The organism is Brevibacterium atlanticum (assembly GCF_011617245.1).
In the GTDB taxonomy this organism is placed as follows: Bacteria; Actinomycetota; Actinomycetes; order Actinomycetales; family Brevibacteriaceae; genus Brevibacterium; species Brevibacterium atlanticum.
This window is the reverse complement of the sequence record NZ_CP050152.1, coordinates 3,970,374-4,026,186: the sequence shown is the minus strand read 5'-3', so window position 1 is coordinate 4,026,186 and position 55,813 is coordinate 3,970,374. Positions and strand designations below refer to the sequence as shown.

At 65.6% G+C, this 55,813-nt stretch carries 56 protein-coding genes (1 of these 56 running past the window's edge); 18 read left to right on the top strand and 38 right to left on the bottom strand.

Annotation, left to right across the window (positions count from 1 at the left end; genetic code table 11):
- Positions 1-475, bottom strand: partial view of an aminotransferase class I/II-fold pyridoxal phosphate-dependent enzyme gene (locus tag GUY23_RS17910; RefSeq protein WP_166975107.1) — the 5' portion only. 1,091 nt of this gene lie to the left of the window's left edge; only the first 475 of its 1,566 coding nucleotides appear in the window; the start codon lies at positions 473-475; its stop codon lies beyond the left edge, outside the window.
- Positions 476-610: 135 nt separating this feature from the next.
- Here GUY23_RS17910 and GUY23_RS17905 point away from each other — a divergent pair, with 135 nt between their 5' ends.
- The gene (locus GUY23_RS17905; RefSeq protein WP_166975104.1) at positions 611-1,612 is read left to right on the top strand and encodes a LysR family transcriptional regulator; all 1,002 of its coding nucleotides are present in this window, start codon (positions 611-613) and stop codon (positions 1,610-1,612) included.
- A gap of 66 nt (positions 1,613-1,678) precedes the next feature.
- Here GUY23_RS17905 and GUY23_RS17900 read toward each other — a convergent pair whose 3' ends face one another.
- The 10 genes from GUY23_RS17900 to GUY23_RS17855 form a co-directional block, all read right to left on the bottom strand.
- Positions 1,679-2,137 carry an RrF2 family transcriptional regulator gene (locus tag GUY23_RS17900; RefSeq protein WP_166975101.1) on the bottom strand — a complete coding sequence of 153 codons (459 nt, stop codon included), beginning with the start codon at positions 2,135-2,137 and terminating at the stop codon, positions 1,679-1,681.
- 85 nt (positions 2,138-2,222) lie between these two features.
- The gene (locus GUY23_RS17895) at positions 2,223-3,131 is read right to left on the bottom strand and encodes a sulfite exporter TauE/SafE family protein (protein ID WP_166975098.1); all 909 of its coding nucleotides are present in this window, start codon (positions 3,129-3,131) and stop codon (positions 2,223-2,225) included.
- Positions 3,132-3,284: 153 nt separating this feature from the next.
- Positions 3,285-4,667, bottom strand: coding sequence for a tripartite tricarboxylate transporter permease (locus GUY23_RS17890; protein WP_166975095.1), 1,383 nt, complete (start codon positions 4,665-4,667; stop codon positions 3,285-3,287).
- On the bottom strand, positions 4,664-5,164 hold the full coding sequence (locus GUY23_RS17885) for a hypothetical protein (RefSeq protein ID WP_166975092.1): 501 nt from the start codon (positions 5,162-5,164) through the stop codon (positions 4,664-4,666). Before GUY23_RS17885 ends, GUY23_RS17890 begins: the two co-directional genes overlap by 4 nt.
- A gap of 49 nt (positions 5,165-5,213) precedes the next feature.
- Positions 5,214-6,164, bottom strand: coding sequence for a hydroxymethylglutaryl-CoA lyase (locus GUY23_RS17880; RefSeq protein ID WP_166975089.1), 951 nt, complete (start codon positions 6,162-6,164; stop codon positions 5,214-5,216).
- Positions 6,161-7,435 (bottom strand): hydroxymethylglutaryl-CoA reductase, degradative, encoded by a 1,275-nt coding sequence (locus GUY23_RS17875; protein ID WP_166975086.1) that lies wholly within the window; start codon positions 7,433-7,435, stop codon positions 6,161-6,163. The genes GUY23_RS17880 and GUY23_RS17875 overlap by 4 nt, the downstream gene beginning before the upstream one ends.
- Before the next feature lie 171 nt (positions 7,436-7,606).
- Complete coding sequence (locus GUY23_RS17870; RefSeq protein WP_166975083.1) at positions 7,607-9,520, bottom strand: helix-turn-helix domain-containing protein; 1,914 nt, start codon at positions 9,518-9,520, stop codon at positions 7,607-7,609.
- A gap of 55 nt (positions 9,521-9,575) precedes the next feature.
- Complete coding sequence (locus GUY23_RS17865; RefSeq protein WP_208085404.1) at positions 9,576-10,859, bottom strand: pyridoxal phosphate-dependent aminotransferase; 1,284 nt, start codon at positions 10,857-10,859, stop codon at positions 9,576-9,578.
- 138 nt (positions 10,860-10,997) lie between these two features.
- The gene (locus GUY23_RS17860; protein WP_166975077.1) at positions 10,998-12,683 is read right to left on the bottom strand and encodes an FAD-dependent oxidoreductase; all 1,686 of its coding nucleotides are present in this window, start codon (positions 12,681-12,683) and stop codon (positions 10,998-11,000) included.
- Positions 12,680-13,195 carry a MarR family winged helix-turn-helix transcriptional regulator gene (locus GUY23_RS17855; protein ID WP_166975074.1) on the bottom strand — a complete coding sequence of 172 codons (516 nt, stop codon included), beginning with the start codon at positions 13,193-13,195 and terminating at the stop codon, positions 12,680-12,682. The genes GUY23_RS17860 and GUY23_RS17855 overlap by 4 nt, the downstream gene beginning before the upstream one ends.
- A gap of 60 nt (positions 13,196-13,255) precedes the next feature.
- Here GUY23_RS17855 and GUY23_RS17850 point away from each other — a divergent pair, with 60 nt between their 5' ends.
- From GUY23_RS17850 to GUY23_RS17840, 3 genes are all read left to right on the top strand, one after another.
- Positions 13,256-13,891, top strand: coding sequence for a TetR/AcrR family transcriptional regulator (locus GUY23_RS17850; RefSeq protein WP_166975071.1), 636 nt, complete (start codon positions 13,256-13,258; stop codon positions 13,889-13,891).
- Between the two features lie 63 nt (positions 13,892-13,954).
- Positions 13,955-14,725 carry an ABC transporter ATP-binding protein gene (locus GUY23_RS17845; RefSeq protein ID WP_166975068.1) on the top strand — a complete coding sequence of 257 codons (771 nt, stop codon included), beginning with the start codon at positions 13,955-13,957 and terminating at the stop codon, positions 14,723-14,725.
- Entirely contained in the window at positions 14,722-15,456 is a 735-nt protein-coding gene (locus tag GUY23_RS17840; protein WP_166975066.1) for an ABC transporter permease, read from the top strand. Before GUY23_RS17845 ends, GUY23_RS17840 begins: the two co-directional genes overlap by 4 nt.
- A gap of 37 nt (positions 15,457-15,493) precedes the next feature.
- Here GUY23_RS17840 and GUY23_RS17835 read toward each other — a convergent pair whose 3' ends face one another.
- The 3 genes from GUY23_RS17835 to phoA all read right to left on the bottom strand — a co-directional run bounded on the left by GUY23_RS17835 (position 15,494) and on the right by phoA (position 19,681).
- On the bottom strand, positions 15,494-16,990 hold the full coding sequence (locus GUY23_RS17835) for an amino acid permease (RefSeq protein ID WP_166975063.1): 1,497 nt from the start codon (positions 16,988-16,990) through the stop codon (positions 15,494-15,496).
- A gap of 167 nt (positions 16,991-17,157) precedes the next feature.
- Positions 17,158-17,733 carry a GNAT family N-acetyltransferase gene (locus GUY23_RS17830; RefSeq protein ID WP_166975060.1) on the bottom strand — a complete coding sequence of 192 codons (576 nt, stop codon included), beginning with the start codon at positions 17,731-17,733 and terminating at the stop codon, positions 17,158-17,160.
- A gap of 154 nt (positions 17,734-17,887) precedes the next feature.
- A complete protein-coding gene (gene phoA / locus GUY23_RS17825; RefSeq protein ID WP_228282527.1) occupies positions 17,888-19,681 on the bottom strand; it encodes an alkaline phosphatase in 1,794 nt (597 codons plus the stop codon).
- 284 nt (positions 19,682-19,965) lie between these two features.
- On the opposite strand from phoA, the gene GUY23_RS17820 reads away from it, so the two are divergent.
- Genes GUY23_RS17820 through GUY23_RS17805 form a run of 4 tightly spaced genes read left to right on the top strand, consistent with a single transcriptional unit; the run spans position 19,966 to position 23,627 of the window.
- On the top strand, positions 19,966-20,937 hold the full coding sequence (locus tag GUY23_RS17820; RefSeq protein ID WP_166975057.1) for an ABC transporter ATP-binding protein: 972 nt from the start codon (positions 19,966-19,968) through the stop codon (positions 20,935-20,937).
- A 1-nt stretch (position 20,938) separates the two neighbouring features.
- On the top strand, positions 20,939-21,760 hold the full coding sequence (locus tag GUY23_RS17815; RefSeq protein WP_166975054.1) for an ABC transporter permease: 822 nt from the start codon (positions 20,939-20,941) through the stop codon (positions 21,758-21,760).
- Positions 21,761-21,816: 56 nt separating this feature from the next.
- Positions 21,817-23,025 carry a sensor histidine kinase gene (locus tag GUY23_RS17810; RefSeq protein ID WP_166975051.1) on the top strand — a complete coding sequence of 403 codons (1,209 nt, stop codon included), beginning with the start codon at positions 21,817-21,819 and terminating at the stop codon, positions 23,023-23,025.
- Positions 23,022-23,627: a response regulator transcription factor gene (locus tag GUY23_RS17805; protein ID WP_166975048.1), complete on the top strand. Its 606-nt coding sequence runs from the start codon at positions 23,022-23,024 to the stop codon at positions 23,625-23,627. Before GUY23_RS17810 ends, GUY23_RS17805 begins: the two co-directional genes overlap by 4 nt.
- 1 nt (position 23,628) lies before the next feature.
- On the opposite strand, the gene GUY23_RS17800 is transcribed toward GUY23_RS17805, so the two are convergent.
- The 7 genes from GUY23_RS17800 to GUY23_RS17770 form a co-directional block, all read right to left on the bottom strand.
- Complete coding sequence (locus tag GUY23_RS17800) at positions 23,629-24,609, bottom strand: Abi family protein (protein ID WP_166975045.1); 981 nt, start codon at positions 24,607-24,609, stop codon at positions 23,629-23,631.
- 126 nt (positions 24,610-24,735) lie between these two features.
- Positions 24,736-25,860: an ABC transporter permease gene (locus tag GUY23_RS17795; protein ID WP_166975042.1), complete on the bottom strand. Its 1,125-nt coding sequence runs from the start codon at positions 25,858-25,860 to the stop codon at positions 24,736-24,738.
- On the bottom strand, positions 25,857-26,744 hold the full coding sequence (locus tag GUY23_RS17790; protein WP_166975040.1) for an ABC transporter ATP-binding protein: 888 nt from the start codon (positions 26,742-26,744) through the stop codon (positions 25,857-25,859). Before GUY23_RS17790 ends, GUY23_RS17795 begins: the two co-directional genes overlap by 4 nt.
- A gap of 101 nt (positions 26,745-26,845) precedes the next feature.
- Entirely contained in the window at positions 26,846-27,517 is a 672-nt protein-coding gene (locus GUY23_RS17785) for a response regulator (RefSeq protein WP_166975038.1), read from the bottom strand.
- On the bottom strand, positions 27,514-28,899 hold the full coding sequence (locus tag GUY23_RS17780) for a sensor histidine kinase (RefSeq protein WP_166975035.1): 1,386 nt from the start codon (positions 28,897-28,899) through the stop codon (positions 27,514-27,516). Before GUY23_RS17780 ends, GUY23_RS17785 begins: the two co-directional genes overlap by 4 nt.
- A 157-nt stretch (positions 28,900-29,056) precedes the next feature.
- Complete coding sequence (locus tag GUY23_RS17775) at positions 29,057-30,187, bottom strand: serine hydrolase domain-containing protein (RefSeq protein WP_208085403.1); 1,131 nt, start codon at positions 30,185-30,187, stop codon at positions 29,057-29,059.
- Positions 30,188-30,198: 11 nt separating this feature from the next.
- Positions 30,199-30,687 carry a hypothetical protein gene (locus GUY23_RS17770; protein WP_166975028.1) on the bottom strand — a complete coding sequence of 163 codons (489 nt, stop codon included), beginning with the start codon at positions 30,685-30,687 and terminating at the stop codon, positions 30,199-30,201.
- Between the two features lie 105 nt (positions 30,688-30,792).
- Between GUY23_RS17770 and GUY23_RS17765 the strand changes: the two genes are divergently transcribed.
- Complete coding sequence (locus GUY23_RS17765; protein ID WP_228282857.1) at positions 30,793-31,485, top strand: TetR/AcrR family transcriptional regulator C-terminal domain-containing protein; 693 nt, start codon at positions 30,793-30,795, stop codon at positions 31,483-31,485.
- 37 nt (positions 31,486-31,522) lie between these two features.
- On the opposite strand, the gene GUY23_RS17760 is transcribed toward GUY23_RS17765, so the two are convergent.
- Positions 31,523-32,110, bottom strand: coding sequence for a class I SAM-dependent methyltransferase (locus GUY23_RS17760; protein ID WP_166975022.1), 588 nt, complete (start codon positions 32,108-32,110; stop codon positions 31,523-31,525).
- 123 nt (positions 32,111-32,233) lie between these two features.
- Positions 32,234-33,217, bottom strand: coding sequence for a GlxA family transcriptional regulator (locus GUY23_RS17755; protein WP_166975019.1), 984 nt, complete (start codon positions 33,215-33,217; stop codon positions 32,234-32,236).
- An 83-nt stretch (positions 33,218-33,300) separates the two neighbouring features.
- On the opposite strand from GUY23_RS17755, the gene GUY23_RS17750 reads away from it, so the two are divergent.
- A complete protein-coding gene (locus tag GUY23_RS17750; RefSeq protein WP_166975016.1) occupies positions 33,301-33,591 on the top strand; it encodes a putative quinol monooxygenase in 291 nt (96 codons plus the stop codon).
- 109 nt (positions 33,592-33,700) lie between these two features.
- Here GUY23_RS17750 and GUY23_RS17745 read toward each other — a convergent pair whose 3' ends face one another.
- The 4 genes from GUY23_RS17745 to GUY23_RS17730 form a co-directional block, all read right to left on the bottom strand.
- On the bottom strand, positions 33,701-34,537 hold the full coding sequence (locus GUY23_RS17745) for an anti-sigma factor (RefSeq protein ID WP_166975013.1): 837 nt from the start codon (positions 34,535-34,537) through the stop codon (positions 33,701-33,703).
- Entirely contained in the window at positions 34,534-35,109 is a 576-nt protein-coding gene (locus GUY23_RS17740) for a sigma-70 family RNA polymerase sigma factor (RefSeq protein WP_166975010.1), read from the bottom strand. The genes GUY23_RS17745 and GUY23_RS17740 overlap by 4 nt, the downstream gene beginning before the upstream one ends.
- Positions 35,110-35,290: 181 nt before the next feature.
- Positions 35,291-35,983, bottom strand: a complete 693-nt coding sequence (locus tag GUY23_RS17735; protein ID WP_228282525.1) for a fasciclin domain-containing protein — start codon at positions 35,981-35,983, stop codon at positions 35,291-35,293.
- A gap of 215 nt (positions 35,984-36,198) precedes the next feature.
- Positions 36,199-37,800, bottom strand: coding sequence for a molybdopterin-dependent oxidoreductase (locus tag GUY23_RS17730; protein WP_166975007.1), 1,602 nt, complete (start codon positions 37,798-37,800; stop codon positions 36,199-36,201).
- Between the two features lie 137 nt (positions 37,801-37,937).
- On the opposite strand from GUY23_RS17730, the gene GUY23_RS17725 reads away from it, so the two are divergent.
- The gene (locus GUY23_RS17725) at positions 37,938-38,441 is read left to right on the top strand and encodes an OsmC family protein (RefSeq protein ID WP_166975004.1); all 504 of its coding nucleotides are present in this window, start codon (positions 37,938-37,940) and stop codon (positions 38,439-38,441) included.
- Positions 38,442-38,507: 66 nt separating this feature from the next.
- Here the strand turns inward: GUY23_RS17725 and GUY23_RS17720 are convergent, their stop codons facing one another.
- Positions 38,508-39,377 (bottom strand): alpha/beta hydrolase, encoded by an 870-nt coding sequence (locus tag GUY23_RS17720; RefSeq protein WP_166975001.1) that lies wholly within the window; start codon positions 39,375-39,377, stop codon positions 38,508-38,510.
- A gap of 84 nt (positions 39,378-39,461) precedes the next feature.
- Here GUY23_RS17720 and GUY23_RS17715 point away from each other — a divergent pair, with 84 nt between their 5' ends.
- From GUY23_RS17715 to GUY23_RS17705, 3 genes are all read left to right on the top strand, one after another.
- Entirely contained in the window at positions 39,462-40,151 is a 690-nt protein-coding gene (locus GUY23_RS17715) for a trimeric intracellular cation channel family protein (protein ID WP_228282523.1), read from the top strand.
- Between the two features lie 93 nt (positions 40,152-40,244).
- On the top strand, positions 40,245-41,159 hold the full coding sequence (locus GUY23_RS17710) for a hypothetical protein (RefSeq protein WP_166974998.1): 915 nt from the start codon (positions 40,245-40,247) through the stop codon (positions 41,157-41,159).
- A gap of 67 nt (positions 41,160-41,226) precedes the next feature.
- The gene (locus GUY23_RS17705) at positions 41,227-42,087 is read left to right on the top strand and encodes a PPK2 family polyphosphate kinase (protein ID WP_166974995.1); all 861 of its coding nucleotides are present in this window, start codon (positions 41,227-41,229) and stop codon (positions 42,085-42,087) included.
- Between the two features lie 43 nt (positions 42,088-42,130).
- Here the strand turns inward: GUY23_RS17705 and GUY23_RS17700 are convergent, their stop codons facing one another.
- The 4 genes from GUY23_RS17700 to GUY23_RS17685 form a co-directional block, all read right to left on the bottom strand.
- Positions 42,131-42,553, bottom strand: coding sequence for an OsmC family protein (locus GUY23_RS17700; RefSeq protein ID WP_166974993.1), 423 nt, complete (start codon positions 42,551-42,553; stop codon positions 42,131-42,133).
- 73 nt (positions 42,554-42,626) lie between these two features.
- Positions 42,627-43,001 carry a hypothetical protein gene (locus GUY23_RS17695; protein ID WP_166974990.1) on the bottom strand — a complete coding sequence of 125 codons (375 nt, stop codon included), beginning with the start codon at positions 42,999-43,001 and terminating at the stop codon, positions 42,627-42,629.
- A 271-nt stretch (positions 43,002-43,272) separates the two neighbouring features.
- The gene (locus tag GUY23_RS17690) at positions 43,273-43,728 is read right to left on the bottom strand and encodes a rhodanese-like domain-containing protein (RefSeq protein ID WP_166974988.1); all 456 of its coding nucleotides are present in this window, start codon (positions 43,726-43,728) and stop codon (positions 43,273-43,275) included.
- Positions 43,725-44,315, bottom strand: coding sequence for a cysteine hydrolase family protein (locus GUY23_RS17685; protein ID WP_166974985.1), 591 nt, complete (start codon positions 44,313-44,315; stop codon positions 43,725-43,727). Before GUY23_RS17685 ends, GUY23_RS17690 begins: the two co-directional genes overlap by 4 nt.
- A gap of 192 nt (positions 44,316-44,507) precedes the next feature.
- On the opposite strand from GUY23_RS17685, the gene GUY23_RS17680 reads away from it, so the two are divergent.
- Positions 44,508-45,788 (top strand): MFS transporter, encoded by a 1,281-nt coding sequence (locus GUY23_RS17680; RefSeq protein WP_228282521.1) that lies wholly within the window; start codon positions 44,508-44,510, stop codon positions 45,786-45,788.
- A gap of 127 nt (positions 45,789-45,915) precedes the next feature.
- The gene (locus tag GUY23_RS17675) at positions 45,916-46,650 is read left to right on the top strand and encodes an MOSC domain-containing protein (protein ID WP_228282519.1); all 735 of its coding nucleotides are present in this window, start codon (positions 45,916-45,918) and stop codon (positions 46,648-46,650) included.
- Positions 46,651-46,732: 82 nt separating this feature from the next.
- On the opposite strand, the gene GUY23_RS17670 is transcribed toward GUY23_RS17675, so the two are convergent.
- Complete coding sequence (locus GUY23_RS17670; RefSeq protein WP_166969435.1) at positions 46,733-47,800, bottom strand: IS110 family RNA-guided transposase; 1,068 nt, start codon at positions 47,798-47,800, stop codon at positions 46,733-46,735.
- A gap of 308 nt (positions 47,801-48,108) precedes the next feature.
- The gene (gene kynU / locus GUY23_RS17665; protein WP_166974981.1) at positions 48,109-49,374 is read right to left on the bottom strand and encodes a kynureninase; all 1,266 of its coding nucleotides are present in this window, start codon (positions 49,372-49,374) and stop codon (positions 48,109-48,111) included.
- A 293-nt stretch (positions 49,375-49,667) separates the two neighbouring features.
- Here kynU and GUY23_RS17660 point away from each other — a divergent pair, with 293 nt between their 5' ends.
- Positions 49,668-50,237 (top strand): OsmC family protein, encoded by a 570-nt coding sequence (locus GUY23_RS17660; protein WP_166974978.1) that lies wholly within the window; start codon positions 49,668-49,670, stop codon positions 50,235-50,237.
- A gap of 67 nt (positions 50,238-50,304) precedes the next feature.
- Here the strand turns inward: GUY23_RS17660 and recQ are convergent, their stop codons facing one another.
- Positions 50,305-52,131 (bottom strand): DNA helicase RecQ, encoded by a 1,827-nt coding sequence (gene recQ, locus GUY23_RS17655; RefSeq protein ID WP_166974976.1) that lies wholly within the window; start codon positions 52,129-52,131, stop codon positions 50,305-50,307.
- A gap of 109 nt (positions 52,132-52,240) precedes the next feature.
- Complete coding sequence (locus tag GUY23_RS17650; protein ID WP_208085402.1) at positions 52,241-53,452, bottom strand: MFS transporter; 1,212 nt, start codon at positions 53,450-53,452, stop codon at positions 52,241-52,243.
- A 421-nt stretch (positions 53,453-53,873) separates the two neighbouring features.
- On the opposite strand from GUY23_RS17650, the gene GUY23_RS17645 reads away from it, so the two are divergent.
- Positions 53,874-54,281, top strand: a complete 408-nt coding sequence (locus GUY23_RS17645; protein ID WP_166974973.1) for a Rieske (2Fe-2S) protein — start codon at positions 53,874-53,876, stop codon at positions 54,279-54,281.
- 29 nt (positions 54,282-54,310) lie between these two features.
- On the opposite strand, the gene GUY23_RS17640 is transcribed toward GUY23_RS17645, so the two are convergent.
- Positions 54,311-54,685, bottom strand: coding sequence for a hypothetical protein (locus GUY23_RS17640; RefSeq protein ID WP_166974971.1), 375 nt, complete (start codon positions 54,683-54,685; stop codon positions 54,311-54,313).
- Between the two features lie 2 nt (positions 54,686-54,687).
- Positions 54,688-55,785 (bottom strand): serine hydrolase domain-containing protein, encoded by a 1,098-nt coding sequence (locus GUY23_RS17635; RefSeq protein ID WP_166974968.1) that lies wholly within the window; start codon positions 55,783-55,785, stop codon positions 54,688-54,690.
- Positions 55,786-55,813: the final 28 nt, after the last annotated feature.

The window sequence follows — 55,813 nt, the reverse complement described above, 5'->3', positions numbered from 1 at the left end:
TGGGGAAGACGAAGCCGGGGTTGAGCCCGGCCAGCACGATGCCGTCGATGAAGCTCGAATGGGCGCTGCGCTGGGTGACGACCCCGGTGCCGAGGGTGCCGACGGCCAGGGCGGCCATCCGGTTGCCCTGGGAAGAGCCGTTGGTGAGGAACCACGTGCGGCGCGCGCCCCAGGCCTCGGCGGCCAGGCGCAGCGCTTCGTCCTTCGGGGTATCGAGACCGAGGTCGATGCCGTCGAAGAGCGGGGGGATGTCCAGGGAGAGGGTGTGCTCACCGAAGAACTCGGCCTGACCGGCGGATATGCCTTCATCCGTGCCGCCGTGTCCGGGGGTGGACAGGAACAGCGAATTGCGGTCGGCCGCGTGCGCAAGCGCTTCGGCGTAGGGGGCGCGCGACTGCGCGTCGGAGGGATGCGGCAGGGATCCCGCAGAGCAATGCGGGGCCGGGGGAATGGGGGAGTCATGATGCACGGTCATGCCTCCAGACTAAGGAGGCCGGTGCTGCGAGGAGAATAGCAACTTTCCTCCCATGCTCTATAGTCAGTATTGAACCGGGTGAGGGCTCAACAGGTACTCGGTGGGAGCTCGAGGATGACCGGATGGGGGAGGGTCATGGAACCTCTGGACACGCGCGGACTCACCGCTCTGCGGGCCGTCGCCGCAGCCGGGTCCGTGGCTGCGGCCGCTGCGGATCTGCAGTGGAGCCAACCGACGGTCAACCACCATCTGCGCAATCTGGAGAGGGCACTGGGTGCCACGCTCATCGAACGCAGTCCGCGCGGATCGCACCCGACGACCGTGGGCAGCCTCGTGGTGTCGCGTGCCGTCGAGATCCTCGGACTGTGTGAGCGCCTCGGCGCCGAGGTGGCCCTGTGGCGTGATTCCCAGGCGGTCCCCGTCCGGATCGGCGCGGTGCCCACGGTCGGTGCCCGCGTGATTCCCCGTCTGCACGATCAGCTGCAGACCCGTCCGCGTTGGCAGACCCGCGACGAGGCGGTCGCCGGGGATCGGACCGAGGTGCTCACTGCGGCGCTGGACGTGACGATGGACGAGCATGCGAAGCTCGTGGCCCGGCTCGAGTCCGGTGACCTCGATCTGGCGCTGCTGGTCTCGAGTGATCTCGACCGGACGTGGATTCCGACGGCGCTGAGTGCGGCTCACCTCTACTCCGAGCGGCTGTTCCTCTGTGTGCCGAAATCCATCGGGCCCATCGCCGTTGACTCTCAGGGCCTGCCCGATCTCACGGTGCTGGTGTCCCAGACGTGGGCGTTCAGCATCGATCCCGGCGATGCCATCGACGAGGTGGTCCGCTCCTTCTGCCTCGCCGCAGGCTTCGAGCCCCGGGTGGGGATGCGGATGGATGACTACGCGGCCATCAACCGGATGATCTCGGCCGGGTTGGCGGTCGCGATGATCCCTGAGTCCTCACTGTCGATCGACCCGGACATCGAGGTCATCCCGATGCCGCTGAGCGCCTGCCGCCGTGACGTCCTGTTGGTCTCTCGGTCCGCATCGGCGAAGCCGGGCGTCCGTGACCCGATCGTCAGGGCCCATGATTCCGCCATCGCCGAGGTGGTCGCCGACGTCCGCACGGTCACCCGGCAGTGGCGGTGAAGGGTGGGACGGTTCCGGGTCCACGTGGAACGCCCGGGCGGTACGTGAGCGCTGTGCGCGGTCAGGTCAGTGCGGGTTCCAGGCGTCCTCGATCGCGACCTTGTCGGTGACCGCCTCGGGCAGCGATTTCTCGGCGAGGTGGGCGATGGTCACGTGCTCGAGGACGTCCCGCAGGGAGTAGCGGGCGGCGATCCACACCTGTTGGAGCGAGGCCGCAGTCGCGTCGTAGCTGACGTTCTCGGGGCGCTGGCCGTAGATCGAGACGAGGGGGCCGTCGACGGCGCGGATGACATCGGCCACAGACACCTCGGCGGCGGGTTTCGTCAGTCTCCATCCGCCGGATTTGCCACGGACGGAGGTGAGGATGCCGACGCGGCGAAGGTCGGCGAGGATGGCCTGGAGGAACCCCTTCGGAATGTCCTGTCGGCGACCGAGCTCATCGGCGCTGATGGGTGCGCCGTCGCCCTGCGCGGCGATCTCGATGAGAGCGCGCAGCGCGTAGTCCGACTTGGTGGTCACCCTCATGCCGTCATCGTAACAGTGGGCGCCGGTACCGGTGCGCCCGCCGGCAGGTGTGAGCCCACGTGCCGGCGGGCGGGTCCGGCCGGTATCAGGCTCCGGCGACGGGAACGACCTCGGCCGCCTCGGCGGTGTCGTCCTTGCGCACCTTCCGCTCGACGCGGACGACGTGGACGAGCAGGGCGGCCCAGACGACGGCGAGGACGATGAGCACCGTCGAGAGCACCGGCGTCGTGGCACCGAGTGCGAGAGCGATGGTGCGGGCATTGGTGAGGATGATGATCCCGCCGGCGGCGACGGCGAGGATGCGGGCGGGCAGGATCTTCACCAGCCAGGCGGCGAAGGGTGCGGCGATGATTCCGCCGATGAGCAGAGCGGCGACGATCTTCCAGTCGATGCCGGCGTGTCCGAGAGCGAAGAGGAAGCCGAGCGATCCGCCGACGGCGACGACGAACTCGCTCGTGTCGATCGAGCCGACGACCTTGCGCGGTTCGAGGCGACCCGAGGACAGCAGCGTCGTGGTGCCCACGGGTCCCCAGCCTCCGCCGCCGATCGAGTCGAGGGCGCCGCCGACCAGGCCGACGGGCACGAGCAGTTTGACTCCGGGGCGGCCCTTGAACTCAGGGCGACGGCCGCCGAGGGCGAGGAAGCGCCAGATCACGTAGACGCCGAGGGCGAGCAGGATCCCGGAGATCCACGGGGTAGCACCGTCGCCGTTGAGTCCGGAGAGGAAGGTGGCCCCACCGAAGGCGCCGATGAAGCCGGGAACGGCGAGAAGCGCCACGGTCTTCCAGTCGACGTTGCCGAAGCGGTGGTGTGAGATCCCGGAGACGAGCGAGGTGCCGATCTCAGAGAAGTGCACCGCCGCCGAGGCGGCTGCCGGAGCGACGCCGGCCGCGAGGAGCAGGGTCGTCGAGGTCACCCCGTAGGCCATTCCGAGGGACCCGTCGATGAGCTGGGCGATGAGTCCGACGAACCCTAAGACGATGAGCTGCCGCATGGTGGTGCCTTTCCGCGTGCCGACAATTGTTGAGCAATTCGTTCTCGCACCACAATAGCTACTAAGTCCAGCGAATAACTACACTATGACTTTCTGTGACGATTCGGGTTTCTTCGCCTGGTGGTCGACCTCGAAGGCACACTCTGCCGAGGATCACAGGGCGAGGATCGCGGGCACGGTGAGCACCGCAACGTAGTAGCCCATGAACTGGACACCCGCGTGCATGCCGATCATCCGGTTGAACAGACCGCCGACGAGGCCGACGGTGATCGTCACGCCCAGGGCCAGCAGCCCGCCTTCATAGAGGCAGATGACGCAGATGAGCGCGGCGAAGCCCGCGATGATCGCCTCATGGGAGACCGAGGTCATCACCCACGTCGCCGCCCGGTGGGCATTGCGCATCACGAATGGGTAGGCGATCGCGATGGCGATGACCGCGGCGATGACGGCGAAGAGCGCGAACTGCCCGGTCGTGAGCAGATCGTGGAGATTGTTCGTCTCGCCGGACTTGGTGTCGAGCGTGTAGACCGGGGGAGCGTTGAACAGCGGCGCCGCAGGTCCCGCGGCCATCGGTGAGAGCGGCAAGCCGATCGCGATGAGCGGGATGAGGGTCTCGGCGAGATAGGTCGATTCTGTCGTGCCGTTGCGCACGGTCATCACCGTGGTCAGCCGGTGATAGCCGTTCTTGATCCGGCTGCCGGTGATCTCACCCATCAGCACCGCCATGGCGACAGGTGAGAAGACGAATGTGGCGCTCGTGATCGCGGCGGAACCACTGGTGTAAGCGATCTGAGTACGATCAAGGGTCCGGAGCGGGTTCGGCAGACGGCGACTGGCGGGGCGGACATCGGGCGCGAGGGTGAACTCGCGTTTGCCGTCCTGGGTCATTGTCTTCCGTCCAGTGGGTGAGAGGGCCGCGAAGAGATCGAAGATCAGCGGTCCGGTGGCGATGCCGAGGAAGAACGATGTCGTGAACGTCGCTTCCTTCTGCTCCATGATGAACGCCTGTAGGCCGACGATGAGCAGAACGAAGGGGATGAGAGCGGCGACGGCGGCGAGCTTTCCCTTCGACGTGTAGGCGACGAGGACCGCGGCAGCAATGAAGATCCAGGGAGCTGCGGCCCCGATCGCCTCGGCGAAGGGGGTGAGGACAAGGGCGAAGAGGATCGAAAGTGGAATTGCGATGATCACCGAGATCACTCCGCCGGAGATCGCCTTCTGCAGGGCGATGTGCGGCACTCCCAGTGCGCGCAGCAATTGAGCCTCGCGCAGCATCGGCACGGCCGTCGTGTCACCGGGGATGCCCAGCAAGGTCGTCGGCACCGCATGGGAAATGTGCTTGGAGATGATGGCCGCGAGGAAGAAGGCGATGACGCCGGCCGGAGGAACGCCGATGAGAATGACGAGAAGGGCCAGCGGGGCGACGATTGCGGTTTCGTCGGTACCCGAGATGAGGCCGATTCCGGTGAAGAGAACAGCGGCCAGCAGTGCCATCCCGACCGCCCAGAGGATCGGTTCGATGAGGTCCGCGCTCACTGGTCATCGCCCTTGCTCGGAGCGGAGGCTGATCCATCTGTCGGGGTGGATCCTTTCGCGCCAGGTCCGCGGTCGTGCGACTCTGTCGGACCGCCTCGGTGGGCGCGGGCCTCATGGTTCTCGAGAAGGGCATCGAAGAGCCCGAGTTCCCTGACCTCCTGCTGTGCGGCGGGACCGAGTTCACGAGGGTCGCCGAGATCACCGTACTCCTCGACGATTTCGTCGATGACGTCCTGTCGGCTTCGGTTCTCCACAGCCGTAGTCGTGATCACCCGTTTGGGTTTGAACATGAAACCGACGATGACTGCGCCGAGGATGCAGCCGACGATGCCGACGAGTAGGGCGTACGAGTGTCCGAGGGCTTCGTCCCCCGAACTGGCGAAGGCGCGGTCGGCGATGAGATACGCCGGGACGGCGATTCCGACACCGATCGCGATCCCTCCCACGAGATGGCGGGAATCGACTGTGTCGTTCCACACTTCGATCAACTGCGGCATCGTTGCCTGCTTTCTCTCGTTCGATGTCGTTCTGGTCGGTGATGCGTGTCTAGGATGCCTGCTTTCGCTCAGCGGTGATCGCCGAGGAAGTGGCAGAGGCCAGAGGTCGACCGAGCCTATCGCTCAGCCATTGACTGGTCGCCGCCGCTGCTTCGATGTCCACACCTGTCGCGATCCCGAGCCCCGCGAGCATCCACAACAGATCTTCGGTCGCGAGATTTCCGGTAGCAGTCCGTGCGAACGGGCAACCTCCCACGCCGCCGACCGAGGCATCGAACTCCGTCACTCCGAATCGGAGAGCGGCGTACACGTTGGCCAGGGCCTGCCCGTAGGTGTTGTGGGTGTGCAGGGCGATCGCATCGATCGGTATCCCGGCGCTGACCAGGGTATCAAGTACGACAGTCACGTGTCCGGGCGTCGCAGTGCCGATCGTGTCTCCCAGCGAGATCCGAGAGCACCCTGCATCGAGAAGCTGTCTCGCCGCGGTCGCGACTTCCTCAGGGGCAACGGGACCTTCCCACGGATCTCCGAAGACCATCGACAGGTAGCCGCGTACCCGCAGATCCGACGTGACCGCACTTCTGGCGACGTCAAGTCCGCGTTCGGTGGTGATCTCTCGGGTGTCACCGAGATTGGCCCGGGAGAACGCTTCGGTGACACTGAGAAATACAGCAACGTCTCTCGCTCCCGCGTTCAGCGCCTCATCGAGTCCTCTCTGATTGGGAGTGAGCACCGGGTAGGCGATACCGGAATCGAGATCGAGTCCTTCCAAAACCTCCCGGGTATCTGCCATCTGCGGAACAGCACGTTCAGAGACGAAGCTGCCGGCCTCTATGGACGTCAGTCCTGCTGCGCTGAGACGCGAGATGAGTTCGAGTCGTGTGGCGACGGGCAGAGTTCGATCCTGAGACTGGAGGCCGTCACGGGCGCTCACCTCATAGACAGAGACGGAGGAGGGGAGTCCGGACTGTGAGTATTCCTGGGGCAACGACCTATTCATCGGGAGCCGCCGGAACGGATTTCGGCGAGGAGTGATTTCACCCGGTCGAAGCGGAACGCCTTCTCCTCGATGAGAGTTGCGACGATCGACTCAGTCTCCTCGGGAGTGGCTCCGGCCGCGGCCGCTAGATTCTTGGCATGGAGCGACATGTGGCCGCGTTGAACACCCTCTGTCGCGAGTACTCTCAGGGCAGCGAGATTCTGAGCGAGACCGGCGGCCACGATGATCTCGGCGAGGTCCGTCGCAGTCGATACTTCCGCGATCTCGAGTGCCGCGCGGGCGGCGGGGTGGACTTTCGTCGCTCCGCCGACGAGTCCGACGGGCATGGGCATGTCCAGGGTGCCCACCAGATCGCCTTCCGCGGTCTTCTCGAAGACCGAAAGCGATGTGTAGCGCCCGTCGATGACCGCGTGCGAATGAGCCCCGGCTTCCACAGCGCGGGTATCGTTCCCAGTGGCCAGCACCACGGCCGAGATCCCATTCATGATGCCTTTGTTGTGAGTGGCGGCTCGGTAAGGATCGGCGGCAGCGAGTTCGTAGGCATGGATGATGTTGTCCACGACTTCGGCGCCCCCGAGCAGTTCCCGGTCGAAGACGGCGCGGGCCCGCGCGATTCTCCGGTCGGCCTTGTTCGTGAGGATTCTCAGGAGGGCATCGCCGTCGGCGATCGTCGCGACTGTGCCTGAAACAGCTTCGGCCATCGTGTTCACGGCGTTGGCCCCCATCGCATCACGGACGTCGACAAGCAGGTGGACGAGAACGTACGTTGTCGTACGCGCGTCGACGAGCCGGACCTCGAGATCGGCGACGCCGCCGCCGAGCTCGACGAGAGTGGGGTCCTGGGCGTTAGCCAAGTCGATGATCTCTGACTTGCGCTCGAGGATGCGTGAACGTGCCGCATGGGGGTCGCCGACATTGATGAGCTGGATCTGTGCTTGCATGATCGGTTCTGTCGAGCTCGTGACGAAACCGCCTTTCGGCCGCGCGATCCTCGCCGCATTGCTGGCGGCGGCGATGACCGAAGCCTCCTCGGTTGCCATCGGTACGAGGACGTCCGTGCCGTTGACGGTGAAATTGGTGGCCACGCCCAGGGGGAGCGAGAAGACTCCGAGCACGTTTTCGCTGAGATTCGCAGCATCTGTGGGCTCGAATGCGGAGGAATCAAGCTGCGAGAACACCTCACCGTCGAAACCGGTCGCTTCGGTGACGGCCGAGCGTCGCTGTGCGACCGTCATATTTCTGAACCCGGCAATGCGGCTGTTCTCTGCCATTGTGTATCTCCAGTCGAGTCGTCATCGGCCGACGGTGATCGTCGGGTGGAGTGGATTCGCAGAGTTCAGTCAATCACTCGGGGCTCGAGCGGGATATGGCTGTTTCGCACCGAATAGAAGTCCGTCAGTGTCTGAATCAGACAGTGTCCAGCGGAGGGGTCGCCCTTGGGCTCAGTCGTCCGACGCCAGCTTCGCGAGGCGCAGCGCGACTTGGAGCCGAAACGCACGTTCAGGTGCCCTCCACCCAGTGCCGAGGATGGAGTCGATCCGCTCGAGTCTCTGTTTGGCGGTGTTCACGTGGATCGAGCACGCTGTCGCCGTTCTGCTGACGCTCGAACCTGATTCGAAGTATGAGCGCAGAGTGTCGACGAGTTCTGCGGAGTGCCGGAGATCCCAATCACGAAGCGGGCCGATCATGCGTTCGACGAAGCGCTCCACCTGTTCGGGCGCGCTGCCGAACATTGCGGTGTAAGGAGCGAAGTCCTCGATCTTGTGGATGCCGTCATCGAGCCCGAGAGCGTCGAGGATGCGGACACATGACCACAGTTCCTCCTCCGCTTCTCGGAGTTGGGCTCGGTGGACGTCGGACCAGGAAGCGACCGTCATGGTGCCGGCCAAAGCTCCTGAGGTCGTGATGACGTCGTCTAAATCTGGTCGTTCTCTGCGAACCGAACTCGGAATGAGGACGGTGAGCCCGGGCGAGCGCTGAGTGAGCAGGATCCGGGGTTCGACTCTCGTCAGTCTGGATCGGACGTGCGCGACGTCGTCGGGCTCGACCCGGACCGCCGTCAGCTGCCACGGTCCGGTCAGGTCGATGTCATTGGAAAGTGCACGAGCCTCCAGCTCCTCGAGTCGTCGGGTATTCGCGATGAGATCGACGGCGAGTTCGCCGCGGGCCCGATTGTCTGCGTCGGCCCTTGCTTGTTCATTCATTCGGATGAGCGCCAAGGACTGCGCTGCCTGAGCAACGATGTTCGCATCGCCGTCAGCAGGCTCGGAACGGAAGCGGACGAACAGTCCACTGTGCTGGCGACGGTGCGATGCCACTGAAGCGGCGAGCAGCGTGGACTCGCCGGCTACCTCGGCGCTGCGCCCGGTGCGTCGACTCTCTTCGAGCGCGACGATGAGGTCCGTACGATCGATGTCTGGGCCGGCAAAGATGTCCTCGGTCATGGGTGAGCCGAGACTCCTGGCAGTATCGGAGGACTCGAGGCGGGTGCTCTCGACGAGAAGCACGTTGGCGTCGAGCAGATCGCTGATGGCATCGGTGACTGCCGCGACTCCCTTTCCTTGGAGGACGAGCTGAGTGAGATGTTCCTCGACCTCGACGAGCCGCCGAAGTGTGTTTGCCTGCGCCGCAGCCGACTCTTCCGCCTGAGCAGAGACGCGGGCCGCCTCAGCGAGATCGCCCATCAGCCGCGCCGTCTTGAGTACCACCGACGCGTGGTCGGCCAGAGCTGTGAGCAAGGCGATCTCATCGGCGGTGAAATCATGCGAATACCGATTGGCCGCGAAAAGAGCTCCGAGAACCTCGTCGTCGACGATCATAGGCACTCCGAGGAGCGATTCCATGTGTTCGGCTTGCACCGCAGAGTCGACTCTTCGTTCGTGGGGTAGTTGGGTGACGTCGTAGTCCGATGTCCAATGTGCGGCACGGTCGTGGACGACTCGACCGGCCAGACCGATTCCCGGCGGGACGCGGAGTTCTTTCAGTTTCGCCGAGATGGCACCGCGAACTGCTTGGACGCGCAACTCATCGGTGTCCGGATAGTACTGGGAGAGATAGGCGATATCGCATCCGATGAGGGCACGTGCTCGATCAACGAGCTTTTGCAGCAGTCGCTTCGAGTCGCGGACGCGGATGAGCTCAGACGCGCTCTCAAGTAAGGCGGAACGTTCGTGATCTTTCTGCTTCCACCTCGTCATCTTGGCGGAGAGATCGAGGAGAGAGTCGATGAGGTCAGGATGGTTGCCCAGCTCCGTCTCAAGTACTCGTCGATCCACGGGAGCGCCGTGGGAGAGGCCTTTGACGACCTCGGCGATCGAGTCAGCACTCACTGTCACAGGATCATCGAACTCTTCCATGGTCCCATTGTCGCAATGAGCAGCGAGTGCCCGCGCACCTTGGGCGATGTCGACCTCAGCCTGCGGCGGCGGAGCCCTTCACCGTGGTGTTCTCGCGCACGACCGGCAGCTCGCAGGTCGTCGACGCCACTTGGCGGTAGCCGGAGAGGAACGTGTCGAGCCGTTCGATCGCCTCGCTGAGCACCTCGACCGAAGGCAGGGTGACGAGGCGGAAGTGGTCGGGCCTCGGCCAGTTGAAGGCCGTGCCGTGGGAGACGAGGATCTTCTGCTCGCGGAGCAGATCGAGGGCGAACTGTTCGTCATCGGTGATGCCGAACTTCTCGACGTCGAGCTTCGCGAACATGTACAGCGCACCGTCGGCACGGTGGGCCGAGACGCCGTCGATCGAATTGAGTCCTTCGTAGGCGACCTGCATCTGCGCTCCGAGTCGGCCGGTCGGCAGGATGAGGTCTTCGATCGACTGATGCCCGCCGAGCGCGGCTTGGATCGCATGCTGGGCCGGCACGTTCGAGCACATGCGCATGTTCGCGAGCAGTTTGATGCCCTCGAGGTAACTGTGGGCGTCCTCGAGCGGACCGGTGATCGCGAGCCAGCCGGAGCGGTAGCCGGCGACCCGGTAGGCCTTCGACAGCCCGGAGAAGGTCAGGCACAGCACGTCGTCGCCGGTCAGGGTGGCCATGTTGATCAGTTCGATGCCGTCGTAGGTGATCTTCTCGTAGATCTCGTCGGAGAAGACGATGAGACCGTGGCGGCGGGCGATGTCGGCGATCTTCTGCAGCGTCTCCTTCGAGTACACCGCACCGGTCGGGTTGTTCGGGTTGATGACGACGATGCCGCGGGTGCGTTCGGTGATCCGGGATTCGAGGTCGGCCAGATCGGGCTGCCACGCGTTCTCCTCGGCGCAGCGGTAGTGGACCGGCGTGCCGCCGGACAATGCCACCGAGGCGGTCCACAGCGGATAGTCGGGGCCGGGCACGAGGATCTCGTCCTCGGGATTGCACAGGGCCTGCAGGCTCAGCGTGATGAGCTCGCTGACGCCGTTGCCGAGGAAGACCTCGTCGGTGCTGAGGTTCCGGATACCGCGGGTCTCGTAGTACTGGACGACGGCACGGCGGGCGGAGAGGATTCCGCGCGAATCCGAATATCCCTGCGTGACCGGGAGGTTCGCCGCGATGTCCTGGACGATCGCCTCGGGGGCTTCGAAGCCGAACGGGGCGGGGTTGCCGATGTTGAGCTTGAGGATCGTGTGCCCGGCGGCTTCCATCGCCTGGGCCTCTTCGAGGACGGGTCCCCGAATGTCGTAGAGGACATTGGCCAGCTTCGACGACTGCCTGAACATGTGAACCGTGGAACCTTTCATCCGACATCTGTTCCGCCTCCCACGCTAGGCCCTCGCCGAGGTGGTCCTGACCAAACAGAGGCCCGTTTCCCAGACCTTTGCCGGGTTCGGCGGATCGTTGTCCAGACCTTTGGAGGCTCAGGTCACACGGTCTGAGGGCTGATCATGGGTCTGATGCCACTGTGGACCGCGACCTGAGGCGGTCGCGAGTGCACTGCTGACAGCGGACACAGGGTCAGCGAGGTCCTTCGGCGCTCGCCACGCGATGACATGATCGGGTCGCACGAGGATGCCGTCGCAGTCCGACCCCGAATAGATCCTGTCCCAGACCCATCGGTGCTGTGGGTCGATGGTGCGCGGATCGACGGTACGGACCGCGATGCCGGTCCCTGGAGGATCGTCCAGCGCTGTGGCAGTGCGACTGTCACGGTCCGCGATGAAGGTGAAGCGGAGCGGGTCGAGAAGGTCGAGGGTGCTCTGTTGGGAGCCGTGGAGTCCGATGTGGGGAAGGCGAGTGCCGGGCCTGCCGCTCGGCGCGGCCGGATCTTCGACGGCCGTCGACGCAGAGCGGTCTCCGGTCGTCGCGGATCGATCGGCCTCGTTCGACTCCGCCGAGAGGCCTCGATAGGCGAAGCCCAAGGTCAGCGTGTCGGCGTCGATCTGGTCCGGCGGCGCGGACTGGCCGGGAGATTTCCGCGAACGCAGCAGAGCCTGGTCGACGATGAGCCGCACCAGCGGACGCCGCTCTGCCGCGTAGGTCTCAAGCAGCTCGCCTCCGGCCTCGCCACGGCAGACTGCGGCGATCTTCCAGGCGAGATTGTGGGCGTCCTGAACTCCCGTATTTCCGCCGAATCCCCCATAGGGCGGCATCAGGTGAGCGGCGTCGCCGACGAGGAAGATCCGTCCTTGGGACAGTCGCTGTGCCACATACGCACCGGCGGTCCAGAGGAGCACGCTGTCGATCTCGGGGGTGAGGTCGGGCAGCCCGGTCGCCTCCCTGATGAACGGTAGGAGGTGTGCTTCCAGTTCCTGGGGTCCGGCATCGACGCCCCACTCTGGTCGCAGGTGGGTGCCGAGCTGCCACAGTCGCTCCCGTTCGTTGCCGCGGGCGAAGAGGAAGGCCTCGGCATTGCGGGCCATGAGCGCGTCGACGTGACGCCCGCGCAGTGCGGGCGACAGATCGGCTCGGAACAGGGCGCTGACCGCTGTCCCCGGCACCCCTTCGCCGAGCATGGCGATGCCCAGCTGCTTTCTGATCGGGCTCTCCGCGCCGTCGGCGGCGACGAGGAATCGGGCGCGGATGCTCGAGGACCGACCGTCGCGGTGCAGCGTTGCTGCGACGCCGCTGTCATCCTGGCGGATGTCGGTGGCCGTCGTTCCGAAGTGGAGGAGTGCGCCGAGGCCTGTCGCACGATCACGGAGGATCGGCTCGATCTTCTGCTGGTCGCACGAATACGCGCCGACGTGACTGAGTCGGGACTCGGCTGCTGCATTCTCGGCCGGCGGGATCCACTCAACGTGTGAGTCCGCGAGGCTGTCGGCGACGGTGAACCCGCCGCTCGGCTCTCCGGCGGCGCGGATCTCGTCCTCGATGCCGAGGCTGCGGTAGAGCTCCATCGACCTGACATTGACCAGTCGCGCTTTGGGGTGGAGTGACGTCGACGGGTGCCTCTCGGCAAGGATGACGTCGAGACCCTGCTGTGCGAGGAAGGCCGCTGCGGCAAGACCGACCAATCCGCCGCCGACGATGAGGGCATCGCAGCAGCCCTCGCGCTCGACACCACCGTCGAAGCTGGTCATCGGATGGTCCACTGAATCGGTCATCGGATGTTCCATGGATTGGGCCGCGAGGCGCTTCGCGATGGCTCGTCGTCGGCCGCTGCGCGAGCGTCCCTCGACGGTGTTGACTCGACGGCAGGGTCCTCTGCCAGGGAGGTCGTCAGTCGGCCGAGCTGGTGGGCGAATCCGGTGATCTCGTCCTCGGTCCAGTCCGAGAGATGGCGTGCGAAGTCGGCCGTGAGTTCGGCACGGAACTGTGTGCGCGCCGCCCTTCCGTCGGCGGTGAGCTCGATCGAATACGAGCGTCCGTCGCCGGGGCGGCCGAGTCGCGTGACGAGTCGACGATCGAGCAGATCGCCCACGGCTCGGGTGATCGACTGCGGTGGGACGTGAAGCTCGCGAGCCGCCTCGGACGGGGTGACCGGGGCCTGCGCGGCGAGGTTGAGCACGCCGAGCGCAACGGTGCCCAGCGCCGATTCCGCACCCGCGCGACGTTGCAGAAGTGCCACTCGATGAAGATCGCGGACGATCGACCAGACCGAATCAGTTACTTCCATGTAGGAAGTATATCGTCACTTCCGGCGCCGGACCAGAGAAGACCAGCTATTCTGTGAGGCGTGGTGGATTCGGATTCGGCGCCCCGCCGGAGGGGGCGCCCGCGCAAGGGGCAGGGCGGCGACACCCGCGCGAAGATCGCCGAGGCGGCCGCCGCTGAATTCTCCGACAACGGCTACGACGGCACGAGCATGCGCGGCATCGCCCGACGGGCCGAGGTCGACGCGGCTCTCGTCCACCATTACTTCGAAACGAAGGCCTCCCTGTTCACCGAGGTGGTCAGGCTTCCCGTCCGCCCCGACAGGATCATCGCCGCGGCTCTCGATGCGCCCTTTCCCGAGCTCGGCGGCTCGATCGTCCGCACGGTGCTGCTGGCGTGGGAGGACCCCAAGCTCAAACACGTGGGCGTGACCGTGCTGCGCTCTGTCGTCACCGGTTCGGCCGCGGGCAGGCTCCTTCGTCAGTTCCTGCTGCGCGAACTCATGTCGGCGGTGGCCGAGCGGATCGAGGGCGGCGGTGTCGACTCCGAGGAGGCGCGTCGCCGGGCATCGATGGTGATGACCCAGATCGCCGGAGTGCTCATTCTCCGGCATGTCGTTGAGGCCGAACCGCTCGTCTCGCGATCGATCGATGAGATCATCGCGTCGACCATCCCGGCTGTCCAGGGCCACATCGAGGGGGTGCGGGCGGAGGACTGATCGAACCCGATCACGACACCTCGGGTCTTGACGGGAGAGCGAACGAAGCGTCTAATTCATCATATGATGAATAATTTAGTCGAGGCTCGCGGCCTGCGCGTCAAGCGCGGGAAGTCGATGGTCATCGACGGACTCGACCTCACTGTGCCCAAGGGGGCGATCGTCGGGCTGCTCGGCCCCAGCGGCAGCGGCAAGACGACGCTGATGCGTGCCGTCGTCGGCGTCCAGATCGTCGCGGGCGGTTCGATCACGGTCTTCGGACAGTCGGCGGGGAGCGCCACTCTGCGCCACCGAGTGGGCTACATGACCCAGCAGGCGAGCGTCTACGACGACCTGTCCGTGCGCCAGAACCTCCGCTACTTCGCACGGGTTCAGGGAGCGCCACGCGCCGATGTCGATCGAGTCATCGAACGCACGGACCTCAAGGGTGAGGCCGACCGGCTCGCCCGAACGCTCTCCGGCGGGCAGGCCAACCGAGTCTCTCTGGCAGCGGCGATGCTCGGCTCCCCGGAGCTGCTCGTTCTCGACGAACCGACCGTCGGTCTCGACCCGGTGCTGCGCGCCGACCTCTGGGACATCTTTCGCAGCCTCGCCGACGACGGGACGACGCTCCTCGTCTCCAGCCACGTGATGGACGAGGCCACCCGCTGTGACCGGCTGCTGCTCATGCGCGAGGGTGAACTCATCGCGGACACCACCCCGCGCGCACTGCTCGAATCCACCGGAGAGGACACCGCCGAGGACGCCTTCCTCGCCATCATCGAAGCGGATGCGCGGTCGACGGCCCACCCGCGGACGCGACTTCTCGCAGACCGCAGAGGAGGTGTCCGATGACCCCGACCCGCACCTTCGCGACAGCCGGCAGAGTCCTGCTGCAGATCCGCAATGATCCGCGCACGATCGCACTGCTGCTTGTGGTACCGAGCCTCCTCATCGGTCTCGTCGCCTGGATCTTCGACGAGACGGATGTCTTCGCGAGGATCGGCCCGGCGATGCTCGCGCTCTTCCCGTTCATCGTCATGTTCCTCGTCACGAGCATCTCCACCCTGCGCGAGCGTCGGAGCGGAACGCTGGAGCGGCTGCTGTCGATGCCGTTGGGGCGCGGCGACTTCATCCTCGGATACACCCTGGCTTTCGGGCTGCTCGCTGTGGTGCAGACGGCCGTGGCCGTCGGCTACGCGACTCTGGTGTGCGGTCTGGAGATCGAGGGATCCGTCGGACTGCTCTTCGTCGTCGCGATCGCCGACGCCCTGCTCGGCACGGCGTTGGGCCTGCTGGCCAGCGCCTTTGCTCGCACGGAGTTCCAGGTCGTGCAGTTCATGCCCGTGTTCGTGTTCCCGCAGATCCTGCTCGGCGGGATCTTCCTGCCTCGAGACCAGCTGCCCGAGGTGCTCGAGATCATCGGCGACTGGCTGCCGCTCTCGCACGCGATCGACGCCCTGGATGCCGTGTCGACCGGCAACGAGGATGACGCCTATATCTGGCTGCGGGTGCTCTTCATCGGCTGCTGGATCGTCGGCGCCGTCATCGTCGGCTCGCTGACGCTGCGGCGTCGGACGCCGTGAGATCTGGCGACGGCGCGGACAGTTGCGAGCAGGGTCGTCAGTTCCTTCCGGACCCCATGGGTTCGGTGCGGTCGGTGAGTGCGTACGGCCGGCGGCCCTGACCTCGGACGAAGGCGAGATAGCACAGCCACAGCGCGACCACCCACAGCAGACCGACCCACAGGGCGGGGCGGGAGTCGGGGACGATGCCGACCATGACGACGACGAAGACGATGAACGCAACCGTGATCCACGAACCCACCGGCCACAACGGCATGGGGAATTCGCTGGGAAGACGCGCCTCCTCGGCGATGGTCCGCTTCATCCGGATATGGGAGGCGAGGATGATCAGCCACACGAGCACCGTGGCGAAGGTGGCCAGCGCTCCGAGGAGGAACAGGGCCTGATCAGGGTAGAGGTAGTTGAGGACGACGCCTGCCAGCAGCGCGACGATCATCGTCACCACGGTCATCACGGGCACGCCGCCCGGTGAGGTGCGTGCGAACGAACGTGGGGCTTGGCCCTGTTCCGCCAGACCGTGGAGCATCCTGCCGGCGCCGAAGATGTCGGCGTTGATGGCGGACAGGGCTGCCGTGATGAGGACGACCTGGAGGATGGCGGCCGCCGCACTGAAGCCGACCGAGTCGAAGATTGCGACGAAGGGGCTGATCTCGGAGGTGATCTGGTTCCACGGCAGGATGCACATGATCACACCGAGGGTGAGGACGTAGAAGAGGAGGATGCGCACCGGCACCGAGTTGATGGCGGCCGGCAGCACCTGCTTCGGATTCTGCGCCTCTCCCGCGGTGACGCCGATGATCTCGATGCCGCCGAAGGCGAACATCACGATGGTGAACGATGCGAGCAGACCCCAGAACCCGTTGGGGAAGAAGCCTCCGTGGGCGAACAGGGCCTGCGGGCCCATCTGATCGTGGTCGGCGATGCCGAAGCCGAAGATGATGATGGCCACCCCGGCGGCGATGAGGGCGATGATCGCAACGATCTTGATGAGCGCGAACCAGAATTCGAGCTCTCCGAAGACCTTGACGCCGATCATGTTGATCGCGGCGATGAAGAAGACGACGGCGAGCACCCAGATCCAACGGGGGACACCCGGGAACCAGAAGCCCATGTACACGCCGATCGCGGTGGCGTCGAAGACGGCGACGAGGACCATTTCGAAGGCGAAGGTCCAGCCGACGAGGAATCCCGCAAAGGGGTGGATGTAGCGGGAGGCATACTGGCCGAACGATCCGGAGACGGGGTGGCGGACGACGAGTTCGCCGAGGGCGCGCATCACCATGAACACGGCGGCACCGCCGATGATGTAGGCGAGCAGCACTGCGGGTCCCGCGGCCTGGATCGACTCCGAGGAGCCCATGAACAGGCCTGTGCCGATGGCCGAGCCGAGTGCCATGAAACGGATGTGGCGGGCGGTCAGGCCTCTGCGCAGGCCCGCGTTCTCTTCGTGCGCGCTCGCGGTGTTGTCTCCGTGTTCGCTGTCGCGGTCGTACGAGGGGAGCGCCTCATTGCGGTCCTTGTCGGCTGGAGCCATCGGTGTCTGCTGTCCTCTTCTCTCGACTGCTCGTGGCCGTCTTCCTGTCCACACAATCGTGTTGTCCGGCGCCACGGCCACCTCAGACTCTCATATCGGGAGGAGGCGAGCGGACGGGCGCTGGGATAAAGAGTCCGAGATCTCAGAAAATCGAGGCAGGTGGCCGGTCAGGCCGTCTGGCGGTCGCTGGCGAGCATCCCGAAGATGAGGGTGTCCGTCCATTCGCCCTTCGACCACCAATCCTTGCGCAGGTGCGCCTCCTGCCGCATCCCTATCCGCTGAGCCAGGTTCGCCGAGGCGGTGTTCCGGGAATCCATCTGCGCGAACACCCGATGGAGACCGTAATGATCGAAGGCGACATTGAGGACGGCGATGGCCGCCTCGGTAGCGAAGCCATGTCCGCCGACGGCGGGGTCGAGGATCCAGCCGATCTCTGCTTTCTCATCACTGCCGTCGGCGAGCCAGATCGCGATGTCGCCGATGACGCGTGAGCCTTCAAGCGAATCGAGACCATCGGCGGTCTCGATGACCAGAGCCAGGGCCCGTGATTCGGTCTCGAGCCCCGTGCGGTGGAGACGTTCAGCGACCTTGGTCTCGGCCACCTCGGCGGTCCAGGGATCTTCGAGGAGGAACCGGGAGACGTCCTCGCGGGAGAAGATCGGCAGCTGGGCCGCTGCGTCGTCCTCGCGGTAAGTGCGCATGCGCAGACGGTCGGTGGTCAGGGGCAGCTCGAGGGGTTCCATGTGCTCACTCTGCCAGGTCGACCTGGGTACGGGAAGGACGATGCCGGACGCTCCGCTGGGAACGTCCGGCATCGTCCGCGGTCACGCGCGGTGACTCAGATGGTGCGGTCGAGCGTCGGGTGGTGCGCCCGGGCTCAGGTGCCTCGCCTGAGGCTCAGGCGGGGAGGATACCGCGGCGCTTGGCCATGCGGATCAGGGCCGATCCGCCGATGATCGCGGCCACGCCGAAGAAGATCGCGGCACCGATCTCGACGCCGGTGCGCGGCAGCGTTCCGCCGCCACCGCCGGCCAGACCCGGACCTTCGCCACCGCCGTCGGAACCGGCATTGCCTTCGCCGCCCTCGGAGCCGCCGTTCGCACCGCTTCCGCCGCCTGCAGCGTCAGACGAGCCGTTGGAATCGTCGGACCCGTTGGAGTCCTGGGAGCCGGCCGAACCGTCATTGCCGCCGGCATCGGACGAACCCGCGTCGTCGGACCCGTTAGCGTCATCTGTTCCGGTCGAGTCGTCATTGCCGTTCGCGTCATCGCCCGGGTCACCGGGCACCTCGGCATCGCGATCGAGCCGGAGGCCGTCGGCGATCGTGTAGTGCAGGTCCGTCTGATCGGTCAGCCCGACGACATTGGCCGCGCCCGGTCCGTAGGCGGCGATGCGGATCTGCGTACCGGTGTGACCCTGCGACTCCTCTTCGTCGGCGGTCGCGTAGTTCATCGTCATGTCGGAGCCGTCGGCGGTGGTCAGGGTCCGGGTGAGACCCGGGGTGTCCGTACCGGCACTGACGATCTGGCTGGTGTGAGCGTGATCGGCGGTGGTGATGACGAGGGTTTCGCCGTCTTCCTTCGCGAAGTCGAGGGCGGCCTTGACTGCCTCGTCGAGGTCGACGGTCTCACCGATCTGACCGCACGGGTTGGCCGCGTGGTCCTCTTTGTCGATGCTGGCCCCCTCGACCTGGAGGAAGAAGCCCTCATCGTTGTCGAGCAGGTCGACTGCCTTGCTCGTCATCTGGTCGAGCTTCGGCACATCCGAGGTGCGCTCGGGATTGTTCTTGCACTTCACGGCCGGTTCGGTGCCGCCTCCGTGCGTAGCCTTCGGACCCTCCCAGCGAACGGGGAAATTGCCCTCTGTGAAGAGTCCGAGCACTGGCGAATCCTGGTCCGCCTCTGTCACACCGTCGAGCGAGTCGGAGTCGTTCACGAGCTGGTAGCCGCGATCCTCCGCCTGCTCACGCAGCGTCTTGTCCTTCCAATCACCGGCCACGGCCTTCTGCTCGAAGGAAGCCGAACCGCCGCCGAGGACGACATCTGCGCGAGCATTGAGGATCTGCTCGCTGATCGACCCGAGTCCGCCGTTCTCCAGCGCCTCACCCGAGCAGTCCTGGCTCGTCTCCTCGGGCCCGTAGCAGCCGCGTTCGCTGATGTGAGTCAGCTGCGCGGCCGGTGTCGCATCCTGGATCTCCGCGGTCGAGACATCGCCGGTCTTCATGCCCTTCGCGCGGGCCATTTCGATGAGCGACTTGTGCGGGTTGCCTTTCCGGTCGACGCCGAGTGCGCCGTTGTAGGTCTTTGTTCCGGTCGACCAACCGGTCGCGCTCGCCGCGGAGTCTGTGACGTAGTCCGGCTTGCCGGTGTCCCTGTTGACCGCGTAGGTCGTGTACTGGCCGGTCAGCGGCAGTTCATCGAGGCCGTCGAAGCGACCGTGGGCGCCCTTGGCGTAGTTGCGGGCGGAGGTGATCTCCGAATCGCCCATGCCGTCGCCGATGAGGAGAATGACGTTTTTTGCACCGGAATCCTCCACCGCATCCCGGATGGCATCGGTGTTGTCGCCGTCGAGCTGGCGAGCTCCCCCGGGGGCATCGATTCCCGAAGCCTGAGCGGCGGGGGCGGTGAAACCGAAGAGCGCGAGTCCGAGCGCTTCGGTCGCCGCGGCGAACCGCAGAGACGGCCTGGCCATTGCTGTCCTTTCGTTGAGGTGCACGTGCGTACGGTGCCGAAACGGTCAGAGGAGTTCCTATGGCAGGGCACGAACGGTTCTGTGAGAGACGCGTGTGAGCAGTCGCCCTCAAACCTACTCAGCGTTCTCACAAGTCGGGTGGAGGCAAGGTGAAGCCTGAGTTAACTTGATGAACTGCGTCTGTCGACGCTCGCGACTGTTGAGTGAACCGGTGATAAATGGCACTCCTGATTCGGTGACATTTGGCATCAGCGCCAGCGGGCGGAGATTTCTAGGCTGAGAACATGACTTCACCGACGACGCCCCGAACAGCCGCTCCGGCTGCCACGACTTCGACAAAGACCTCGACCGAGACCCCTCCGGCTGTGTCCCTAGACCACCTGACCAGATCCTTCGGCGACCTCAAGGCCGTGGACGACCTCAGTCTGACCATCCGTCCTGGGGAGGTCGTCGCCTTCCTCGGCCCCAACGGCGCGGGCAAGACGACGACGATCGACATGCTGCTCGGACTCTCCCGCCCCGATGTCGGGGGTGTCGAGATCTTCGGCATGCCGCCTCGTGGGGCGGTCTCCCGCGGACTCGTCAGCTCGGTCATGCAGACCGGCGGACTCCTCGATGACCTCACCGTCCGCGAGACCGTGGAGTACACCTCGGCGGTCTTCGCGTCCTCCCTCGACGTCGACCTCGTGCTCAAACGGGCCGGCATCTCCGACATCGCGAACGCCACGGTGAAGAAGTGCTCGGGTGGGCAGAAGCAGCGCCTGCGCTTCGCCATGGCCCTCCTGCCCGACCCTGCGCTCATCGTCCTCGACGAACCGACCACCGGCATGGACGTCACCGGACGCCGCGACTTCTGGCACGAGATGCGCGCCGACGCCCTGACCGGCAAGACGATCCTCTTCGCCACCCACTACCTCGAGGAGGCCGACGAATTCGCCGACCGCGTCATCCTCGTCGCCGGCGGTCGGATCGTCGCCGACGGCCCCTCGCACGAGATCAGAGCCATGGCGGCCGCGAAGACCGTGAGCGCGACCCTGCCCATCGGCGACGACACGGGGCAGCGTCACCTGCTCGACCTCCTCGTCGGGTTGGCCGGGGTCGAATCCATCGATGTCCAAGGTCGGCGCCTGAAGATGCGGACGAGCGATTCGGATACTGCCGCCAGGACGCTGTTCGACCATGCCTGCACCGATCTTGAGATCTCCTCGCATTCGCTCGAGGACGCCTTCATCAGCCTGACCACGAAAGGGGCCTGAGATGTCCACCCAGCCTGCATACACTGCCGAGCCCAGCGCCACCTCGGCGAGCTTCCTCGACTCACTGAGCAAGCGCCGCCCGCCGAGCTTCGGCGGATTCTCCGCCACCCTGCTCCGGCTCGAACTCATCCGCAAGCTGCGCAATCGGCGCACGCTCATCTTCACGATGATCATGCCCGCGGTCTTCTACCTCATCTTCGGAGTGTCGAACCGGGGCGAGATGCTCGGGGACACGAACGCCGCTCTCTACATATCGGTCTCCCTGGCGACGTACGGGGCGATGGTGGCTACGACCACCGGCGGCGCCCAGGTCGCCGTGGAACGGGCACTCGGCTGGAGCCGCCAGCTCGCGCTCACACCGCTGCACCCCGCGGCGTACATCCTCACGAAGGTGATCGTGTCGATGATGCTCGGTGCCGTATCGGTCATCGTCGTCTTCGTCCTCGCAGCGATCACCGGCGTCCACGCCCCGCTGGGCACGCTCCTGCTGTCCGGTCTCCTCGTCATCCTCACTTCCTCGGTGTTCGCGGCCTTCGGCGTGATGCTCGGCTACCTGCTGCCGGCGGAGAATGCCATCCAGGTCTCGAGCATGGTTCTCGGCATCCTCTCGCTCATCGGCGGACTCTTCGTTCCCCTCGAGATCTGGCCGAAGGCCCTGCAGACGATCGCGCACTTCACCCCGGCCTACGGTGCCGGTGAGATCGCCCGCGCACCGCTCGGCGGGGGTTACGATCAGTGGGCAGTGGTCAACGTCGTCGTCTGGCTGGCGATCTTCGTGGCAGGCTCCGCGTGGGCGCTGCGCAAGGACACCGCGCGAGTGTGAGGCGCGGTACATGACCGACACCGGCAGCGGTGGTCGTGGTCTGGCAGGAGGCAGTGATGAGCACTGAGACCGATGAGCGTCCCTTCACGTTCATGAGCTGGTTCTTCCCCATCTTCTGGCTCGTGTTCCTCGCCTATCCGCTCAACGCAGCGTCGCGACTCGACGGAACGGCGCGACTGTGGGGTCTGGGCCTGACGATCATCTTCGCCGTCGTGTTCTACATCGCCATGGTGGCCGGCGGCGTCGGCCTGGGGGCGTTCTCCCGAACCGTCCGCGATGCCACATCGACACCGACGCGTCGAGCAAGAGCCATCGTCAACGCCGCCATCGTCCTCATGGTCATCATCACCGTCATCGTGGTGCCGCTGGTCGGCGAGGAAGGCCTGTCGTTCCTCGCCTACATCTCCGTCATCGCCGTGGTGTCCGTGCGAAAGGTGATCCCCGGACTCGTCATCGCCGGCTCGACCCTCTTGGTCGCCGAGGCGGCCCAACGTCTGGTGCCCGGGTGGACTCATGACTGGGGGACGACCTTCGGAATCTCGATCTCCGGATTCGCCATGGTCATGGCTCTCGTCGCCGGCGACCGGGCCCGAGCCGCCCGGGCCTCGGAGGAGGAGAACCGGCGCCTCGAACGAGAGGCCGAACGGCTGCGACTCTCCCAAGACGTCCATGACGTGCTCGGTCATTCGCTCACCGTCATCGCGCTCAAGGCGCAGTTGGCTGCGAAGCTCCAGGCTGCCGGAGACCCGGAGGCGGCCACCCACATCAGCGAGATCGAGACCCTGGCACGCGGCGCGCTCGCCGACGTCCGCACGACGGTTCAGGGCACCAGGCGGATCTCTCTGGCCGAAGAGCTCGTGACGGCGACGCGGGCACTACGGGCCGACGGCATCACCGTCGAGGCACCCACCTCGGTCGATAACGTCGAGGCTGAGCTGCGTGAGCTCTTCGCATGGTCGGTGCGCGAAGGCAGCACGAACGTCCTCCGCCACGCCCGAGCTGGGCGCTGCACGATCACGCTCGATCCCACCCGATTCGAGATGCGCAACGACAGCAGCGGGAGGACGACCAACCTCGGCGAGGTGGGGGCAGGCACCGGCCTGCACGGGCTGCGCGAACGGGCGCGAACGGTCGGTGCTGTGGTGCGCACGGAGAAGACCGATGATGGGTTCGTCCTTACGGTCGCCCGGGAGGCTGGTGGCGACGCGGTCGCTCGCGACGACGGCGGCATTGCCGTCCCCGACGGTGAGGAGCCAACACGATGACCACCCTGCTCATCGCCGACGATCAGAGGATGGTCCGTGAAGCGCTCGCCGCACTGCTCGGGATGGAAGCCGACCTCGAGGTCGTCGCCCAGTGTGCCCGCGGCGACGAGGTGGTGCCGGCGGTGCGGGAGTCTCGCCCTGATGTCGCCCTCCTCGACGTCGACATGCCGGGTCCCGACGGGCTCGAGGTCGCAGCCACCTTGAACGAGGAGTTTCCGCAGGTCAAGATCATCATCGTCACGACCTACGGGCGCCCGGGATGGGTGAAGCGGGCGATGGACGCCGAGGTGGACGGATTCATGGTCAAGGATGCTCCGGTGGAGCATCTCGCCGAGGGCATCCGCCGGGTGATGTCGGGTCTGCGGGTCATCGATCCCGAGCTCGTCGTCGAATCGTCGATGCACGGCGCCTCTCCGCTGACGGAGAGGGAGACCGATGTTCTGCGGGCGGCGGCCGATGGCGCCAGCGTGGACGAGGTCGCCGCGACGCTGTTCCTCTCCGCCGGGACGGTGCGGAATCGGCTGTCGGCAGCGATCGGGAAGACGAACGCCCGCAACCGCGCCGACGCCGCACGCATCGCCCGCGACAACGGGTGGCTGTAGGTCAGCCGGCCGTCGGAAAGCCCATTTCGGAGACGCTTCGATATCTGCCTGTCGGGAAGGCATCAGTGACTAACGAGTCGACGTCAGTTCGCCACGTGCTTTTAGCCTCGATTCGGTTCAAGAGTTGCGAGATGATGCAGATAGTTCCATACACCCGTTCAACCTGCCAAGTGTCCGGGCGAGAAGGGTCGAGAGTCGGAGCAATTTCAGCAAAAGCAGGTAGATGCTGGACACGAGGGGCGATTCCGATCGGGACCAGCTGACGGTTCCAAAGCCTGCCGTGATGAGCACAGATATTCCGAACTGTAGTGAGATGTTCCAGCCAGTTCGCTAACGGCGGGTGCTTATTCCAACTCGTTCGGGAGCTTTTTGAAGCGTCGTCTGCCATCGTGACACCGAACCACTCGGCTATCTCTCTCTGATCTGGCGACGTCAGCCCGGCATAGAGCTTGGATACGTCGGAGAAATCAAGTAGGTCGGTAAGAACCCACAGTGGTACTTCTCCTCCGTAGTTGTCGTAATGATGGTCGACCGATGCGTCGCGGCCGCGTGCCCGCCTGATTCGGCTCTCTGCTGTAGCCCACCAATTGGTGTGGTCGAAATTTGAACGAAAGTTGTTTGGCTCAGTATGAGCAAGCGGGCCTGCTCTGCCGAGCAGATGGCCGATTCGACTCCGAAAAGCAATTTCAACAACCTCGATGGCGATCCAAATCAGTCTTTTCAACGCGCTGTCAAAGCGATACAGGGCAAGAATCTCCGCGAAGTCTGTGCCGGGAAGGAAAGCATCGAGTCGCTGATGCATACGCCGCGGATCCAAGCTTCGATATGGGAACCAGTACCCACTGAGGCGGTAGTAGCCGATGCTCTCAAGTGCATGGCTTGCTTGGTCTCGATTCTCGATCTCCATGCCACGGCTGCGTAGCTGGTTGACCTGGTCTTCGATCGAAAGCCATGGCTTCAGACTCTGCGCCACGATATCCACCGTCCCAGAAATAGATCCGGCCCACTCCCAGAAACAAATCCGAGGCGGGCCGAACGATTACTGCAATCATACCACTGACCTCTGATGCATTCGTCATGTCGACGAACATGAAATCGAATGTCTGACTCAGCCCCGCTTCAGCGCCTGACCCCACGACAGCTTCGGGCCCGATCGGAGGATAGAGCGTTCGAAGATCCGGGTCGCCAGCACCAGGGCCAACAGTGTCGTGGCTGCGAGGATGAGCAGTGAGACGAGCGGCTCCCACCACTCGATCGTGCCGAGGAAGACTCGCATCGGAACCGCCACCGCCGCCGAGAACGGAATGTAGCTGAGCACCCCCATGACCGCTTCGTTCGAGGAGAAGATGATGACGGCCATATACGGCAGGAAGATGAGCATCATGATCGGCGTGCTCGTCGACGGCAGGTCCTCGGTGCGCGAGACCATCGAGGCCGCGGCCGCATAGAGGGCTGCGACCATGACGAAACCGACGATGAAGAGCGGGACGAACCAGGCGATCGGTTCGGCGACCTTGCCCAAAACGAGGTCGTTTCCGCTGATGGCGGCGCCGGCCAGGACCGCAACGGCGGTGAGTCCGATCTGGGCGAAGGCGAGGATCGTACACGCGATGACCTTGCCGAACATGAGCACCCGCGCCGAGGTGGAGGCGAGCAGGATCTCGACGATGCGTGACTGCTTCTCCTCGACCACTGAGGACGCGATCGTATTGCCGAAGGTCATCGCCGCCATGAAGAATACGAGTCCGAGGCCGAGCCCGATGAAGTACGTCAGGGCCGGATCCGGAGCGTCGGGGTCGAGAAGCTCGACCTCAGGCGTGAGGCTGAGCGAGGCGATGAGCGACTCGGGGGCCGAGCGGAGCGAGAGGACTGCGACCCCGGTCGGGGAGTCCTCCGAGTCGACGACGGCTGCATCGACATTCTCGGAGGTGACGAGGGCTTTCGCCTCGTCCACGTCATCGACGACGACGGGCTCGATATCATCGATGCCCTTGACGGCTTCGGCCCCCGCCGAGGTGACCGCCACTTTGTCGGTGGAAGAGAAGAGTGAGGGCAGTGCCCCGGAGACCCCGACGAGGACTCCGAGGATGACGATCGAGAGGATCGTCGAGATCATGAAGGCCCTGGATTTGAGGCGGACCATGATCTCGCGCTCGATGACGAGGCCGATCGCGGTGGTGAAACCGGCACGGTTCCCGGCTGTGTCTGTTCGGGTCAGGGATTCTGTGCTCATGACTGCGTGACCTCCTGGAAGAGCCGGCTGAGGGGGACGATGTGCGGAGCGAACGAGGACACGGAGGACACGTCGAGCGCTTTCCTCAGGACCGCCTCGGCGGTGGTGGTATCCGGTGCTGCGAAGCGGACCCAGTTTCCGTCGAACTCGATGACGGTGATGTCGGGGAGTTCGCGCACCCACCCTGTGTCCGCGTCGGTCTGCAGCGTCCATTCGGGTGAGCTGCGTTCGCGGCGCAGTTCGTCCGTGGTGCCGGCGGCGACGAGGTGGCCGTCGTTGATGATGACGATGTCGTCGACGAGGCGTTCGACGAGGTCGAGCTGGTGGCTGGAAAAGAGCACCGGGGCGCCGGAGGCGGCGAATGAGGTGAGGACTGCCAGGGTGCGTTCGACCGCGGTGGGGTCGAGTCCGGAGAACGGTTCGTCGAGGACGAGGGCCTGTGGGCTGTGGATGAGGGCCGCGGCGATCTGGACCTTCTGCTGGTTGCCGAGGCTGACGGATTCGAGGGTGTCGGTGGGTTCGCCTTTGAGGTCGAGTTCTTCGAGGAGTTCGAGTCCGCGCTTCTTCGCGGCATGGCGGGTCAGTCCGTGGAAGCGGGCGAGGTAGATCAGCTGGTCGATGATCGGCATCTTCGGGTAGAGGCCGCGTTCCTCGGGCATGTAGCCGATCGCGCTGCGGTGGACTGGGGTGATGGCGGTTCCGTCGACGGTGATGCATCCGGAGTCGGCGGCCAGCACGCCGAGGAGGATCCGCATGGTCGTGGTCTTGCCGGAACCGTTCGAGCCGACGAAGCCGGTCATCCGTCCGTCGCCGATGTCGAAGCTGAGGTCGTGGAGCACCTGCTTGTCGCCGAAGCTGCGGTTGATGTTCTCCAAGGTGATCATGCTTCAACGCTATGCGGAGATCGGTGCTTTGGGATCAGCCGAACGGGTGAAATCGCGCCCCTGCCTGCGAGGGAGAGGCCGTGATGGGCAGATGGACGATCTTATTGTGCCCTGTCTTGACAGCCGATCGTGACGACACCGTGCTCGTACGCCCAGATCACCGCGTGGATGCGGTCGCGGATGTTGAGCTTCGACAGCAGATTCGACACATGCGTCTTCACGGTGGCGTCGCCGACGAAGAGCTGCGCGGCGATCTCCGAGTTGCTCGCTCCGGTCGCGACCAGTCGGAGCACCTCGAATTCGCGTTCGGTGAGGTGTTCGAGTTCCGGGGCTGTGGGGGTGGCCGGTTCCGGCGTGGATACCGAGCGTTCGATGACTCGGCGGGTGACCTCGGGGGAGAGGAGGCCGTCGCCGGCGGCCAGGGCGGTGACGGCGTCGATGAGCTGTTCTGCCTCGGCGGTTTTGAGGAGGAACCCGCTGGCTCCGGCGGCCAGGGCCTGGAAGAGGAAGTCGTCGCGGTCGAAGGTCGTGAGCATGAGGACGGCTCCGCACGAGCCGCGGCGGACGATCTGCTCGGTGGATTCGAGCCCGTCCATGACCGGCATCTGCACATCCATGCAGATGACGTCCGGCGAGAGCTCGAGGGCCTTGTCGATGGCGACCTGCCCGTTCTCGGCCTCGCCGACCACGGTGATGCCGTCCTCGCTTTCGAGGATCGTGCGGAAGCCGGTGCGGACCATCGACTGGTCGTCGACGAGGAGAACTCGGATCATCTCAGTGCCTTTGCTGGGTTCTCGTGAGCGGGGGAGGATTCTTCCGGGGTGTTCGAGGTGACTCCGGAGGTGCTGCGCGGGTAGGGGATCCGTGCCCGGACAAGCCAACCGCCGCGTGATTTCGGTCCGGCTTCGAGGCTGCCGCCGAGGGCATTCATGCGCTCTCTCATCCCGATGATGCCGAGCCCGGTTCCCTCGGATCGGCCGGCTGCACCGGCCCTCCGCTCGGTCGATCCGGGCGATCGCCCGGCTGTCGATTCGGCACCGCGGGTATCGCTCACCTCGACCTCGAGATCAGCGGTGCCGTAGCGGACTCGCACGGCCACCTCGGCGCCGGCACCCGCATAGCGGGAGCAGTTCGTCAGGGATTCCTGGATCACCCGATAGATCGACATCTCCGTGATCGGGGTCAGCGGACGCGGCTGCCCGACCGTGGTGCACTCGACGGTCTGACCGAATCGCTGGGCCGATGCGATGAGCTCGGGCAGATCGCCGAGGCCGGGGTTGCCTTTGACCGAAGGCGTCACCTGTTCGTCGGACGTGCTCGCGCGATCGGCCTCCGCATCGTCGCGTGTGCCCGTATCACGGAGTGTGTAGACGAGGGCGCGGAGCTCGTCGACGGTCTCACGGGTCGAGGATTCGATGACCTGAAGAGATTCCTTGGCCTTGTCGGGGTTCTTCTCGAGGCTGCGGCGCGCAGCGGCCGCATGGATGCCGACTCCGGCGATGTGGTGGGCGACCCCGTCGTGGAGTTCGCGGGCGATGCGCACGCGCTCCAAGTCAAGTGCCTGGCGGGTCAGCTGCTGCTCCTGTTCGCGGACCTCCTCATTGGCGGCCCGGAGATCGTCGAGCAGGCGTCGTCCGGCGAAGGCCCGATTGCCGAAGAGCCACGCCCCGCCGAAGAACACGGCGTTGATGAGGAACGACACCCCGGTTGCGGCTGCGAACTGGACGAAGGTGAGATCACCGAGGTCCTGGAACTGCAGTGCCGCGGAGACGACGACGTAGATGAAGATCGCGAGGCACAGCAGACAGCGGGAGACGAACGCTACCCGCCTGCTGCGGCGAAAGGCTCCGATCGCATAGACGGAGACGAAGAGGACGATCTGGGAGACCCCTGGCTCCATCATCTGCAGAATCTGCGCTGTGACGTAGAGCGCGGTGATGAACCAGGCCACGAGATTCGGGAAGCGGCGCCTCCACAATAGAGGGATGGTGACAACTATCGAGAGCAGGCACGTGACCCACAGGGGAGACTTGAATTCCCAGAATCCGCTGCCGGCATAGAGCACGGCGAAGACGAGTGACCCGGTGGCCAGGGCTGCAACGAGCCAGAGGTCGGGCCGCTTCGGTCGTCGATCCGAGTCCGACAACCCTGTCATCGATCGCGGTTCTTCTGTCGCGTCCTCCGTCATCATTCCAGCTTAGACAGTGATCTATCGGGTCGGCATCCGCCCCAGTGGGGAAATCGGCGCTTGCCTCTCCTGCTGCCGGCGGAGCGTCCGGCGGCAGGAGAGGCGGCGACGACTAGGGGCGGTGTCACCCCATGCCCAACGCGATGACAGCGGCCAGGGCTGCGTCGATCGGATGCGGCTGTGGGCGGCCGGAATCGTCGAGGCTGTTCCACCGTTGCCCGTTGACCAGAATGGTTATCTGCTTATGCGCGTCAGCGCGGGTGAACGTGAGCGCACCTCCACCCCACACTGAACCGTCATGCCCCCACCAGACTGTTCCGTCGTCGGCCACACGTCGGTGCAGTCCGAGTCCGTAGTCGATCGTTGTGCCCTCGAACGAGACGACCGGAACCGTGCGCTGCATCTGCTCAAGCGATTCCGGGCGAAGCAGCTGACCGCCGATGAGCAGACCGAAGAAGCGATTGAGATCGGCAGCCGTCGACACCAGTGAGGCTGCGGGACCCACCCATGACATGTCGAAGTCAGTGAGGTCGACGGGCGGGTCGGCCATAGAGAACCACGACTCGTAGAGGCTCGTATGCGGTGCGGACAGCACCGGTCCGGTCGGGAAGTAGGTCTCGTGGAGTCCGGCAGGGTCGATCACCTCGGCGCGGATGAATTCCTCAGCATCCCGATCGGTGAGGGTCTCGATGAGTTCGGCGAGAAGCAGATAGTTCGTGTTCGAGTACCGTCCAGGCACGTCGCCGGGTTCCCCGGCCGACGGAGCCCCGACGCCGATGTCGATGAGGTCTCGTCTGTCGAAGTGAGTGAACTGATGCTCGACGAGGCTGCGCGGACTCGTCTGCGCGAGGTTCGGGAACGCTCGGAGGGAGTCATAGATGATGGGCAGATACTCGTTGAGCCCACTCGTGTGGTTCGCGAGCATCCGCACGGTGATCGCCTCGCCGCGCTCGCCGGGAACGTGGTCGGGCAGGTACCTGCTGATCGAGGTGTCGAGGTCGACGATCCCCTCCTCCACGAGCCGGAGCAGGGCCACCGTTGTGAAGGTCTTCGCAATGCTGCCGACCCGATGATGGAGCCCGGGTGTCATTGGAGTCCGAGTGGCCGCCTCGGCGAAACCCGCGCATTCACGCGTGGTCTCTCCGTGGTCGACCACCTCGGCGATGATGCCGGGCATTCCTGCACGGTGCACATCGCGCACTGCCTCCGCCAGGTCAGGTTGGGTGTTGGTCGTGGAGCTGATGGCTGCTGACATGGGTCTTCCCTTCATTCTGTGCGTGGTTGAGGCGAACGATGCATAGGTGCTCCGTTCCGGTTCGCCGAGGTGGCCGATCGTGTGAACATGAGGATCACGGCGACGAGCCCTGCCGCACAGGGGAGGAGGCCGATGGTGCCGATGAGCGGCGGCAGTCCTGTGTCTCCTGAGGTATCGCGCACGAGGAGAGCGAATGCGGCGACCGAGGTGCCGGTGAGAGCCAGCAGCACGGCCGCCCACCGGATCCATCGGCTGCCGCGGTGCGCAGACCAGATGGTCACTGCCCAGCCGAGGAGGCCGAGTGCGCCGACTATTGTCAGCGAGGTGACATAGAAGTCCACTCCTGTCGCGATCTCATTGTGGGAAATCGAGGGGTATCCGCTGCGGATGTGTCCGCCGATGATCGGCCTGCCGAGCTGTGCGCTCACGATCGCGATGACGGTGAGGCCGAGTCCGACCCAGAGAGCGACGAAGGTCGAACGCGAGTACTGCCTGGTCATGATGGAGTCCTTTCTCCAGTTATACGACGTAAAACATGTCTTTCATGCTAGTTTTACGCTGTAGATCAGGTCAATGGAGGAAAACCCGAGAGTTAGGCGGTGGCGATGGCCAAGCGGGCCGAACCAGTGGGGAAGGGCGCCGCGAGAGGCGAGCGGGGCGAGTCCGGTGCACCGCGCACGCGCGGCCAGCATGCCGGGCTGCGGCCGGAATCGATCGTGCGGACCGCGATCGCCATCGCCGACGATGAGGGCCTGGCATCCGTGTCAATGCGCAGAATCGCTGCCGAACTCAAGGTCGAGGCGATGGCGCTCTACCACCATTTTCCGAACAAGGGTGCGCTGCTCGACGCCGTCGTCGAGGAGCTCTCAGCGTCCGCGCCGCCGCTCGATTTTGCAGGCTCGCCGTGGCACGAAGGTCTGCGGAAGTATGCCCGAGCACAGCTGACTACGCTGTCCGCACATCCGAACCTTGTCGACCTCGTCATGACTCGACCGGCGGTGACCATAGGAAATCTCGCTCTGCTGGAGACTCTCGTCGACTTCCTCTGCGCTGCCGGGTTCTCTGCCCGTCGTGGACTCGACATGATCTACATCGTCCACGAACTCGTCCTCATGCACGCCGCACTCGGGAGCGAGTTGCGTCAGGCGGCTCATCTCGACGGAATCTCCGGGACGGACTTCCCTCGCCTCGCCGAGGCTGCTGCGGCAGCTGCGCGCCGCTCACCGACTGCTCGCTTCGAGTTCGCGCTCGATGCGCTCATCGCCGGGTTCGCCGAGGTGGACGAGCGCGAAGACTGACACAGCGGTTCGGCCCAGCGAGCCGGGTGAGCGCCGGTCAGTCCTTCTCCGCCACCACCACGGCGAGATCCCGGTGCTGCCAGTGCACCTGAGGGGTCAGCACCGCCTCGGCAAGCCAGGCCAGCTGTTCATCGAGGGAGCTGGGAGTGTCCTCGACCCAGTCGATCGGCGTGACGACGTCCGCCGGATCGACAGGAACAACGAGGTCGCCGAGGACGAACCGGCCGCCGGGCCTGAGCGCAGCGGCAATGCGAGCGAAGAGATCCGCTTTGCCGGGACCGTCGAGATGATGGACTGTGAGCGTCGACATCACCAGGTCGAAAGGACCCTGCGGAAGCGGATCCTCGATCCTGCCCTGCCGCAGCTCCGTGCGCTCCGAGTCGAGCGTCGCCTCGGCAGCAGCGAGCATCTCAGCACTCGCATCGACGCCGAACAGCTCCGCTTCCGGGAGGGCCTCGAGGACGCGCTGTGCGGTCAAACCGCTGCCGATGCCCAGATCGAGGATCGACGTTGGGTGTCCTGCTGCCGCTGCGGCGGCTACTTCGGTCTGCAGGCGCGTATAGTCAGGGATCTCCTCGGCCATGAGCGCCCGGTAGGTGTCCGGATCCCACTTGAATTCGGTCATGTCTGCTCCTTCGCCGACGGTGGAAGCGAGCCTACTCGTTGGGGTCCGGCGCAGTCACGCTTCGGCGCCTCAATCTGCCATGAGCAGACGAGGACGCCACCGCGCATCCGTCGCATCGGTCCGTCAAGCGGATTTCGTCGTCGAGAATCGGCGGACGTACTCCCGCGGGGTCAGCCCGGACTCACGCATCAACACTCGTCGAAGAGTGTCATCGCTTCCCAGTCCGCTGAAGGCCGCCGCCTCGAGGACGCCTCTGCCGTCGAGCAGCAGGTTCTGAGCCCGCTGCAGGCGAACCGACTGCAACCAGCGATGAGGAGTGGTGCCGACCTCCCTCCAGAACTGGCGAGCAAGGTGTCGTGGACTCAGCGACGCCCGCTCAGCCATGCTCGCTGCCGTGTGCTCCAGTGCCGGATCGGCAGCCACCTCGGTCATTGCCTCGTGGAGCAGAGAATCGCGTGGTGTGATGGACTCCAGGCCCGCCGAGAACTGCGACTGGCTTCCGGGTCGCTGCATGAAGACAACCAGTTCCCGAGCGATCTCGCGCGTCGACGCGGCTCCGATCACATCCTCGACGATGGCAAGAGCAAGGTCGATTCCTGCGCTCACGCCGGCTGAAGTCAGACAGTTCCCGTCGCGGACGAAGATGGCATGCGGTGACACATCGATCTGTGGGAACCGCCGCGCCAAGGTGCCGGCATGTCGCCAGTGCGTGGTCGCACGTCTGCGGTCCAAGAGTCCGAGTTCGGCCAGCACGAAGGCTCCGGTGCAGACCGATGCCACTTGACCGGCCTGACAGGCAGCGGATTCAGCGGCAGCCAACAGCCCATCGGGGTAGGAGTGAGGGAGCTCATCACCTCCTGCCACGATGGCGATGTCGAGGGGGCCGACCTGTTCAGGCCTCTGAGCGCCCGACAAGGCGAAGCCGCTGGCCGTCCTGACATCCCCTTCTCGCTGTGCGATGAGCGGCATCTCGATGTTCAGGCCCTCCTGTCGGGCATAGCGAAACACCTCGGCGGGACCAGTGACATCGAGCATCGTCATGCCGTCGAAGACGACGAAACCGACGCGCAGGTGACGCGGTGTCTCACTCTGCGGGTTTTGCGTCATTCTGGACATGGTTCCACATTTCGCCTGATAGGAGACTTGAAATGCGCGGAAATGCTGCGCACATCAGAAGAAAGGATCCTCAGATGGTCATTCTCAACGTCTTCTTCGACGTCAAGCAAGAGCACGAGGCCGACTTCCTGAAGCTGCTCAACCACATGGTCGTCGAATCGAACAGAGAACAAGGCTGCTCGTACTATCAGCTGTGGCGCAGTGCAGTCGATCCGTACAGCTACTCGCTCATCGAGCATTGGGACAGCCAAGAAGAGCTCAATGCTCACGGACGTACAGCGCACTGGATCAACTTCAACGACACGGTCAATGAGTACCTCAAGTCGAACTACGAAGAGCACCACTACAGCGAGATCCCCGCGTAACCAGCGCCTGTGACCGGGTCGCCCTGTGGCTGAATACGGCACCAGGGCGACCCGTCCGCAGGGCACAGCGCCACTGTCGGACTTACTGGTCGATTGCGACGACAGGGTCCTACAGGTCGATCGCGACGATCGGGTCGGTGGTCGGCTGCTTCGATCCGCCCTCGGGTTCGACGGTGATGCCGAAGACGCTGCCCTTCGCGAACTTCTCATCCGTGATCGTGACCGGTTTGCTCGACATCAGACCGGCACTTTCCGGACCGTCATCCCCGATCACCCACATCTGCATCGAGGTGGCCGACGTCGTCTGCACCACATCACGGGGAGAGAGCCGGATGAGCTGCTCACTTCTGGAGGACAGCACGGTGACCGAACCTCCCGACGGCATCTTCGCGGTGGTGGTCTGCAGGTCACTGGCTTCCATCAGGCGGGTAGATTCGTCGAGTTGCTGCTGGGTGGCCGTCAGCTTCTCTTCGAGTTCGTTCTGCCGCTGCGCTTGTTGCCAGATGGTCACCCCGAACCCGGCGACGACGATGATCGCCGCCGCGGCGGCAACCCACGGCATCCAGGGCCGCCGCGACGATCGCCCCGAGGATCGACGGTCGCGGTGTGCGTCCAATGATGCAGGTTCGGAAGATTCCGTGTGGCCGGGCGAGGTGGATCGGCCGGACGAGCTGATGGGTCCGGAAGTGACCGACCCGGGATCAGCGGGGGCGGGATCGGTCTGCTCGTGGTTGTCCGGGACGGCGAGGATCGCCGCCTGCGTCTCCGCGCTGATCCCGACCGGATCTTCGGATTCGGCGGTCTCGGAGAGGACCTCGGCGTATGAGGCGACCTCGGCTCGGAAATCGGCGTCCGAGTCGGCCAGTGCCTGCGCCTCGGCGAGTTCGTCATCGCTGAGCCCGCCCAGGGCCAGCCCGGCGGCCAGATAGTCACGATCGGTGCTCATCGTCCCGCCTCCAACTCATCTCGCAGCTTCTTCATTCCGTCTCTGATCCGTGACTTGATGGTACCCAGCGGCACCTCGAGGTTCTCGGAGATCTGTGCGTGGGTCAGGCCTTGGTAGAAGGCCATGACGATCGGTGTGGCCTGCTCATCGGGGAGGATCTTCAGAGCCGAGACCGTCCGATCCGACTCCGCCCGGTCGATCACCGTCTGCTCGACCTGCTCACCTGCCTCGGCGGTGGTCTTCATCCCATCGGCGAAGTCGCGGTCCTGCTGGGACTGGACGCTGCGCACACAGTCGATGGCGCGTCTCCTGCACAGCGTGACCAGCCAGGCTCGGCCGGATCCGCGCTCGGGGTCGAAACCTGAGCACCGCGTCCACACCTCGGTGAAGCAGTCCTGGAGGACCTCCTCGGCGAGGGATCGGCTCCTGACGATCCGGAGGATCACGGCCATGAGGATTCGGGACTGATCGGTGAACAGCTGTTCGAACGCGTCCCGGTCACCTCGGGCGATGCGGACCAGCAGGTCGCCGCTGGGGTCCGCGGGGGCCGTCGTCGCGCTCTCGGAGGTCATCGCTCCATCATGCCATCTCAGCACGGTGAGGGTTCCCGTCGATGAGAATCGGGCGTGTGGCGGGCGGTGGTCTGGTCGTGTCCGGGTTCGACGAACGGACAGCGGCCGGGCGCCGATCCCCGGTCGGCGGATCGGCGCCCGGCCGCTGCGTTGCGACTCTCGGTGATGAGGGCCGTATCGGTCACTTGTCGGGCATCATCACCGCGTCGACCATGTAGACCGTGGCGTTCGCGGTCTTCACTCCGCCGCAGACGAGACCGGAATCGTCGAACTTCATGTCCTCGCCTTCGCCGGAGATCTTGACCTTCGAGCCTTCGACGGTCTCGTGCTCACCGGCGATCTCATCGGGAGAGAGCTGACCGGGGATGACGTGGTAGGTCAGGACCTTGGTCAGCATGTCCGAATCCTTGGCCAGCGCGTCGAGGTCGTCCTTCGGCACATCGGCGAAGGCATCGTCGACCGGGGCGATGACGGTGAATTCGTCGCCGTTGAGAGTGTCGACGAGGTCGACATCGGGGTTGAGCTTGCCCGAGACCGCCTTGGTCAGGGTCGTGAGCATGGGATTGTTCGAGGCAGCCGTGGCGACGGGATCCTGCGCCATTCCTTCGACGGATCCACCGCCGTCGGGGTTCTCCTCGGCGTACGTCGAGCAGCCCTTGCCGACGAGGTCGGCATCGTCCATGGACGCGTCCCCGGATTCCTCGGGCATCTCGGACTCATCCGAGCCTGCCGGCTGGGATTCGGAGCTGCCGGAATCCGATCCGGACTCCTCCCCTCCGGAGCCGGAATCCATGCCGCAGCCGCTCAGAGCCAGGAGGCCGATGGCACCGGCCGAGAGGATGGTTGCGGTGCGGGTGCGAAGCAGTGTCTTCATTGTTCTTCTCCTGTTAGCAGTGATGCGTATTCGCGCACAGCTGTGAAGTGATCTCCATTGCTCGCTGTGTACTGGGTATTCGCAGCAGGTGCGCCGATGGATGGGTGGGTTGGGAAGAAAGTTGAGAAATTCCTCGCCGAGGTGGCTGCCGGGTGTTGGAACCGCGCACTGTGGGCACGGTGATCGGCTGCGACTGTCGGCTGGGGCCGGGTGGCTCATTCGACGCGGAACTGGATGTGGTGGTGGCCGGTGGCCGAATTCGGGATCGAATCGCGGCGTTTCGCCGTCTGCACGGTGCCGTCCTTGTCGGTCGCGCGGACGGTGAGCGTGTGAGTGCCCGGCTCCACCTCGGCGAAATCGGCCCGCCACTGCCGCCACGTGTCGATCGAGACCTCCTCGGCGAGGGTGGCTGTGGTCCACTTCCCGTCGTCGAGTCTGACCTCGACGCGGTCGATGCCCGAGCGCTGCGCCCAGGCGGTGCCGCCGACCCGGATGTCTCCGGCGGAGACTGTGGCCAACGGTTTGGGAACCTCGATGCGGGAGGCGACGAGGATGGGCGCCTTCGCATCCCACCCGCGGTCGGTCCAGTAGGCGGTCTTCTCATCGAAGCGGGTGACCTCGAGTTCGGTCACCCATTTCGTCGCGGACACGAAACCGTAGAGCCCGGGGACGACGAGGCGGGCCGGGAACCCGTGTTCGGGAGCGAGCGGCTGCCCGTTCATCCCGACGGCGAGCAGCGACTCGCGGTCATCGGTGAGCGCCTCGATCGGGGTCGACGCGGTGAATCCGTCGAAGGAATGCGAGAGGACCATATCCGCGTCAGCACTCGGGCGTGCGCGGGCGAGGAGTTCACGTACGGGATAGCCGAGCCAGGTCGCGTTGCCCACGAGCTCACCGCCGACGGGGTTGGAGACGCAGGTGAGCGTGATGTGGTGCTCCTCGAGGGGCAGGTCGAGGAGCTCGTCCATCGTCAGTGTCACCTCCTCATCGACCATTCCGTGGATCCGCAGAGACCACTGTTCGGGGTCGACGACCGGAGGGGCGAGAACCGTGTCGATGCGGTAGAAGTCCGCAGCCTTGGTGACGAACGGAACTGTTCCCTTGACGCCGGTGCTCGCAGCTGCAGGAATCGCGGCGGCCTTCTTGGCGGGAGTGGGCAGGACGAGTTTGGCGACAGCGGCCCCGGCGTCCTGGGCGAGAGAGGCGACGGTCTGACCGGCCGCGATGGTCGCGGCGCCGATGGCACCGACGGCACCGGCCAGGCTGAAGAAGCGGCGACGGCTGAGCGGATTCGACGTCGCTGAAGTGCCCGGCGAACCGGGCTCGGTAGCGGAACGGTCAGCCGCCTCGGCGGGACTGGCGAACCCGCCGAGACGCAGCAGCAGGGCGAAGACCACGAGGCCGACTGCGAGACCGACGAGCGTGGGGATGACATCGAGGGCGCCTGCCTCGGGGCGCAGGATGATGACGGCGAGGGGGACGAGCCCTGCGATGAGCAGAAGCGCCAAGCCCAGTCGCCGCCGGGAGGCCGCCACCGCCCCGATGAGCCCGGCGAGGACGAGCGCGCCGAGGCCGGTGGAGAGGACGAGGACGAGCTTGTCGTTGTCGCCGAACAGGGCGATGACGGGTTTGATGACCGCAGGGGGAGCCAGGGGGATGATCGCCTGCCCGAGGGTGAGCAGGGGTGCGGCGCTCGGACTGAAGGCGCACGCGAGGACATCGGCGAGGCCGAACATCGCCAGAGTCGCCGCCAGCCCGGCAAGCGCGCCGCGGAGGCGAAAGTGGATACGGTGAGTTCCGTTCCGAGTTCGGTTCATATTGGTCATTCGGAGCCTGGCCCGTCGCGGATGGGTCGCGGGTGCGTGCTGGCGGGCGGCACCGGATCAGGCTGAGGTCACGGTCCATTCACCGAAAGCACAGTGAACTTGTTGCGTGCCCGTCGTACCATGGTGCAATGACTGAGAATCCCGGATACGCCCAGCCGCAGGCTCGCAGCGAAGACGCGGACGAGCCGAAGAGCGCAAGCGCGCCCATCTACACTGCCAAGGTCGAGAACCTCGGCGGCACCTCCGGCGAGGTGCGGATCGAAGACGGACAGACGCTGAACACGGCTCCGACCTCGCACGTCGACCAGGGAAACAACCCCGAACAGTTCCTGGCCATGGCGTGGTCGACCTGTCTCGGTGAGACGCTCAAGGTCGTGCTCGCCGTCAACGAACTCGACGCCCTGTCCCGCGTCCGCGTCGAGGTCGAACTGCACAAGGAACCCTCCGGCAACGGCTTCTACTTCGCTCCGCACGCGTTCATCTCCATCGATGGAGTCTCGGACGAGGATGCTGAGAAGTACGCTGCCCGCGCTCACGCCCGCTGCCCGATCTCGAAGCTGCTCATGGGCAAGGGAACCCCGGTCGTCGACATCGAACCGTACAAGAACCCGGACAACTTCCAGCTCAGCTGAGCCGTCCGGCCCCGTACGGGTCCGACCATCGCGGGACCCCGGACGGATCCGGCCCACCTGACTGTGTCAGTCGGACTGCGCGGCCACCTCGGCGACGATCTGCGCCAAGGTCACGGCCGCCTCGGCGGGGCGGATCATCCACCCCAGATGGGAGGAGTCGAGCGTGCGCACCCGGTAGGGATTGTCCGGGGTGAGCGCATCGCCCTCGCGGATGAGGCGGTCCTGCATTCCCACGGGAATGCTGCGATCCTCGCCGAGGCGGACGAACGTTCGTGGGATCGTGCCCCATGTCTCCGCCTGCGCCCGATCATCGGCTCCGCCCGCGTCGAGGTTCTCATCAGGCTGCAGGGAGTTGATGACGACGCGGAATTCGTCGTCGCTGACGTCGGCGCAGAAGAGATCTTTGAGTCCGGCGAGGACCTCGGGGTCGGCCTGGCGGAAATTGCAGCGCAGGAGTCCGAGCTCGCCGGGATCGCCCGCCAGGGCACGGGCCAGTGCGGCACTGTCGACGGCGGCCATCTCCTCTTCGGCGTTGTAGTCGGCGGCCGGCAGTGACACCGGTGCCCACGCGGACACGTAGACCATGTGGTCGATGAGGTCGGGGCGGTCGTTGGCCAGTGCGGTCAGGGCGGCGCCGCCGCGGCTGTGGGCGAGGACGATCACCGGTCCGTGCTGTTTGGCCCGGGCGGCCGCCTCGGCGAGGTGGGCGACATTGTCTGCCAAGGTCACACCCCTGATCGACCCCGGCGCCGAGGTGAACCCAGCCAGATCCTGCGGTGCCTGATAACCGGCCGGAAAGGTCGCAGCGAACCCGTGACCAGGGAGGTCGACCGCGGCCGAGCGCACCCCGTGGAGGGCCAGCTCGGCCTGCAACGGAGCGAAGGAGAAGGAATTGGCGAAAGCGCCGTGGACGAGGAGCATGGTCGGCTGCGTCATCGTCTCAGCCTAGCCCGACCCTGACAGTGCGGGGTTCGCCGATTACAGTGGACGGCGAGCCGACCAGCCAGCCCAGGAGCCGATGTGGAACTGAACCTGCAGGAAGTCATCTTCCTCGCACTCGACCTCACCGGTACCTTCGTCTTCGCGGTCTCGGGTGTGTTGCTGGCGGCCCGACGCAGCTTCGACATCACCGGTGGGTTGGTGCTGGGCACGATGACCGGCATCGGCGGCGGCATGATCCGCGATGTCCTCCTCGACCGTGTGCCGAATGCCCTCGCCCATCCGGTCTATCTCGCGCCTCCGCTCATCGCGACGCTGCTCGTCTACATCATCGGTCGGCACATGAGTCGGGCCCGGATCTGGATCGTCGCCTTCGACGCGATGGGTCTCGGCCTCTTCAGCGTCACCGGCACGACGGTCGCTCTGGGCGCCGGAGCGAACTTCCCAGTGGCGCTGCTCATGGGAGCTCTGACCGCATGCGGAGGTGGGCTCATGCGCGACGCCGTGGCCAGCGAGGACCCCGCGATCTTCCGCGGCACCGACCTCTACCTCATCCCCGCCCTGTTCGGGTCGGGGCTGACGATCCTCGCCGAGGTGGCCGGATGGCTGGGCGGGATCACCTCACTCATCATCGCGGCCGCCGCCTTCGGCTTCCGCATGCTCGCGTGGAAGCTGCAATGGCGGGTACCCCAGCCGATGCGCTCATGGTCGTATCGAGAGACCGGACGACGGGTGAAGAAGTTGCCGTCGGTGTTCCGGAAGCCGGACTGAGGCAGCCGGCCGCGCTGGCCCGGGTCGGCGGCGTGACGGTTTCGGCACACGTTCTGAGGGATCGGGAGCCTTGTCCTCTGGCATCATGACATCATGAGTACGCCACGGCCTGAACCGCACCCGCTGCCGTCACCTGATGGGATGGAAGCCGACGATATGGAACCTGTTCCGACGTGGGCGCGGGACTTTCTGCGCATCCTCGGCGTCTGCCTCTTCGGAGCGGTCTTCTTCACTCTCTGCGTCTGGCTCGCCTCGAAGGGCCTGCTGCGGGAGAAGGGCAGCTTGGATGACACTGTCGAAGCGGACCCGATCTGGGCGGGGATCTGCGCGGGGATGATCGTCTTTATGTTCCCGTTCCTCTTCGTCGAGTTCAAACGCATCGATCTAGGGTTCCGGCGGACGGGCCTGATCCCGCTCGTCGTCCTCGGCGTGCTCTGCGGTGGGATGATCGTGACTGCGGTGATGATGACATGGCCGTTCTTCCTCGACGATCAGGCGATTCCGGGCACGGTCTCCGGGGAACTCGCCAGCGATCCGGCCAGCATCCTGCTCCTGCTGTTCTTCACCATCGGCGGAATGTCGTGGTGTCTGAGCGTCGTGATGCTCATGGTCATCGGAGGATTCAAATTCGCGCTGTGGCTGTTGGTGCCCTATCTCGGCACCATGTTCATCTTCCCGTTCGCGGCGATGCACATCTTCGAGAACCCGGCGACCGGGCCCTCGACGATCATCTGGGCTGCCGTGGCACTGTCCGGGCTGGCGGTGCTCACGGTCCTCGCGATGCTGCGCAACGTCATCGACTGGACTCAACCATCGGTGAGTGCCGCAGAGCGCGCCGAGTCCTACCAGCAGTACTTGGAGGACCGCCGTCGCCGCGGGCTGACCAACGACAGTCCTCTGCCGGGGATCGATGTTCGGCAGCAGCCGATGCAGCCGGGAACTCAACCGTCTGTGCCCCCGCGGCCCAACCATCCACCGCAGCGTCCTCAATATCCGCCGCAGCGGTGAGCAGAGGACCGTCCATCGGTGATTCGACGGTATAGACGCGGTCGTGCTCACCTGCAAAGATGAACGCATGAGCACGCCGAAGAGCAACTGGACGACCGACCCAGCCCCGCTGCTTCGGGTCGGCGAGGGATTCCGCCTCGACGAGGTCGACACCCGCAGCACCCCCGGTTATGACGGGGACAAGAAATCCGGGAAGAAGGATCTCGCCGCGCTCTCGGACGAACTCAACGACCTGCAGGAACGCCTCTTCGCCGCTCACCACGATGATGAGACCGGCCCTGCTGTGCTCCTCGTGCTCCAGGCGATGGACACCGCCGGCAAGGGAGGAATCGTCCGGCACGTCGTCGGTGCCGTCGACCCGCAGGGTGTCGAACTCGCCGCCTTCAAGAAGCCGAGCAAAGAGGAGCTCGCCCACGACTTCCTCTGGCGGATCCGCCCCCGCGTGCCCGGGCCAGGGATGATCGGAGTCTTCGACCGCTCCCACTACGAGGATGTGCTCATCGGGAAGGTCCGCGAACTCGCCGAACCGGAAGAGATCGAACGCCGCTACGAGGCCATCAACGACTTCGAGGCCGAACTCGCCGAGGCGGGAGTGCGCATCGTCAAGGTCATGCTCGACATCTCCCCGGACGAGCAGAAGGACCGCCTGGCCGAACGCCTCGACCGGCCTGACAAATACTGGAAATACAACCCCGGCGACGTCGACGAACGACTCCTGTGGCCTGACTACATGAAGGCCTATCAGACCGTATTCGAGCGCACCTCCACCGAGGCGGCTCCCTGGTTCGTCGTCCCCGCCGACCGGAAATGGTATGCGCGCCTGGCCGTGCAGCGTCTGCTGCTCGACGCCCTCCACGACATCGACCCGCAGTGGCCCGCCGCTGACTTCGATATCGAGGTCGAGAAGAAGAGGCTGGCTGAGACCTGATTCAACCACCTCGGCGAGGGGGTGCCGTCACCGAGCCGCGAGCTCAGTCGCGGCGGATGCTGAAGTCGACGTTCGTCGGGTGCTCGACGGTGCGTGAGACCGTGCAGTACTTGTCGTGGGAGAGCCCGACGAGCTTCTCGATCTGCGAATCGGCCCGACGCCCGTCCTTGTCATCGGGGAACGCGAGATCGAAGTCGAGGTGGACGTTGTCGAGGCGGGAGGCCCCATCCTCGTCGAGCTTGTCCGCGATCGCGGAAACGTCGAACTTCGTCGGTTCGGTGTGACGGCTGGTGACGGTGTCGACGTCGATCGACGAGCATCCGGCGACGGCGGCGAGCAGCAGCTCGACGGGGCTCATCAGGCCCTCACCGCGGCCGAATTCGACGCTCGCCCCACTCGGTGCGGTGGCACGGTAGTGGTTCTCGGCGATCCTGGTCAGTTCGATGCTGCGCTTGTCTTCGCTCATGCACCCCATGATGCCACCAGGTGGCCGCGCGCGGTGCGCCGGGCGATGATCTCCCCGGCGCACGCTGGGTGGGTCAGGCCGCCTCGGCGCCCTTCGGGGTGCGACGTGCGGCGATGAACGAGCGGACGCCGGCGACGATGTAGCCGATGAGCAGGATGAAGGTGAGCGTGCTTGAGATGATCGCGAGGGGGACCTCGGCGGTGCCGGCGAACAGGTCGCCGAGCTGGAGGACTCGGGAGAACGTGCCGATGACGCCGAGCAGGGCGACGACGAGCGCGATGTGCACGCCGATCTTCGGGCGCTTGATGCCGATCCAACCGCAGATGACGAGCACGACGCCGAGGAACGCGGGGATGAGTGCCGTCACGCTGGCGAAGGCCGCAACGATCCATCCGATCACCCCGATGAGAATGAGGATGATTCCGATCCAGATGGTGGTCTTGGCCATGTCAGTGTCCTTTGCGCAGAGGTGCCGGTCGTCGGGAACCGGTCGTTGTGGAACCAGTCATTGTGGAACTGGTGGTCGGGGAATCGCGGTGGCGCCCTGCACCAAAGAGTCCGCGACTCGCCGTCCATTCTAGTGAGATCTGCGCGCGGGGGAGGCCAAGGTGCCTAACCTCACAGCGCCGAGACAACGGTTGAGCGCCGAGACACCTGTGCATGCGCCGTTGTCTCGGCGGTCAACCGTTGTCTCGACCAGCCGACGAAGTGCTGGTGTCTCAGGGCCGGCGATCGGGTGGGGCGTTCGTGGTCGGTAGGCCGGCTGACTTCCACGCGTCGAATCCGCCGATGACGTCGACGACACGGGTCAGCCCCATCTGTGCGAGGTTCCAGGCGGCCAGGGACGAGGAGTAACCGTGGCGGCAGATGAGGATCCAACGTCGGTCGAGGCTGTCGGCTTCGGGGATGGCCCAGTCGAAACTCGGGTCGAGTCGCCAAGGCAGGACGGTGAGGTCGATGGCGAGCGATCCGGGGATCGAGGGGGCGCTGTCGCGGTGGACCTCGGTGCGCACGTCGACGATGATCGCGCCGTCCTGCTGCTCGGCATGGGCCTCGGTCGGGGTCAGCCGGTCGATCTCGGCCCGCGCGCGTGCCAGCAGCCCCATCGAACCGGGTGGGGCACTCACCTCGTCGGCACCACGGAACTCACGGCCGCCTCGGTGGGGGAGGGTCATCGTTGCGCGAAGTCGACGTCGGTCGCCGCCTGCACCGATGCCTTCCTGCCGGCTCCGGATTCGAAGCCCCAATAGAGGTTCGTATGGGAGACGACCTTCTCCGGTTCCGGCGCACCCCATTCGCTGAGATCCTCGGTGGTGTGGGCGTCGGAGACGAGGGTGACGTCGTAGCCGCGAGCGAAGCCGCCGTGGATCGTCGATCGGATGCAGGCATCCGACTGTGCGCCGGTCACGACGAGCCGGCCGACGTCCTTGCCGGCCAGTACCTCCTCGAAGTCGGTCTCTTCGAAGGCGTTGCCGTGGGTCTTCTCGACGATGGACTCATCCTTGGCGGGGGTGAGCGAGTCGACGATCTGCCACTGATCGGTGCCCTGCGGAAGCTCGCGGGATGAGTGCCGGACCCACACGACGTCGGTGCCATCGGCGCGGGCCCGATCGACGAGGTCGGCGATCGTCGCGACGACGTTCTCGGAATTCCACGACGCCTCCATCACCGCGTTCTGGACATCGATGACGATGAGGGCGGTGTTCGGGCGGTCGGACGGCAGCGGCGCTGATTCGGATGCTGCGGTGGGGCTTGTGGTCATGGGGATCCTCCTCGATTGAGTCAATCTTGCTCCGGCTTGGTTTCGCGATCAAGGGGAGTTGCCTGCTGCCACCGAGGTGGCCGCGGGGGAGGTCAGCGGACGAAGGATAGGTGGGGCCGCCTCGGCGAGGTGGAGTTCCACGGTGCGGAAGCTTACCTCGGTTGTCGTCGACGGGGTGCCAGAATGGGGCGGGTGAGCGGAGAAGAGATGAGCGGCGGTCGCCCGGGGCCCCGACGATTCAGCGTGCTGCGGAGTTGGTCGACGGCACCGTACCTTGTCGGTTCGGGGCTGGCGATGATGGGCGACAACATCGAGCATGTCATCACCTACTGGGTGCTGTGGCAGAAGTTCGAGTCGCCCGCGCTCGTCGGGTTCCAGCTCATCAGCCACTGGCTGCCGTTCCTCCTGCTGTCGGTCTATGCCGGTTCTCTGGCTGAACGCTTCGACTGCCGCAGGCTCATCCAGATCGGGCAGGGGCTGTTCATGTTCGTGTCCCTGTGCTGGGGCATCCTCTTCCTCACCGACTCCCTGCAGCTGTGGCAGGCGTGCGTGCTGCTCGTCATCCATGGGCTCGCCGGCTGTCTGTGGGGTCCGGCCGAGCAGATGATGCTCCACGACTTCGTCGACCGTGACGAACTGCCGAGCGCGGTGCGGCTCAATGCGACCTTCCGCAGTCTCGGCATCCTGTTCGGACCGGTCGTCGGTTCGGCGCTGCTGCTCGAGCTCGGGCCGACGTGGGGCATCTTCGTCAACATCGTCTTCTACCTGCCGCTGACGATCTTCCTCATCCGCACTCCCTATACCGGGCACCTGCGCAGCGGCGGGGTGCGCACCGCGCGGACCACGCTCATCCAGTCGTTCAAAGTCCTCGCCGAGGTGCGCCACAACCGGGCGATCATCGGCATGCTCCTACTTGCAGCGACCGCCTCGACCACGATCGGAGCGGTGCTCCAGACCTCGATGCTCGTCTTCGGCGGACTGCTCACCGGAGCCGGTGGGGACAGCGACTTCACCTACGGAGTGCTGCTCTTCGCGATGGGTGCCGGCGGGGTCCTCGGAGGGTTCCTGCTCGAAGCCACCGGCTGGGTGCCGCCGACGCCGACGGCCGCGACGATTGCCGCTGCCGGGCTGGGGGCGTCCTCGATCGTCTTCGCCTTCACCTCACATCTGTGGCTGGCCGTGGTCATGCTGCTGCTCGCGGGAGTCTCGAAGATCACTGCCGAGTCGACGGAGATGGCGATCATCCAGCTGCAGGCACCTACACATATCCGCGGTCGGGTCATCGGTTCCTACGCGACCTTCGGCCCCGGGATGCAGACGTTCTCCGGTGTGACCGTCGGTGTGCTCGGCACGATCGCGACGATCCCGCAGGCTGTCATCATCGGCGGCACGGTGCTCGTCATCGGATCGGCAGCCATCGGAGCCTACGTCCTCACCGGAAGACCCAACCCCCATGCCCCAATTGCTACCTGACGGCGGCGCAGCAACCTGGCGCCACGTAGCTGGGCCGCCGTCACCGACGTCTGCGCGGTCTTTCGGGGTGCGGTCGGTCGGATTCGCCCACATCAAGGGGACTCGGTACGAGCTTCGGCCGGGCGCGGTGATCGACTCCGGCGGTCCGGTCGGTGACCGCGAGTTCTGCCTCGTCGACGTCGAGAACCGACGCGTGCTCAAGACCGTGCAGAATCCGCGACTCATCCAGATTGCGACGTCGCTTGTGCGTGGCGGCGGGGGTGGCCCCGGCAGCGGCGGTGGTGGCCGTGATGGCAGCGGCAGCGGTGGTGAGGGCGCCGAACTGACGATGGCTCTGCCCGACGGGCGTTCGGTCCGCGGAGTTCCGCGGAGGTCGGGCGAGCGCCTGACCTGCGACTATTGGAAACGACCGGTCGACCTCGAACTCACCGAAGGACCGCACTCGGACCTCGCCTCGGAGTGGCTCGGCACAACGGTGCGCTTGGCCCGAGCACCTCGCGGCGCAGTCGTCTACGGATCACCGGTCTCGATCCTGACGACGGCGTCGCTGCGCGATCTGAGCCGACGGATGGCACAATCGCATCCCGACTCTCCCGATCTTGTCGCCCAAGCCGCACGATTCCGCGCCACTTTCGTGATCGATACGGACGAACCCTATGTGGAGGAGGAATGGGCGGGCCAGACGGTCAGCCTCGGCGATGTGAGCGTGAGAATCGGAACTCCGATTCCTCGGTGCGCTGTGATGGATCTCGATCCGCTCACCGGTGAGCGCAACGCTCCCGTGCTGAAGACCCTGGCAGGTTACCGGCCGAGGAATGCGACCGGCGAACCTCTCTTCGGTGTCTACGCCGACGTGCTCTGATCTCAGCCCCAAACACCGGTGACGGCGGCCCAGCAACCTCGCGCCAGGTTGCTGGGCCGCCGTCAGGATCCTTCTATGCTTGTCAAGCGGCCTGCCCAACCACGCTCGTCGCCTCGAGAAGCCGATAAACTCTCCGGGCCACAAACCGCTTGATACACCGGATAGCCTCCTTCTTCGACTTCCCTTCCCCAAGTCGTTTAGCCATGTACGCTCGGGTCTCCTCATCGAAGGACAGCTTCGTGATGGCCACCATGTACAACGCGGAGTTCAACCGGCGGTCCCCGCTGCGGTTGAGTCGGAATCTCACCACATTGCCCGACGATGCTGGGATCGGATTCACCCCCGCCAGCTTCGCGAACGCAGCCTCGGAATGCACCCGTCCTGGATGAGACCACGCCAGATAGAACACGGCGGCAGTGATCGGTCCGATCCCCGGCTGGGCCAGCAGCACAGCGGCAGGACTGTCCTTCACCAGAGCCAGAATCCGTGTGGCGTAATCCTTGATGTCGGCATCGAGTTCGATGACGCGTTTGGCTAACCGGATCGCTTCCCGACGTGCTTCACAACGGGCCACAGGCTCGTTCCGGCCCCGCCATTTCGACACCGTGCGGATCTTGGCGACTGACAGTTTCCGTCGGGCATCGATACCGAGATCGTTCGCCCGCAACAACGCGGTCAGCGCGTTGATGGTGCGGGTCTTCTCCCGCGTCATGGACTCGCGGGCACCCACGAGGATCCGCAGTCCCTGACGCGGCCCATCGGCCTGTCTGGGCACGCGCAGCCGCGACTGCTCCAAGGGCAGGACGGTGGTCGCGATTCTGCGGGCGTCGATCTGGTCATCCTTACCCGTGCTGTGACGGTCGCGGGCACTCATGCTCGCGGCCTCGGCGACCGTATACCCAGCCTCAGCGACGTTCTCGGCCAGGATCGCTCCGTAGGTGCCGATGCCTTCGATCACCCACAGGGTGTCCAGGTGCCCGCCGGTGCGACGCCCGACCCAGTCCAACGCGCGTGCCAGGCCAGTATTCGTGGTCGGGAATTCGCGGGTATCGAGGTGCTCACCGCGGTTGGTGAGTATGGCGTAGACGTGGTTCTTCGCGTGTGTGTCGACGCCGACGACAAACGCGTACAAGTGCGAGATGATAGTCATGACGGTTCGTGATTCTCCCGTGTTAGAGCGGATGATGTCCGACCGTCGAACGGTCGGCTCCGGTCCGGGAGATAGTCACGTCGGAACACTACTGTGATGAGTCACGTTCGGTCAGGAACGGACAACCTTCTGATCAAGTTACCGATGTGGGCCGAGCCGGGGCCGACCGCCCACCGATCATCAGACAGATCCTGACGATGACATCGTCTGAGTCAGCAGTAATTCGAGTCATGATGATCGATGGGACGGTCAGTTCCTACTCTGCCAGCCAGTCCCAGACCAGCCACTATCAATCCTCACAGTAGTAATTAGGTGACGGCTCCGCGGGTTTGGAATTTCGGGTCGTCCCAGAGGCGATTGTCGAGGATGTCGCGCAGGGCCTCGACCGTGTCCCAGACGTCGGCGAAGCCGAGGTAGAGCGGGGTGAGGCCGAAGCGGAGGATGTGCGGTTCCCGGTAGTCGCCGATGAACCCGCGGGCGATGAGGGCGCTCATGATCGCAAACCCCTCGGGGTGGGCGATCGAGACCTGCGAACCGCGCTGAGCGTGCTCGCGCGGGGTGACGATCTCGACCGGATGGTCGGAGAGCCGGGACTCGACGAGCTCGATGAACAGATCCGACAGGGCCAGCGACTTCCGCCGCACCTCAGCCGTGTCGACGCGGCCGGCGATGTCGAGTCCGAGCTCGGCGACCGACATCGACACGATCGGCTGCGTGCCCGTGAGGAAGCGGCGGATGCCGTCGGCCGGCGCGTAGTCCGGGCTCATCTCGAACGGCTTCGCATGGCTCCACCAGCCCGACAGCGGTTGGGTGAACCGGTTGACGAGCTCCTCGGCGACCCAGATGTACGCAGGGGAGCCGGGCCCGCCGTTGAGGAACTTGTACGTGCACCCGACCGCCATGTCCGCGTCTGATCCGGCCAGGTCGATCTCGAGGGCACCGGCCGAATGGCACAGGTCCCAGATGACCTTCGCCCCACCGGCATGGATCGCCGAGGTGGTCGTGGCCATGTCGAAGAGCCGACCCGTGCGGTAGTTGACGTGGGTGAGGACAACGAGGGCCACCTCGTCGGTCATCGTCTCGGGGAAGCCCGCGGTGACCTCAGCGTCGTCGACGAGCCGGACTTCGTATTCTTCGCCGAGCTGCTCGGCCAGACCCTGGAGCATGTAGATGTCGGAGGGGAAGTTCTCCCGTTGGGTGAGGATGACGTGGCGGTCGGGGGAGTCCACGGCCTGCATCCGCAGTGCCGCCGAGGCCGCTTTGAACAGGTTGATCGAGGTGGTGTCGGTGACGACGGTGGTCCCGGAACCGCCGCCGATGATGCCGGCGACCTTCTCCCCGAGCGTGGCCGGCAGATCCCACCAACCGGCAGAGTTCCACGACCCAATGAGGTCCGTGCCCCACTCCTCAGCGATGACCTCCTGCGCTCGTTCGGCCGCACCGGCCGGGCGCGGACCCAGGGAGTTGCCGTCGAGGTAGATCGTCTCGGGCGGAAGAACGAAGTCCTTGCGGAAGTCAGCGAGTGGATCGGTGCGGTCGCGAGTCTCGCAGGCCGCGCGGTCAAGGGTCGTCATCGGTCACCTTCATCTCGACGGAGTCCAGGTCACCGTGGGCAGCCGTTGAAATTGGCGAGCTGAGGCACCCGGAGGGGTTTCCCTGTCAGATTACACACTTGGTGGGGTTCCCCGCCCATGATTTTCCTCGGACCAGTTCGTTCACCGTCGTTGCCGTCTGCGGTGCTCGTCTGACCTTCTGTGACCCGATATGACGGGAAGATGTCGTCGCGTGGCGAACTTCGACGACGGAGCCCCGGCGCCATGACGCAGGCTTCCTAGTCTGAGAACACCAACCTGAAGGAGGGGTCCCGATGACTGCCACCACAGATATCGCAACAGCCGCGACCACGACCGTCCCGATCAGCGCCCAGGACCGTGCGGCACGCCTGACCGCCGCGGGACAGGGACGGGGTGAGCGTATCGCCGCCTCGGCGAAGAACGCGCAGCTGACCTTCACAGCGAAGGGTCACGCCGAGGGTTCGGTGTCCTCGGTGATCAAGGCGGGTAAGCACACATTCACCGTCGACGAGCCCACCCCGCTCGGCGGTGACGACGCCGCACCGAACCCCGTCGAATACGTCCTCGGCGCCCTCATCTCCTGCCAGGTCGTCGTCTATCGGCTCTACGCGCACAACCTCGGACTGACGATCGATGATCTTGAGATCACCGCTGAGGGAGACCTTGATGTCCAAGGCATCTTCGGTATTGACGAGGATGTTCGCCCCGGATTCTCTGCCGTGCGCATCTCCGTGAAAGTCACCGGCCCCGACTCCGAGGAGGCCTACCAGGAGCTGCAGCACACCGTCGACGCCCACTGCCCCGTCTTCGACATCGTCTCCCAGCCGACACCCATCGACGTGACGGTGACGAAGGCGAACTGAGCGCGGAGGTGAGCTGCCCGCCGAGGCGCACGGCGACTCGCCGTGGCCGCTGGCGTCCCGTTCACGTTCAGCCCGAGTGCGCCTCGATGACCTCGAGCACGTCCTGGCCGTAGCGCTCGAGCTTCTTCAGCCCGACACCGCTGACCTGGCCGAGCCCTTCGATCGACGACGGTCTGACCTCGACGATGCCGTAGAGCGTGGCATCGGGGAACACGACATAGGCGGGCACTCCCTGTTCCTTGGCCTGTTCGGCCCGCCAGGCCCGCAGCGCCTCGAACAGCTCGGTGCCTGCCGCGTCGAGCGTAACCTCGGCGCCACCTCGGCGAGCCTTCTTCGACCCGGACTTCTTCACGGAATCGACGCGCATCGACACCGTCGTCTCTCCGCGGAGCACAGGGTCCGCGGCGGGACCGAGGACGAGGACCCCGTAGTCACCGTGCGATTCGAGCAGTCCGCGGGCGAGGCTCTGTCGGATGACGGTCTTCCACTGGCTCTCGGAGAGGTCCTCGCCGACGCCCCATACGCTCAGGCTGGCATGGTCGGAGGCGCGGGAACGGTCATTGTCGTTGCCGCGCAGCACGTCGATGACCTGGCCGGCGCCGAAACGCTGACCGCGTTCCCGGTCGAGGCGGATGACCGTCGACAGCAGCTTCTGCACGGCCACCGTGGCATCCCAGGTGGTCGGGGGAGTCAGGCACGTGTCGCAGTTGCCGCACGGACCCGACTCCTCATCGAAGTAGCGCAGCAGTTGGACGCGTCGGCAGTCGACGGTCTCGCACAGGGCGAGCATCGAGTCGAGATGGCTCATCGACCGCCGCTTGTGGGCCTGGTCGCCCTCACCGGATTCGATGAGGCGACGCTGCGAGACGACATCGCCGAGGCCGTAGACCATCCACGCGTCCGCGGGCAGTCCATCACGACCCGCGCGACCGGTCTCCTGGTAGTAGCCTTCGACCGACCTGGGCAGGTCGAGATGGGCGACGAAGCGGACATCGGGTTTGTCGATGCCCATGCCGAAGGCGATCGTCGCGACCATGACGATGCCGTCCTCGCGGAGGAAGCGGGCCTGATTCTCGGTTCGCACTTCGGCGGGCAGACCTGCGTGGTAGGGCAGGGCGGTGATTCCGCGGGCCGCCAGCGCCTCGGCGAGCTGATCGACCCCGCGGCGGGAGAGGCAGTAGACGATGCCCGAGTCCCCGGGATGTTCGGTGGTGATGAAGCTGAGCAGCTGGGAGCGGGCGGAGGCCTTCGGTTCGATCCGGTAGGTGATGTTCGGACGGTCGAAGCTCGCCACGAAATGCTCGGCGCCCTGCAGATGGAGGCGCTCGGTGAGTTCGGCATGAGTCGCCGGGGTCGCCGTGGCGGTCAGAGCGATGCGCGGGACGTCGGGGAAGCGTTCGGCAAGCACCCCGAGACCGAGGTAGTCGCTGCGGAAGTCATGACCCCACTGGGACACGCAATGGGCTTCGTCGATCGCGAACAGGGAGATCGGCGCCCGCTGCAGCAGCTGCATCGTCCGCGACAGCACGAGGCGTTCGGGCGCGAGGTAGAGAAGGTCGAGCTCACCGTCGAGCAGCTGTTGCTCGACCCGGTCCGCCTCCTCGAAATCGAGGGAGGAATTGAGGTACGCAGCACGCACGCCGAGGTTCTCCAAGGCTGCGACCTGATCGGCCATGAGCGCGATGAGAGGGGAGATGACAATTCCCGTACCGGGCCTGACCAGGGCGGGGATCTGATAGCACAGGGATTTGCCGCCGCCGGTGGGCATAAGCACGACAGCATCCCCGCCGCCGACGACCTGGTCGACGATGGCGCCCTGCTGCCCCCGGAACTCCTCATAGCCGAAGACATCGTGGAGGACATCGAGCGGCGAGGTCGTGGCGGAGGAGGTCATGCCCTCCACCCTAGTTCACGACACTGACTCCGGGTTCCCCGGCCGTACCGGGCCGTCGTTGCGCCGCGGCCGTACCCACGCCGCCCCTCACTTCGTAGGCGCCCGCCCCTCACTTCGCAGCGAACCGTCCGGAGGCCAGCAGGCCGACCACGCACACGCAGGCCACGGCCGCGGCGAAGACCGTCGTCGATCCCGCCAGACCGATCCCCGAGGCGAGCAGACCGGCGCCGACGGCCGGCAGCGACATTGCGAGGTAGGCGACGATGAAATACGAGGTGGTCGCCTCGGTGCGTCGTTCGGGTTGGGTTGCTGTCGTGATCGCCCGCATGCCCGTCATGAACACGAGCCCCTGGCCCATTCCGGCCAGCAGCGAGGAGACGATGAGCAGGCTGAGCGAACCGGTTTCGAGGGCGATGACGAGTGCGGCCATGCTGATGATCATCGTCGTCGATCCGAGCACGATGAGTGTGCGGTCGGCGAGGTCGCGGAAGATGAGCTGAGCCGTCGCCGAGGCGCCGAAGAGGAGGAAGACAACCGTGCCGGTCACCGCAGGTGAGGTGACGTGCAGTGTCTGGCCCATGAAGTTCGGGGCGATCGCCGAGTACAGTCCGCACAGCGTGAAACCCGCGATCGCACCGGGACACGCGGCGAGGAAGATGCGCCTGGACTCCGCGGGGATGCCGGGCAGCTGCAGGCGCAGGGCCGCCGGATTCGGCTGGACCCGGTCGCGGACGATGATGAGCGCGAACCCGGCGATGACGAGGGTGATCGCATTGACGAGGAACGGAGTGAACAGGGGGCCGGGAGCGAAGCGCGCGAGCAGCCCCGCCATGAGGATCCCGAGCCCGAGACCGCCCATGTTCGCCGCCGTGGCCAGCGACGCTGCGAGTCGGTGACGCCCGGACGGGGCGTTCTCGAGCACCGTGACCGTGCCCGTGGCCGTGAAGATTCCCGCGGCCAGTCCCGAGAGGACTCGGCCCGTGTAGAGGAGGCCCAGGCTGCTGCCGATCATGAACAGCACCGCCGAGGCGACCGACAGGACCACCCCGGCCGCGAGCAGAGGACGCCGGCCGATGGCCTCGGAGAAGCGTCCGAAGAGGACGAGGGAGGCGATGACCCCGGCCGCATAGATTGCGAAGAGCACGGTCGTCTGCGCGTTGCCGAAGCCGAATTCGACCTCGTACTGCGGGTAGAGCGGAGTGGGCAGGGTCGTGCCCATCATGACGACGGCGAAGACATACGCCGAGGCGGCCAGCCCCCACCCGGACGCGGCGCGCGGGGCCGAGCCCCACCCGTTCGTCGACATCATTTCATCGGGCACTGCTGCACCGCCTTTCGTCTCGTGGGTCTGCATGCTCGCCGAGGTGGCCGACCGTTTCCGTCGACCGGAATTCCCGATCGCTTCGCACGCGAATTCCTTCGCAGGTCCCCCTGCTCAGTCGTATCCGCCTGGGTGGTAACCGCGCCGTGTCGTTTCCGAGAATTCGCCCAGGTGAGTCCCGGGGCGATGGGCGAGCATCGAGCCGTGTGCGATTGTACGCTGGAAGGCGAACGTTCGTGCCGTGGTGTCGGCATGCATTCGCGAGAGGGAGCAGGATCCGATGAACCCGAGCACGCACAGCCCGATCAACGCAGACCAACCCGGCCCGGCAGACCAGCCTGGCCCTGCGCACCAGACTGCCTCTGCAGACCAACCCGCCACCGCGCACCAGGGCCCGCCTGCGAACCCGAGCCGACGCCGCGTGATCCGCACGGTGGGCGTGGCCGGGACTGCGGCGGTCATCGGCACTTCGGTGGCGGCCACCTCGGCGTGCTCATCGGATGACGGCGGATCGCAGGACCAGGGATCGACGCCGGCCCAGGATGCGACCGTGGCCGCCTCCGACGTCCCGGTCGGATCGGGCACGGTCATCGATGACGCCTATGTCGTGACCCAGCCGAAGAAGGGCGAGTTCTTCGCCTTCACCTCGGTGTGCACGCACCAGGGATGCCAGGTCAAGCAGGTCACCGCCGAGGCCATCATCTGTCCCTGCCATGCCTCGGAGTTCTCGGCCTCGACCGGCGAAGTGATCAGCGGGCCGGCGGAGGAGCCGCTGCAGAGCTACGAGGTCTCCGAGAAGGACGGCACCCTCACCGTCAAGGGTGGCTGAGCCACCCGGCGCGCCGGATGACTCGTCCGTCAGAGGAACAGACCCGGCACGACCAGCGCGCCGGCGATGAGGACGGCGAGCAGGGCGGAGAATCCGAGTCCGGTCGCTTCGTTCCTGCGGGCCTTCTCGTCCTCGGCCCGCCACGGCCGGTCGGGCCAGACGAGTGCGACCCGGACGACTGCGACGACGATCGCGATCATGCCGGCCAGCCACACCCATACGAACCAGTCGGCCCACCCGCCGAAGGGTGCGACGAGGCGGATGAGCAGCACGAACATCGCCGCCGTCGCCATTCCGGAGAGCGCGCCGAGGCGGGTCTCCGATCTGTGGGCCCGCAACGCGGCGAACGCTCCCCAGGCCACGATGGCCGCACCGACGACCGCCGAGATGAGTTCCGGGTTCATGATCAGGCTCCCTTCGTTGAGATGATCGATGCCGCGGCATCGACATCGTTCGCGGAATCGTTCAGCACGACGATGCCGTGCCCTGACTCGGCGTTGAAGGCGAGGAAGGATCGATACCCTCCTGTTCCTCCGTTATGCCAAGTGAGGTTCGGGCTTCGGTTCTCCGTCGTGAACCAGGCCCAGCCGATGCGGTCGGAATCGTCGAAGTCCTTCCTCGGTTCGGTCGCCTCGGCGCCGGGGGCACTGCCATCGCGCACTGCGCGCAGCCAGATCGCCATATCGTGTGTGGTCGAACGGATCGCCCCGGCAGGTGCGGAACCGCCCATCGTCCACGGCCCGGCGGGCAGCCCCGAGGCCGTGTACCCGTGGGACAGCCCGTCGGCGGAGCCCGGGACGGACGTCTCCTTCATCCCCAGCGGTTCGGTGAGGCGTTCGGCGACGAGGTCGGCATAGTCCTTCCCGGTCACCTCGGCGATGGCCTGCCCGAGGACGGCGAAGCCGTAGTTCGAGTACTCGGGCTCGGCCTTGCCGACCTCGACCGCTTCGAGACTCGCCACGATGTCCGCTGCGTCCCCGCGATAAGGGTCCGTGCGGAGGTAGTTCGACAGCAGGGTCCCGACGCCGTCGGCGAAGCTCGGCGCGGGCTCCTGGGAGGGCAGCCCCGAACGCTGCATGGCGATGGACTCGAGCGTCACCTCGGCGACCTTCCCATCGAGCTGCGGCCACACCTCGCCGAGGGTGGTGTCCGCATCGATCTCGCCGCGGTCGATCGCATCGGCGAAGAGGGCGGCGGTGAAGGTCTTCGTGATCGAGCCGATCTCGAATTCGGTGTGCTCGTCGGCTCCGGTGCCGGCGAAGGTGACCTCGTCGCCGTCGATGCGGGCCGCGGCCACGTGCTGCCAGTGCTTGCTGCCCAGCGCCCCTTCGAGTGCGGACATGAGCGCGGCGTCACCGGTGGGTGTCCCCTGGAATCCGCGCGGCCACGGGGTGATCACGGCGAGCAGCGCGGCCGCGATCGCTGCCGCAGCAAAGGCGGTCATCCTGCGCCGAGGCGGCCCCGCGGTTGTCGTGGAAGTGCTCGGTGCGTCGGTGGTGTGCATCGTTCCTCCTGGTGATCAGGGGTGGGAT

Coding starts and splice junctions, on each gene's coding strand:
- GUY23_RS17740 (WP_166975010.1), bottom strand. CDS start 35,109: ATGACCTCCGAGAGCGCGACGACGGCCCCCGCGGACCCCAGCGGCGAC.
- GUY23_RS17660 (WP_166974978.1), top strand. CDS start 49,668: ATGACTGCCACCACAGATATCGCAACAGCCGCGACCACGACCGTCCCG.
- GUY23_RS17685 (WP_166974985.1), bottom strand. CDS start 44,315: ATGACCACAAGCCCCACCGCAGCATCCGAATCAGCGCCGCTGCCGTCC.
- GUY23_RS17885 (WP_166975092.1), bottom strand. CDS start 5,164: ATGCCGCAGTTGATCGAAGTGTGGAACGACACAGTCGATTCCCGCCAT.
- GUY23_RS17755 (WP_166975019.1), bottom strand. CDS start 33,217: ATGACGCAAAACCCGCAGAGTGAGACACCGCGTCACCTGCGCGTCGGT.
- GUY23_RS17750 (WP_166975016.1), top strand. CDS start 33,301: ATGGTCATTCTCAACGTCTTCTTCGACGTCAAGCAAGAGCACGAGGCC.
- GUY23_RS17895 (WP_166975098.1), bottom strand. CDS start 3,131: ATGCGGCAGCTCATCGTCTTAGGGTTCGTCGGACTCATCGCCCAGCTC.
- GUY23_RS17710 (WP_166974998.1), top strand. CDS start 40,245: ATGAGTACGCCACGGCCTGAACCGCACCCGCTGCCGTCACCTGATGGG.
- GUY23_RS17815 (WP_166975054.1), top strand. CDS start 20,939: ATGTCCACCCAGCCTGCATACACTGCCGAGCCCAGCGCCACCTCGGCG.
- GUY23_RS17865 (WP_208085404.1), bottom strand. CDS start 10,859: ATGTTCAGGCAGTCGTCGAAGCTGGCCAATGTCCTCTACGACATTCGG.
- GUY23_RS17845 (WP_166975068.1), top strand. CDS start 13,955: ATGATGAATAATTTAGTCGAGGCTCGCGGCCTGCGCGTCAAGCGCGGG.
- GUY23_RS17780 (WP_166975035.1), bottom strand. CDS start 28,899: ATGACAGGGTTGTCGGACTCGGATCGACGACCGAAGCGGCCCGACCTC.
- GUY23_RS17705 (WP_166974995.1), top strand. CDS start 41,227: ATGAGCACGCCGAAGAGCAACTGGACGACCGACCCAGCCCCGCTGCTT.
- GUY23_RS17775 (WP_208085403.1), bottom strand. CDS start 30,187: ATGTCAGCAGCCATCAGCTCCACGACCAACACCCAACCTGACCTGGCG.
- GUY23_RS17820 (WP_166975057.1), top strand. CDS start 19,966: ATGACTTCACCGACGACGCCCCGAACAGCCGCTCCGGCTGCCACGACT.
- GUY23_RS17830 (WP_166975060.1), bottom strand. CDS start 17,733: ATGGAACCCCTCGAGCTGCCCCTGACCACCGACCGTCTGCGCATGCGC.
- GUY23_RS17795 (WP_166975042.1), bottom strand. CDS start 25,860: ATGAGCACAGAATCCCTGACCCGAACAGACACAGCCGGGAACCGTGCC.
- GUY23_RS17875 (WP_166975086.1), bottom strand. CDS start 7,435: ATGGCAGAGAACAGCCGCATTGCCGGGTTCAGAAATATGACGGTCGCA.
- GUY23_RS17730 (WP_166975007.1), bottom strand. CDS start 37,800: ATGAACCGAACTCGGAACGGAACTCACCGTATCCACTTTCGCCTCCGC.
- GUY23_RS17785 (WP_166975038.1), bottom strand. CDS start 27,517: ATGATCCGAGTTCTCCTCGTCGACGACCAGTCGATGGTCCGCACCGGC.
- GUY23_RS17735 (WP_228282525.1), bottom strand. CDS start 35,983: ATGAAGACACTGCTTCGCACCCGCACCGCAACCATCCTCTCGGCCGGT.
- phoA (WP_228282527.1), bottom strand. CDS start 19,681: ATGGCCAGGCCGTCTCTGCGGTTCGCCGCGGCGACCGAAGCGCTCGGA.
- GUY23_RS17745 (WP_166975013.1), bottom strand. CDS start 34,537: ATGAGCACCGATCGTGACTATCTGGCCGCCGGGCTGGCCCTGGGCGGG.
- GUY23_RS17840 (WP_166975066.1), top strand. CDS start 14,722: ATGACCCCGACCCGCACCTTCGCGACAGCCGGCAGAGTCCTGCTGCAG.
- GUY23_RS17790 (WP_166975040.1), bottom strand. CDS start 26,744: ATGATCACCTTGGAGAACATCAACCGCAGCTTCGGCGACAAGCAGGTG.
- GUY23_RS17765 (WP_228282857.1), top strand. CDS start 30,793: ATGGCCAAGCGGGCCGAACCAGTGGGGAAGGGCGCCGCGAGAGGCGAG.
- GUY23_RS17810 (WP_166975051.1), top strand. CDS start 21,817: ATGAGCACTGAGACCGATGAGCGTCCCTTCACGTTCATGAGCTGGTTC.
- GUY23_RS17720 (WP_166975001.1), bottom strand. CDS start 39,377: ATGACGCAGCCGACCATGCTCCTCGTCCACGGCGCTTTCGCCAATTCC.
- GUY23_RS17760 (WP_166975022.1), bottom strand. CDS start 32,110: ATGACCGAATTCAAGTGGGATCCGGACACCTACCGGGCGCTCATGGCC.
- kynU (WP_166974981.1), bottom strand. CDS start 49,374: ATGACGACCCTTGACCGCGCGGCCTGCGAGACTCGCGACCGCACCGAT.
- GUY23_RS17880 (WP_166975089.1), bottom strand. CDS start 6,164: ATGAATAGGTCGTTGCCCCAGGAATACTCACAGTCCGGACTCCCCTCC.
- GUY23_RS17700 (WP_166974993.1), bottom strand. CDS start 42,553: ATGAGCGAAGACAAGCGCAGCATCGAACTGACCAGGATCGCCGAGAAC.
- GUY23_RS17905 (WP_166975104.1), top strand. CDS start 611: ATGGAACCTCTGGACACGCGCGGACTCACCGCTCTGCGGGCCGTCGCC.
- GUY23_RS17695 (WP_166974990.1), bottom strand. CDS start 43,001: ATGGCCAAGACCACCATCTGGATCGGAATCATCCTCATTCTCATCGGG.
- GUY23_RS17770 (WP_166975028.1), bottom strand. CDS start 30,687: ATGACCAGGCAGTACTCGCGTTCGACCTTCGTCGCTCTCTGGGTCGGA.
- GUY23_RS17670 (WP_166969435.1), bottom strand. CDS start 47,800: ATGACTATCATCTCGCACTTGTACGCGTTTGTCGTCGGCGTCGACACA.
- GUY23_RS17900 (WP_166975101.1), bottom strand. CDS start 2,137: ATGAGGGTGACCACCAAGTCGGACTACGCGCTGCGCGCTCTCATCGAG.
- GUY23_RS17835 (WP_166975063.1), bottom strand. CDS start 16,990: ATGGCTCCAGCCGACAAGGACCGCAATGAGGCGCTCCCCTCGTACGAC.
- GUY23_RS17690 (WP_166974988.1), bottom strand. CDS start 43,728: ATGACCCTCCCCCACCGAGGCGGCCGTGAGTTCCGTGGTGCCGACGAG.
- GUY23_RS17725 (WP_166975004.1), top strand. CDS start 37,938: ATGACTGAGAATCCCGGATACGCCCAGCCGCAGGCTCGCAGCGAAGAC.
- recQ (WP_166974976.1), bottom strand. CDS start 52,131: ATGACCTCCTCCGCCACGACCTCGCCGCTCGATGTCCTCCACGATGTC.
- GUY23_RS17870 (WP_166975083.1), bottom strand. CDS start 9,520: ATGGAAGAGTTCGATGATCCTGTGACAGTGAGTGCTGACTCGATCGCC.
- GUY23_RS17635 (WP_166974968.1), bottom strand. CDS start 55,785: ATGCACACCACCGACGCACCGAGCACTTCCACGACAACCGCGGGGCCG.
- GUY23_RS17805 (WP_166975048.1), top strand. CDS start 23,022: ATGACCACCCTGCTCATCGCCGACGATCAGAGGATGGTCCGTGAAGCG.
- GUY23_RS17860 (WP_166975077.1), bottom strand. CDS start 12,683: ATGACCGATTCAGTGGACCATCCGATGACCAGCTTCGACGGTGGTGTC.
- GUY23_RS17640 (WP_166974971.1), bottom strand. CDS start 54,685: ATGAACCCGGAACTCATCTCGGCGGTCGTCGGTGCGGCCATCGTGGCC.
- GUY23_RS17855 (WP_166975074.1), bottom strand. CDS start 13,195: ATGGAAGTAACTGATTCGGTCTGGTCGATCGTCCGCGATCTTCATCGA.